A 54,577-nucleotide genomic window follows, 5' to 3' on the forward strand; every position below is an offset into this window, starting at 1 on the left:
TAGCATAACTGCTAATCTACGTCAGCCCCTAAAATTTTCGGCCCCCGTCTCCTCTTCTGGGCAAGCAAACATGTCATCGCATATAAATCGCCAACCTCGGAAAGCCAGCCGGTCTGCCCGTCATCAAACAAGACATACCATTCATTCCATGCGCCGACATCGTAATGCACCTGCAATCGCCCAATCAGCGTAAATTTCCGATCATCAAAAACGCCTCTCGTTCCAATCTGCAACGGACTAAAATCCTCCAGCAACGCAGAATCACGCCCAGAATTGGCAACAAAATATCCGCTCCTCCCCTTACCGCTTCTAGCAACCAGCATACTGTGACAATGGCCACACACCAGCGTCACGGCAGTAGCGGAATATGCCTCCACAGGCGCACCACAGCTTGGGCAATCGGTTTTAAAAAAAGGCGTTTTTTCCATATAACGTCAATATTTCAGTTTAATCAGCACAAGGTTTAAGGCCGTCTGAAAACGGATTGAATATGCTTTCAGACGGCCTAACAGATTTTATTGTTCAATCGATGGTTGTACATCGTCCAGTATACCTTCGCCACGTTGTGCAACCGTCCAAACAGCCCTTGCTGCCGCCAACTCCCTGCACAACACTTCCTTCACTTTTTCCAATTTCATACCACCGCAAATAAATACATCAATAGCAGCGAAGCGGTGTTCAGGCCAAGTGTGGATACTGATATGGGATTCGGCAAGCAGTAAAAAGCCGGTTACGCCGCCTGCGCCACCGAAGGTATGGAAATGTTCGGTCAATATGGTGGCTTCTGCCGCCTGTGCAGCAGCCACCAAAGCGGTTTTCAGACGGCCTTCATCTTTTAAGATGGCTTCATCGCAACCGTATAAGTCCAATAGGCCATGATTACCGGGCGCATGGGTCATTTATGGCCTCCGGAGAAACCGCTGCCGCCGTAATAGCCGCCGGAGTGCATACGCGAGCCGTCGGAGTCGGAAGAACCGTAGCTGATGATCATGGAGATGACGATGATGATGGTGCTGAAAATGATGTAAGTGATTCTTGACATATTAATCCTCGTCCTCGTCTTTTTTACCCATGCTCCACAACAACCAGCATCCTACAAAGATGACGGTAAGTGCGGCAGAGCCATCGCCTGTCAGCAGCGCAGGGAGGTTGACGACAACCAAGATGGCGGTCATTATCATTCTTAATGATTTATCAATGCCGTCCGCCGCCATGTTTGCAGTGTAATGCGGAGCTTGGCTGGTCAGATTAAACGCATCTGCAATTTCCCGATAAGCAATTGGGGCACTTCTAGTCCATGCCATTTCATGACTGTTTAGTTCGGAGCCAAGCTTACGGCTTTGTCCGTCTCGGTAATCGCTGTAATAGTTCAAATCACCGTTTCGGACACGCCAATAAAACGCCCCGCTGGCAACCTTGACCTGTCCGCCATAGTCATAAAGTTTGCCATAGCCTTGCGGTTGGCGGTTGCGGTCGAGGCGCGGCCAATCGTTCAAGGTTTCGGAAATATTCCAACCTTCATCAGATTCAACCAACCATAAGAAACCCTGTGTAGGGTTGTAAAGCAGATACTCCGACCATTGTCCTTCGGGCGTGAGCGTACGGTTGAGGCCGCTGAACAGGTTTTCGAATGTTTCCTGTGCGTCGGTTTCGGCGTATCTGACTGCGCCCATAACGTAAAATTCGCGATTTTTCAGACGGCCTTGTCTGCCGACGGGCAGGGTAAACAGGCTTTGCTGCGCCGTTCGTATGGCGTTGGCGGTAATGAGTTCGGCTTTGTCTTTGCCGATTGCCAATTCGCTGCCGCAGCTTGGGCAGTTGAGATGGGCGGTGAGGCCGTTGACCCAGTGGACGGACGAGCCGCAGTTGGGACAGTTTTCTGAGGAAATACTGCCTTTCAGACGGCCTGCGCTTTCTTTGATTTCGTCTTCGCTGCGGGTGTTTTCCAGCTTCAAATCATCTAGGTTTACCATCCGCCCAAAGAAGGCTTCAGGTGTTTCGCTGCTGTAATCGAGCGTGATGAAAAGGTTTTCGCAACGCCAGTCGGAAACCCGATTTTCTGCATCCTCTTTCAAAACAAACGGCAACTCACCCTGCGCGGCCGCATGTTTCAAGCTGATGTTGCGGACATCGGAGGCAATATAGCGTTTATCTTGAAAAATCAGCTCGCTAAACCCGGCTCGCGTGTCTTCAAATCTCGGCGGATTATCGATTTCGACCGGCATGGTCATCACATACAAATCGCCCGCCTCTGAAAGCCAACCGGCCTTGCCGTCGTCAAACAGCGCATACCATTCGTTCCACGCGCCATCGTCGTATTGCACCTGAAGCCGTCCGACCAAGGTAAAGCGTTGTGCGACAAATGTGCCGCTGGTTCCGATTTGCAGCGGACTAAAATCTTCCAGCAATGCGGAATCGCGGCCGGAGTCGACAACGCCGTTATCTTGCCGTACCAGCATGCTGTTGCAATAGCTGCACACCAGCGTCACGGCAGAAGCAGAATGCGCTTCGACAGGTGCGCCGCAGCTTGGGCAGTCGGTTTTGAAGAAAGGAGTTTGAGACATGGGTTTGCTTTTTTAGAATAAGTTGGGATGTTTCAGACGGCCTTAACGTTTTTGAAGTCGGACAGGCTTAATCAAATCATTCGAAAGGCCGTCTGAAACCTTTTCCACAGAAGCAGCTCAACGCTTCTTTTGAATGATATTTTTCAGACGGCCTTCAATTGATCAACCAATCAGCTGTTTCAACACTTCAGCCTTGGCTTTGTCAAAATCTTCTTGCGAAATCAAACCGCCATCGAGCAAAGACTTGAGTTTTAACAATTTCGCCTGCGGATCTTCGGCAGCCGGCTGAACATTTTGTTGAGCCTGTTGCGCATTCGGCTGCATCATGCCAGACATGGCACCCGCCATCGCCTGACCAATACCGGCACCCACGCCCAAACCCGCACCGATTCCGGCAAGTCCGCCTTCATTTTGTGCTGCAAGCGGGATAGATTCGGCGGTTTGATATTGGGTGTAGCGACCCAAATCGCCGATAACGCCCATCGAAATTTTCTTATCCAACGCAGCCTGGATAGAAGCAGGCAAGGAAATGCTTTCAACCGTAAAGTTTTCCAGCGCCAAACCCAGCTTGGCAAATTCTGCGCCAAGCAATTCGCTGATTTTTTGCGACAACAAAACTTGGTTCGCCGCCATGTCCAAGAATGGGATACCGGAGCTGCCAAACGCGGCCGCCAATTGGGTGACTGCAATATTGCGCAGTTGGTTTTCCAAGTCTACGCCGCTGTATTGCGCCGCCACACCGCTGACTTCTTTGAAGAATTTTGCCGGATCACTGATGCGGTAAGAATACATACCGAACGAACGCAGTTGCACCGCGCCAAACTCGGCATCGCGCACGGTAACAGGTTGGGACGTACCCCATTTTCGTGCAAGCTGTTGTTTGGTATTAAAAAAGTAAACATCCGATTTAAACGGAGATTCAAAGAGCTTGTCCCAGTTTTTCAAGTTGGTCAGCACCGGCAGCGTTTGCGTATTGAGCGTGTAACGCCCCGGACCAAACACGTCGGCGGTTACGCCTTCATCGACAAACATCGCCATCTGCGCCTCACGCACAGTCAGGCTCGCACCGTTTTGGATCTCCTCATCGGCAATCGGGAAACGCCACATCAGCAGGCTGTCGTCAGGATTCGGCCATTGGATGACGTCGATAAACTGTTTCTTGATAAAGTTGAACATCGCAGTTCCTTATTTTAAGAAGAAGGGATAACTTATGGGCAGCCAGGTCAATTTGCCTGGTCGGTTATATCACTTATTTTATATAAATAGAATGTCATACGATATTAACATTCAAAATGTCTTTATGCATGGGAATAGAGTGGGTGGCTGCATATACTTTTATCGCAAACCGAATAATAACTATAGAAATATTAACTTATTGAAAATTCGAAATTAAACCTCTTGCGACTCAGTGTTACACGTTTTCCAGGTTTTTTATCCATACTGTCTCATAAAAAAGACAAATATTTGCGATAAATCATTAAAGAAATTAATAAAAGTAAATATATTACCCCATCGGCATTGTTAATATTCATTAAATATTATAAACTTTGCCATGCAATGGTACTAAATTATCACACTGATTTTTCCAAACTAAAAGGAATTTACATGAAAAATTCTGCTCATTTCTGTCTTGCTGTGTTGGCACTGTCTGCTGCAGTAGGCGCACAGGCTGCCCGCCCTGTTGAATTTACCGTTGGCAGCGAATATTACAACGAAACCTATCGCGAATATGAACAAGATGGTAGCCGAATAATGCAACAAAAAGGCAACCTGTGGTCTATTAATGCAGGGGTTAAATACCGTTTCAACGATCGCCATGCGGCAAAATTGGAAGGCCGTTATTCCCGTGGTAAATCAGATTACACAGGAAGTTTCCAAAATGGATTTGGTGAATCCACAGGTTATGGTTCTGCCACACTCAAAGACGCCCCACGTCGTGCATACGATATCCGTGCCTTATATGAATATACACATCCGATTAACGATCGCTTTAGCCTGACTGCCGGTGCAGGCTTGGGACACCGTGTTCTGAGAGATTTGAGCCGACGTGTCGATCCTGATGATTATGACCGCAAAAACCGAACTACATATGCGCAAATCAATGCCGGTGTGAATGTTGCCCTTCCTGCAAACTTTGAGATTTCTCCTCGTATTGCCTACAATCGTGCCGTTAAGGGCCGCCAGTATTCTTACGAGCCAGATCGAGAAGAAACCAGAATGAAACAAGGTGGCGGACAAGGTATTGAGGTTGAAGTACCTGTATCTAAAAAATTCGCTAACGGTTCTAAAATCACCCTAACCCCGTTCTATCGCGGCTGGAAAGTCAAAGATTCAAACTTCACCGTTACAGAAGACTATGGCTTCGTTCAATTGGGCGCGATCGAACCTAAAAACCGCACCCGAGAAACAGGTGTAAGATTGCAATACTCATTCTAATTTAACGAAGTAGTTAAAACGTTTCAGACGGCCTTGTATATAACAGGCCGTCTGAATTTTTTGATGCCTCCCAAATCTCATCATTCCCTAATACCATCAGACATAAGACATTATCCGTCAAAAAAATCTACCGCTGTTTTTTCCAGACAAGATTTGAGATGAGTACATCTTTTGCGATCAAGCCCAAAATCAAGTCAAACAAGCAGCGTTCAAAATGCCAATCGAAATGGACACTGCGCCAAATAACGCACCGACGGCGACATTGTTGCCGATGAGTTCTGCGGTAGCACCTTTAATCATCATGGTGGCGGCGAAATAGACAAAAATCTGAATCACGGCTGCGGCAAGGGCCCACAAGATAAAATCGATGAAGCTGACGCTGTGGGCAATACTTGAAGCCAGTGTCAGACAGAAACCGACCAACGCGCCGCCAAATGATAAGGCGCAGGCAAGGTTGCCGTTTTTAATCAGGCGCAATTCTTCAACGGGTGTAATCCGCAGATATACGGCGGCAAAAACAACGGTCATGGCGATACCTACCAACATATATTGCAGGTAGAGCAGATATTGGGACAGAGAAATACTCACGATAAGATTCCTTGGTTTGCAATAAAGTGATTATGCCATACTTTTGAAGATAAACCCTTTAGAAAATACGGCATTTTGGAAGCACTTCAGGCCGTCTGAAACAGCCTGATTTTTAATTCATGTTTTATTGTGATAATTGTTGACGATTTTTGTATATTTATGTAACTATTGCGCACCGCTATTTATTAGATCAAAGAGGAGAATATGAGCATTCTCGCCGCCATCCGCCCTAAAGAGCCTTTGCGCAATCTGCGCTGGTTTGACATGCTGATTGTAACCACCATCCTGTTCGGTCAATTTGCCTACCGCTCCACCCAACTTTATATCGCCAGCCTGATGCCGCAAGTAGAAACGGCTGCTGTTGCCGAAGAGGCGCGAGATACTGCGGTAACCGGCGTGGCTTATTCGGAAAACATGAGCCTGCAGTTGACGCTGCTTGCTATTGCTCTGATTTACCTCGTTATCCGCCGTTTCGACTTCAAACAATTGCCGATTCGTTTTAATTTAGGCGTATTGTTTTGGACACCTGTAATTTTTATCCTGATGGGTCTGACCGCCGATGCGGTAACTTCATTAAGCGGCGGCTACAATTATTTCACTACTGAAATTTTCCAATACATCAAACCATTATCCATCTTCGACAAATTCGCCGCCCTTGCGCCGATGGCCATCCTCTACGGCCTTTTAAACGGCTTTTATGAGGAATTCTGCTTCCTCGGCCTCTTGACCTGCGTGGAAGACAAATACAAATGGCAGGCATTGGCCTATTCGACCTTGGTGCGTATCTCCTTCCATACTTATCAAGGCATGCTTTGGGCGACCGTTATCGGCGTCGTTTTCGGCTTGATGTACTACTTTTTCTACAAATACAAAGTCAAAAACCTGCTGCCGTTTTTCCTGATTCACGCCTTGGCAGATATCTTCGGCTCCGGCTTCATCTATTTGATTTGCGCTTAATGGCAACAGTTGACTGAATAAACAAGGCAGTCTGAAAAATGATGTTTCAGACGGCCTTTTATGATTAATCGGCTTACTTAATCAACGTAATCGCCACATCCGCATCTTCCGTTGCAACCGCCTCAATCACGACATCACCGCCAAACCGCAACACCGAGCCTGCTCCGACCGTATGTTTTTCCTTCTGATTCAAGGTTACGTCAAAGCTTCCTTTTCCAACGGCAAAAATCAGCGTTTTAAAACCCGGATGATCGTGCGGCTTAATCTGTTCCCCTTTTTTCATGTCTTTCTTAACGACCATGTAATTTTCGCCGCTGAAAATCTTACCGTTTTCAGAAGAAACCTCTCCCAAAGGCGCGGCAGAAACGGCAACGGAAAACAAAGCAGACAGCAATACGGCAGCAATATTGGCAACTTTCATAACAAGCCTTTCTTGAAAACAGGGCTTTCATTCTACAAAAAACCACCATATTATTCAATAATAATTCTCATTTCTTAATCTACGGGCCGTCTGAAACCCAACGATATTTTTCAGACGGCCTGATTGGCCTGTATAATATTCTCTTATTAATAAAACCGCTTTACATACCATCAAATGGAAACCGTCAGAAAAGATCCGCTCGGCTCGGCCTGGATGGTTATCGCCGCGCTAGGCTTTACCGTCATGAACCTCTCCATCAAAGCCGCCTCAACGCAATTCGGCTTTTCCAGCGGCGAGCTGGTCTTTTGGCGCATGCTGGTCTCCACCCTGTTCTTAGGCATCATGGCCAAAGCGCAAGGCAACACGTTTTCTACGCCATATTGGAAAACCCATCTCAACCGCAGCGTCATCGGCACGCTTGCCATGATGTGCACGTTTTATTCCGTCATGCATCTGCCGCTGGCAACAGGCGTCACACTCAACTACACGTCTTCCATCTGGCTGGCCATCTTTTCATTTTTCATTTTAAAAGAAAGAATTACGTTTTACACCCAAGCCATTTTGGTTATGGGCTTTATCGGCGTTATCCTCTTGCTCAACCCCTCTTTTCAGGGCGGACAGGAATTTGCCGCGCTGGTCAGTTTGGCAGGCGGCGCCATGTCGGGCTGGGCGTATTTGCAGGTGCGCGAACTCTCGCTTTTGGGCGAACCGGGCTGGCGCGTGGTGTTTTACCTCTCGCTTACCGGCCTGATTATGGGCGCAGTCTGGAGCACCATCACAGGCTGGCATCCGCTGACTGTGTCTTCCCTGCCCTATCTGGCCGGCATCGGCATCTCCGCCATGATTGCCCAACTGGCCATGACCCGCGCCTACAAGGTCGGCAAGAAATTTACCGTTGCCTCGCTTTCCTACCTGACCGTCGTTTTCTCCGCCCTGTCCGGCGTACTGCTTTTCGGCGATAAAATCACTTGGCAGGAAGCCGCCGGCATGGTTATCATTGTTGCAGGCGGCGTGTTCAGCAGCTTTACTCCGGCCTCAATCAAAAAATTTCTGATGAAGCAATAATTTAACAAGGAGAACACCATGATTTCCATCCGCGAACAATCTTACGGCTTAAACGTAGCGCTGTACAACGAGTTCACTTTGGACGATTTCCGCCAGTTGGAAGAAGCCTTGTTGGCCGCAAAACAAAAAATCCATCTGCCCGACATCCTGTTGGACTTATCCATGCTGAAAGACTTCACCATCGATATGGCGGTCGAACAAATCAAATTCCTCAACCAACATGAAACCGACTTCGGCCGCGTTGCCGTCATTACCGACGACATTTGGATCAAACTCGGAGCGCGCCTTTCCAGCCTCTTGACCAACCAACATCCCAAATATTTCAGCGACGCTGCCGAAGCACAGGCTTGGTTGTTGGCAAGCAATTTGAAATAAAGATAAGGCCGTCTGAACACATTACCTAAGCAAATTCAAAACTGCTTAGGCTCAAAATCAACGGTATCACAATATTTTTCAAAGCATAAAAAGGCCGTCTGAAACCTTGCAACCTGCAAAGTTTCAGACGGCCTTTCATCGTTTTTATTTCAAAACTTACATGACATCCAACACATCAATACCCAACAACTCCAAGCCTTGTTTCAGCGTGTCGCCGGTCAGCTTCGCCAGTTGCAGGCGGCTGTTGCGGGTTGCACCTTCTGATTTCAGAATCGGGCAGGCTTCGTAGAAGCGGCTGAACAAGGTGGCAATTTGGTAGAGGTAGGCGGCGAGGTAGTGCGGATACGCAGTATCTGCCACGCTTTGCAGTACGTCTTCAAATTTCAGCAGCTCGGCGGCCAGTTGTTTTTCCAAAGGTTCGGTCAAAATGGTTGGCGCAGTTGTGTCCCATTCGCCGGCTTTGCGGAACACGCTTTGTACACGTGTGTAGGCGTATTGCAGGTAAGGGGCGGTATTGCCTTCAAACGAAAGCATAGCGTCCCAGTCGAACACATAATCGCTGGTGCGGTTTTTGCTCAAATCGGCGTATTTGACCGCGCCGATGCCGACGGTTTTGCCGATTTTAGCGGCTTCGTCCGCGCCCAATTCGGGGTTTTTCTCTTTCACCAAAGCGGTAGCGCGCTCGACTGCTTCGGTCAGCAAATCAACCAGTTTTACGGTGTCGCCGCTGCGCGTTTTGAACGGTTTGCCGTCTTTGCCCATCATCGTGCCGAAGCCGATAAACTCGGCTTTTGCATCTTCCGGCAGATAGCCTGCTTTGCGGGAAGTGGTAAAGAGTTGCTCAAAGTGCAGGGCTTGGCGATGGTCGACGACGTACAGCAGGCGGTCGGCATGAAGCGTGCCGACACGGTAGCGCAAACACGCCAAGTCGGTGGAAGCATAAAGGAAGCCGCCGCCTTGTTTTTGCACGATAAATGCAGCAGGTTCACCCTCTTTGTTTTTGAACTCATCCAAGAACACGACTTTCGCGCCGTCGTCTTCGACTGCCAAACCTTTTTCGACCAAATCATCGACTACGGGTTGCAAATCGTCGTTGTATTTCGATTCGCCTGCCACGTCTTCAGGGCGCAGTTTCAAGCCCAGCGTGTCGTAAACGGCTTGGGCGTGCGAGAGCGAAATATCGACAAACTGTTTCCACAACGCCAATACGGTTTCATCGCCGCCTTGCAGCTTCACAACGTATTCGCGCGCAGTGTCGGCGAAGGCAGGATCTTCGTCAAAGCGTACTTTGGCAGCGCGGTAAAACTGCTCCAAATCCGCCAACTCAAACGCGGCATTATCTTTTTGCTGCTCAACCAAATAGGCGACCAACATGCCGAACTGCGTACCCCAGTCGCCGACGTGGTTTTGGCGGATAACGGTGTTACCCATAAATTCCAACACGCGCGAAATGCTGTCGCCGATGATGCTGGAACGCAGATGGCCGACGTGCATTTCCTTTGCCAGATTGGGCGAGGAATAGTCGATAACGACGGTTTGCGGTTTGTCGGTTTGCGCTATGCCAAAACGCGCGTCGTTCAAGGCCGCGTGAATGTTTTGAGCGAGAAATTCAGGACGCAGGCGCAGGTTGATAAAGCCGGGGCCGGCGACTTCCGCGCTTTCAATCACGGCGTTGCCCACCAATGCTTCGGCCACTTTTTGCGCCAATTCGCGCGGATTTTGTTTGGCTTTTTTCGCCGCACCCATCACGCCGTTGATTTGGAAATCGCCGTGTTCGGCGTTTTTGGTTGGCTGCAAAACAACGGGGCTGTCGGCGATGCCTGCGGCGGCAAAGGCGGCGGCGGCTTCGCGTTCGACGGTTTGGTATAAATTCATGTTGTCGGTCTCTATCAATTCAAATCAGGCGGTATTTTAAAAGAATTTCGGGCTTTAAAACAGGGCAAGCTGCAATACTTTTCCAGCGGCTTGTTATATGATTGCATTCTGATTCAACGATTTTGCTGTAAAGGCCGTCTGAAAGGAAAAGCCATGAACCCAAAAAATACGCTTTGTCTGATTGTCGATATTCAAGAACGCCTGCTGCCCGCCCTTTCCGGTGCGGACGAAATGTTGGAACGCTGCCGCCTGCTGATTCAAGGCTTGACGGCTTTGGACATCCCCTTTGCCGTAACCGAACAATATCCGAAAGGTTTGGGCAACACTGTGTCCGCCGTATCTTTGCTGTTGCCCGAAGGCACGCCGGTTGTCGAGAAAACCCGATTTTCGGCGTTTTTACCCGAAATTCAGGAAATCTTACGCAAAAACGACATCAAAAACGTTATTTTAGTGGGTGCGGAAGCGCATATCTGTATGCTTCAGACGGCCTTGGATTTGAAGGCGCAAGGTTACGCCGTATCCCTGCCTTTTGAATGCACCGCCTCACGCACAACGGCCAACCGCAACAATGGTTTGGCGCAACTGAGCCGTCAGGGCATTACCGTTTCCAATGTCGAAAGTATTTTGTTCCAACTGCTCGGCGATGCCAAACATCCGGCCTTTAAGACCATCTCCAAACTGATTCAATAACAGGCCGTCTGAAATGCAATACACCATCCGCCCTGCCCTGCGCCAAGACTTGCCCGCCATCGTCGATATTTACAACAGCACCGTGGCCACGCGCCAATCCACGGCCGATTTGTCGCCGACCACGGTTGCCGAACGTGAAATGTGGTTTGCCGCACACACGGACAAACGCCCGATCTACGCCCTTTACGATACCGACGGCACTGTATTGGCCTGGGGCAGTTTCAGCGACTACCATCCGCGCTACGCCTACCACATCAGCGCAGAAGTCAGCGTTTATGTCCGCCACGATATGCGCGGCGCAGGCGTGGGCAAAATCCTGTTGCGGCACATGCTCGAACGCGCGCCGTCCTTAGGCATCCGCAACGTCATCGCGCTTGTGTTCGGCCACAACTATCCGAGCCTGAACCTGTTTCACCGTTTCGGTTTTGAAGAATGGGGGCGGCTGCCGCAAGTCTGCGATTTAGAAACCATGTTGGCAGACGTCGTGATTTTGGGCAAAAGGATTGTCGATTGATTACGACAAAGGCCGTCTGAAAACTGAATTCAGACGGCCTTTTTACGGTAAAACCTTTATTCCGGTTTCTTCGCCAGCATGGTAACGAATTTAAACTGAATCGGATTGCCGAATTCGTCTTTCGCGTGCATCGAACCCAGCTCTTCCTTGTATTCCACCAATTCCCAATCCCTATAGTATTCACGCAGCTCGCCTTCGCTGAATTTGAACGGGAACGGCATCGGACAAGGGAAATCTTCCGTATCCATCGCAGACACGATCAGGTTGTAGCCGCCGGGGTTGGTGTGTTCCTTCATATTGGCAATCACATCAGGAACGTAACGCGGCATCAGGAACATAAACACCACGGTCGCCACCATATAATCGAAGTTTTCCTGAATATTGGCGGCGTTGAGGTCGTATTCAAACGCGCGGACATTCAACTCTTCAATACGCGCCAGCTCTTCCACGTTTTGAACCGCATGGGGATTATTATCGACAGCGGTAACGTCAAAACCTTTCAAACCCAGATACAGCGCATTGCGGCCCTGGCCGCAGCCCATATCCAAAACCTTGCCGACAGGCACGATGCCTTCGGCGGCGCGGACGGCCGAATGCGTCGCGCTCATGCCGTATTTCTTATTGAAATAGTCCGCCGCCTCGCAGTAAAACGACAGTTGGATTTCCGTGTCTTGCGTTTGCGGCGTGATAAAGTGCCATGCTTGCGGATGGATAATCCAATCGCCGCTCTCAGGCGTCAGCTCGTGCGTGGCCGTAATATTGCCCGCCTCGTCCAATTCATTGAAGTTCAGACGGCCTTGGAGGACATTGAGGCAGCCCCAAGTACCGGCGGCGGTATTGTGTTTGGACAACAAGGCTTCGGGAATCTCGTCCGCCGTCCACACAGGCATCTGTTTGTAACAAAACAATTCTTGCTGTTCGCTCATCATATTTCCTTTCTATTTTGACGGTTTCAACACGGCTTCTGCCAAGGCTTTCTGAATGGCAATCACGCTCTTGTCGCTTTTAAACTGCAAGGTTTCGGTCGGCGCCTCGCTAGAAGAAATCCAAATCTTCAGTTCGGCATCCAAATCGAAATGACCCGAGGTTTCCACCGAAAAGCGCGATACGGAACGATACGGAATCGAACGGTAAGACACTTTCTTGCCGGTCAAACCCTGCTTGTCCACCAACACCAGCCGATATTCGGTAAACACAATCAAATCGCGCACCAGGCTGAATGCCATTCTTACCTGTTCGCCATCAATCAGGATATTCGCCAAATCGCGTTCCACCGCATCGGCGTCTTTTTGCGAAGCATTGCCCAAAAGGCCGCTGAACAATCCCATATCTGCCTGCTTTCTATACGAGTGATAAAGTGCAGGGTATTTTACACGCGCAAACCGTATTTGCCGATATTTCAGACGGCCTTATGTTATGATACCGCCTTATTCGACAAAGACATGCCCATGGATAAACCCGTTTACCTCTACACAGACGGCGCATGCAAAGGCAACCCCGGCGCAGGCGGCTGGGGTGTATTTATGCGCTACGGCACACACGAAAAAGAATTGTTCGGAGGCGAGGCCGAAACCACCAACAACCGCATGGAGCTGACCGCCGTCATCGAAGGTCTGAAATCCCTAAAACGCCGCTGCCAAGTCGTCATCTGCACCGACTCGCAATACGTCAAAAACGGCATGGAAAGCTGGATACACGGTTGGAAAAAAAACGGCTGGAAAACCGCCGCCAAAAAACCGGTTAAAAACGACGATTTATGGAAAGAGCTGGATAGTTTGGTTCAACAGCACGATGTCCGCTGGACGTGGGTAAAAGGCCATGCCGGACACCCAGAAAACGAAAAAGCCGACGAGCTTGCCAACCGAGGCGCAGCAAAATTTTTATAACACTTCACCCATGACTGTACTCAAATATCTCAAACTATTCTTTTGGATTGCTATCATTGCATTGATTTGTGTGACGCCAAAAGCACTTATGTTCGCCTATTCGCCCTTTCATGATGTCAATGATTATTTTAACTTTGGATTGTGCGATCACATTGAGAGTGCAGAAGAATGTGACGACTTAATCACGCCCTCCTATTTATTTTGGTGGTTTATACCTAAACCGTGGCTTTTCGCATTCATATCTCTGACTGCCATTTACCTTGTTCTAAAAATCCTGATTGAAATCATCCGATTCCTATTCAGACTGAGAAAGAAAAACCCATGACCTGCCCCATCTGCACTGCCGACAACGAAGATATTTTGCTGCAAACGCCAAACCTGCGCGTTATCGCCGTCCACAATGAAGCCGGCGCACCGGCATTCTGCCGTGTGATTTGGAATAACCATGTTTCCGAGATGACCGACCTTTCCCCTGCCGAACGCAACGAAATCATGGAAATGGTGTATCAGGTTGAAGCCGCAATGCGCCAGGTCTTCCGCCCGGCCAAAATCAATTTGGCCAGCCTCGGCAATGTTGTGCCCCACCTGCATTGGCACGTTATCGCCCGCTTTGAAAACGACGCCAACTTCCCTGCACCGATTTGGGCCGCGCCCGTCCGCGAACACGGCATGACCCTGCCCGAAAATTGGCCGGAACAAATCAAAAACTTAATCGCTTAAACTTTCAGACGGCCTGCAAGGTCCGACACGCCAAGCTTCAGGCCGTCTGAACATATAACGAAAGGAAAACCTCAATGACTTCCACCACGCGCCGCCATTTCCTGCGCACCTGCTCTGCCGCGGCGGGCGCAGGGTTGTTGCAAGCCTGCGGTACAGGCACAACCACCACGCCGCAAATCAAAACCACTTCCACCACCGCGAAAGCCCAAACCGTGCAACCTAAGCAACCCCATCCGCCACGTTCCGGCGACAACCTCCTGCGCGTTGTTGCGCCGTCAGGCTTTGCCGAAGACCCCAACCGCGTAACCACCGGCCTGACCCGCCTCTACAATGCAGGCTTTACCGTGACCAACCAACAGGCAGGCAGCCGCCGTTACCAACGCTTTGCCGGTAGCGACGCCCAACGCGCCGCCGACTTCCAAGACGTTGCCGGCGGCCGTGTTGAAACACCCAAAGTCCTCATGGGCTTGCGCGGCGGCTACGGCGCGGCACGCATCCTACCGCAAATCGACTTTGCCTCACTCGGCGCCAGAATGCGTGAACGCGGCACATTGTTCTTCGGCTTCAGCGACGTTTGCGCCGTCCAACTCGCCCTGTTGGCCAAAGGCAATATGATGAGCTTTGCCGGCCCGATGGTGTACAGCGAATTCGGCAAAGCAGACCCCAGCGTCTTTACCATGGATTCGTTCATCCGCGGCACAACCAACAACGTCAACATCGTTGATGTTCCAACCATCCAACGCGCCGATGTCAACGTCGAAGGTACATTATGGGGCGGCAACCTCAGCGTTCTCGCCTCCCTCGCCGGTACGCCTTACATGCCCGACATTCAAGGCGGCATCCTCTTTATCGAAGACGTCAGCGAGCAACCCTACCGCATCGAGCGCATGCTCAATACGCTTTATTTGTCAGGTGTTTTGCAAAAACAACGCGCCATCATCTTCGGCGATTTCCGCATGGGCACCATCCGTGACGCGTACGATTCCAGCTACGACTTCTCCGCTGTCGTCAACCACATTTCGCGCACCGCCAAGATTCCTGTGTTGACCGGCTTCCCATTCGGCCACATCACCAACAAAACCACTTTCCCGTTGGGCGCGCACGCCAAAGTCCGCAGTACCGGCAACGGCGGTTATTCCGTAACCTTCAGCGGCTACCCGACGCTGAACCCGTCCGCGCTGACACTTGACAACCTGCTGCCGCCTCCCGTGCCGACTTACGACAGCACCATCTACCGCGACAGCATCACTGAAGAAGTGACCGAATAAGGCTTGTTCAAATCAAAAGGCCGTCTGAACCCAGTTTCAGACGGCCTTTTTATATCTTCATCTTAACCGTAACGTCGTTGGAAATCTTTCATAAATTCGGCCAACGCGTTCACACCTTCAAGCGGCATCGCATTGTAAATGCTGGCGCGCATACCGCCGACGGTTTTATAGCCCTTGAGCAGGCACAAGCCCTGCAACTCGGCTTCCAACACAAAGCGGCGGTCCAAATCCTCGCTTGCGGTTTTGAAGACCACGTTCATTTTGGAACGCGCATCAGGATGAATATCATTGATGTAAAAACCGCCGCTGCCGTCTATCGCCTCATACAAGGTTTGCGCCTTCATTCGATTGACCGCTTCAATTTTTTTCACACCGCCCTGCGTTTGCAGCCAGCGGAACACCAAGCCCGACATATAAATCGCATAGGTGGACGGCGTGTTGTACATACCGTCGCGGTTGATATGCGAACGGTAGTTGAACACATCGGGAATATCGTTCGGACAACGCTCCAGCAAATCCTCGCGGATAATGACCACGGTCGCACCGGCAGGGCCGATATTTTTTTGCGCGCCGGCATAAATCAAGCCGTAATCTGATACATCAAACTCACGCGACAAAATCTCGCTGGACATATCGCACACCAGCGGCGGCAGGCCGTCTGAAAGTTTGGGGACGTTTTGATACTGCAAGCCGTTTACGGTTTCATTAATCGCAAAATGAACAAACGCAGAATTCGGGTTGACATCCCAATCCTCAACCGCAGGCAGATTTTTATAGGCATATTGCTCGCCGCCATGCGCGGCCAAACGGATTTCGGCATTGCTCAAACGGCTCATCTGTTCATAGGCAATACGGCTCCAGTTGCCCGTTACCACCGCGTCGGCAGTCGCAAAACCATGTGCCAAATTCATAGCCGCCATATTGAATTGCGTGGTCGCACCGCCCTGTAAAAACAGGATTTGATAGTTGGACGGAATATTCAAAAGCTGACGCAAGTCTTGTTCGGCATGATGCAGAATACTCAAAAACATATCCGAACGGTGGCTCATCGCCATCACGGGGAAACCTGTACCGTTGTAGTCGAGCATTTCCTGTTGCGCGGTACGCAATACGGCTTCCGGCAATACGGCAGGACCTGCGGAAAAATTATAAATCGGGTGTGCGGACATAGCGGCCATCTTTCTTATTCGGAGGGTATGCAGAAATTGTAGAACCGCCTTGCACATTGTGCAAGCACGAAAAATCAGGAAATCCAAGGCCGTCTGAAAACAAAGAAATACCAATTATTTGTTTTCCAAAATAATTTCAGAAACACCACATCAAAACTTGTCAACAATTCCCTTTTCAGACGGCCTCACCCCTCCCCTTCCATTTAAGCAATCACTTCAAAAAATCCACGCCAAATCAACGCTTTTCTTTTATCTGGAAAACAGTTATAATAGGCCAATTTTTCAAATCACACGAAAAATGGCCGCGCGGCCATTTTTTTGTTTATGTACTTCTGGAGAAGCATGGATATTCAAAGCATTCTTGATAAAACCCTGCCCGGCTTGGGCTACGAGCTGGTCGATTTCGAACTGACCGCGCAAGGCGATTTGCGCATTTTCATTGATAAAGAAGGCGGCATTACCGTCGAAGACTGCGCCACTGTCAGCAACCATCTGAGCCGCGTGTTCATGGTTGAAGACATCGACTACAAACGCTTGGAAATCTCCAGCCCGGGCCTTGACCGGCCATTGAAAAAAGCCGCCGATTTCGTGCGCTTTGTCGGCCAGAACGCCAAAATCAAAACACGCCTGCCGATTGATGGTCAGAAAAACTTCATCGGCCGCATCGAATCTTGCGAAAACGACATCGTTACCGTCTCTTTCGACGGCAAAACCGCCCAAATCGAATTGAGCAACATCGACAAAGCCCGTTTGCGCCCCGAATTTAAATTTTAAAAACCGATTACTTGGAGATTCTAGAAAATGAGTCGCGAAATGTTACAGCTGGCCGAAGCGCTGGCAAGTGAAAAAAACGTTGAAACGGAAGTCGTATTCAAAGCCCTTGAATTCGCCCTCTCTACTGCCGCCAAGAAAAAAGCCGACCGCGAGCACATGGACGTGCGCGTCGAAATCGACCGCGATACCGGCGAATACCAAACCTTCCGCCGCTGGCTGATTGTTGCCGATGAAGACTACACCTACCCCGACGTAGAAAAAACCATCGAGGAAATCCAAGAAGAAATCCCCGGCACCACCATCCAAATCGGCGAATACTACGAAGAGCAGCTGCCAAACGAAGGCTTCGGCCGCCAGGCAGCGCAAACCGCCAAACAAATCATTCTGCAACGCATCCGCGATGCCGAGCGCGAGCAAAACCTGAACGAGTTCCTTGCTTCTAAAGAAGACATTGTTTCCGGCACCGTAAAACGCGTCGAGCGCCACGGCATCATCGTTGAAGTCGTCGCGGGCAAACTTGACGCCCTGATTCCGCGCGAAGAAATGATTCCGCGCGAAAACTTCCGCAGCGGCGACCGCATCCGCGCCCTCTTCCTGCGCGTGGACGAAATCGGCAATACCGGCCGCAAACAAGTTATTTTGAGCCGTACTAGCGGCGACTTCTTGGCCAAACTCTACGCCAACGAAGTGCCTGAAATTGCAGACGGCCTGTTGGAAATCCGCGAAGTAGCACGCGATCCAGGTCAACGCGCCAAAGTTGCCGTCAAAGCCAACGACCAACGTATCGACCCGCAAGGTACTTGTATCGGCGTGCGCGGTTCGCGTGTCAACGCCGTGAGCAACGAATTGTCCGGCGAACGCATCGACATCGTTTTGTGGTCTCCCGAGCCTGCCCAATTCGTGATGAACGCGCTGTCTCCTGCCGAAGTGAGCCGCATCGTGATTGACGAAGACAAACACGCCGTTGACGTGATTGTTGATGAAAACCAACTGGCGCTGGCTATCGGCCGCGGCGGTCAAAACGTCCGCCTGGCTTCCATCCTGACCGGCTGGCAGCTGAACATCATGACCGTTGAAGAAGCCGATGAGCGCAATGCCGCCGAAGACGCCGTTATCCGCAACCTCTTCACTACCTACTTGAACATCGACGACGAAACCGCCGATATTTTAGTTGAAGAAGGTTTTGCCACATTGGAAGAAGTGGCTTACGTTCCGGCGGCAGAATTGCTCGCCATCGAAGGCTTTGACGAAGAAATAGTTGAAACCCTGCGCAACCGCGCACGCGACGCCATCCTGACCATGACCATCGCGGCAGAAGAAAAACTGGGCGAAGTGTCTGAAGACATGCGCAATCTGGACGGCGTAGATTCAGATATGTTGCGCAAGCTTGCCGAAGCAGGCGTGACCCAACGCGATGATCTGGCCGAATTGTCTGTTGACGAATTGGTCGAAATTACCGGTGTTGACGAAGAAGAAGCCAAAAAAGTGATTTTGGCTGCACGCGAACACTGGTTTACTGAAGAAAACAACTAAGGGGGTACTGAATGAGTAATACAACCGTAGCACAATTTGCCGCCGAACTAAACCGCCCCGTCGATGATTTGCTTAAACAATTGAAAGAAGCCGGCGTCAACAAAAACAGCGGTAATGACAGCCTGACCACTGACGACAAACAACTGCTGACCGCTTACCTGCAAAAGAAAAACGGCAGCAACAGCGGCACCATCAGCATCCGCCGCAAAAAAACCGAAGTCAGCACCGTTGACGGCGTAAAAGTGGAAACACGCCGCCGCAGCCGTGCCGTTACCATTCCTTCTTCCGAAGAATTGGCCGCGGAAGCCAAAGCCAAAGTAGCGGCTGAAAACCAAAAAGCCGAAGCAGAAAAAGCAGCCGCCAAAGCTGCCGAAGAAAAAGCCAAAGCTGAAGCAGAAGCAGCCGCAAAAGCCGAAGCCCGCGCCAAAGCAGAGGCCGAAGCAGCCAGACTGAAAGCAGCCAAAGCCGCACCAAAAGCAGAAAGCAAGCCTGCCGAAGCCAAAAAAGAAGAAGCTAAACCGGTTGAAGCCGTAGAAGCTAAAGTAGAAGCCAAAGCAGACACCAAGCCGTCTGAAAAATCCGTTGAAGCTGAAAAACCGGCCGAAGCCAAAAAACCTGCTAAAGCCAAACAAGACAAAGGCGGTAAAGGCAAAGAAGCGAAAAAGGCAGCCAAACCTGCCGCGCCTGCCGTACCGCAACCTGTCGTCAGCGAGGAAGAACAGGCTCAACGCGATGAAGAAGCCCGTCGTGCCGCCGCCCTGCGTGCGCATCAAGAGGCTTTGTTGAAAGAAAAACAAGAGCGTCAAGCGCGCCGTGAAGCCATGAAACAACAGGCCGAGCAAGAAGCAAAATCTGCCAAAGAAGCCAAATCCAAATCAGGAGAACGCAACAAATCTGCCGAGAAAACCAAAGCCTCAGCCGGCGAAGGCAAATCCGAACACAATGCGCGCAATAAAAAAGACGACCGCCGCGATCGTGACGAAGAGAACCAAGGCCGCAACGCCAAAGGCAAAGGCGGCAAAGGCGGTCGCGACCGCAACAATGCACGCAACGGCGACGACGAGCGCGTACGCAGCGGCAAAAAAGGCAAGAAACTCAAACTCGAGCCGAACCAACACGCCTTCCAAGCGCCGACCGAACCTGTCGTACACGAAGTCTTGGTTCCCGAAACCATTACCGTTGCCGATTTGGCGCACAAAATGGCCGTTAAAGGCGTCGAAGTGGTCAAAGCCCTGATGAAAATGGGCATGATGGTCACCATCAACCAATCCATCGACCAAGACACCGCCCTGATTGTGGTGGAAGAACTCGGCCACATCGGCAAACCTGCCGCCGCCGACGATCCTGAAGCATTCTTGGATGAAGGCGTGGAAGCAGTAGAAGCCGAAGCATTGCCGCGTCCGCCGGTGGTTACCGTCATGGGTCACGTCGACCACGGTAAAACTTCCCTGCTGGACTACATCCGCCGTGCCAAAGTGGTACAAGGCGAAGCGGGCGGCATTACCCAACACATCGGTGCATACCACGTTGAAACCCCACGCGGCGTGATTACCTTCTTGGATACTCCGGGTCACGAAGCATTTACCGCCATGCGTGCGCGTGGTGCAAAAGCAACCGACATTGTGATTCTCGTGGTCGCAGCCGACGACGGCGTGATGCCGCAAACCATCGAAGCCATTGCCCACGCCAAAGCAGCGGGCGTACCGATGGTGGTTGCCGTCAACAAAATCGATAAAGAGGCTGCCAACCCCGAGCGTATCCGCCAAGAGTTGACCGCGCACGAAGTCGTGCCGGACGAATGGGGCGGCGATGTACAATTTATCGACGTTTCCGCCAAAAAAGGCATCAATATCGACGCCTTGCTCGAAGCCGTCTTGCTCGAAGCCGAAGTTTTGGAGCTGACCGCCCCTGTTGATGCACCAGCCAAAGGCATCATCGTTGAGGCACGTTTGGACAAAGGCCGCGGTGCGGTTGCTACCCTCTTGGTGCAAAGCGGTACGCTGAAAAAAGGCGATATGCTGCTGGCCGGTACTGCATTCGGTAAAATCCGTGCAATGGTTGACGAAAACGGCAAAGCCATCAATGAAGCCGGACCATCTATCCCTGTCGAAATCCTCGGCTTGTCCGATGTACCGAATGCAGGCGAAGATGCAATGGTATTGGCTGACGAGAAAAAAGCGCGCGAAATCGCCCTCTTCCGTCAAGGCAAATACCGCGATGTTCGCTTGGCCAAACAACAGGCCGCGAAACTGGAAAACATGTTCAACAACATGGGCGAAAACCAAGCCCAATCCTTGTCTGTCATCATCAAAGCAGACGTACAAGGTTCTTACGAAGCTTTGGCGGGCAGCCTGAAAAAACTGTCTACCGACGAAGTGAAAGTGAACGTGTTGCACAGCGGCGTGGGCGGCATTACCGAATCGGATGTCAACTTGGCCATCGCTTCCGGCGCATTCATCATCGGCTTTAACGTGCGTGCAGATGCCTCCGCACGCAAACTGGCCGAAAATGAAAACGTGGAAATCCGTTACTACAACATCATTTACGATGCCATCGACGACGTGAAAGCCGCCATGAGCGGTATGCTCTCTCCGGAAGAAAAAGAGCAAGTCACCGGTACGGTCGAAATCCGTCAGGTTATCTCCGTTTCCAAAGTCGGCAATATTGCAGGCTGTATGGTTACCGACGGCGTGGTCAAACGCGATTCCCATGTCCGCCTCATCCGTAACAACGTGGTCATCCATACCGGCGAACTGTCTTCTTTGAAACGCTACAAAGACGACGTCAAAGAAGTCCGCATGGGCTTCGAATGTGGTCTGATGATCAAAGGCTACAACGAGATTATGGAAGGCGACCAACTCGAATGTTTCGACATCGTCGAAGTTGCCCGTACGCTGTAATCAGACAGGCCGTCTGAAAAATCAGAAGCAGGTTTTGCAATGCGAAACCTGCTTCTTTTTTTCAGACGGCCTTTTTACACTCTTCATAGTTTGAAACTATAGAAATCAATGTGTGGTACAGAAGGCACAAAACAATCAAACAAGGCAAAACCATTTAGTAAAAGAAGGGACGGCAAACACGGCCCGACAAGGCTCTCTAATTATTGTCATATCTTAATGTTTTTGTTGTTTTTATCAAATTTCGGCACTAGTATATATAGCCTAAACACAATACAAATTAAGCAATACCGGACATATGCCGGATACGTTTACTTCCTTGTTACTCTCATCAATATCTAAAGAAAATATCATGACAACCGAAAAAGCAACCCGCATCCGCAATGCGCAATTTGAATTACGACATGCAGAGCAATTACAACCTCCCCCCCTTGCTCAAATAACCACAGGCACGCCCAGGAATGACGTTTATTATGTCACCCGCAGCGACGATACAATCATTGAAGACCCAAACGGCGGCGATGATACGGTTTACAGCAACGTCAGCTATACCCTCCCCAACTACGTTGAAAACCTTGTTTTGACCGGTACGGCCAACATCTTCGGCGCAGGCAACAACAGCAACAACATCCTCATCGGCAATGAAGGCCGCAACCGCCTCAACAGCGGGCGTGGCGACGACATCGTTTACGGCGGCGGCGGCAACGATTTCATCAACGGCGGCGAAGGCAACGACCGTCTTTTCGGCGAAACAGGCAATGACACCCTCAACGGCGAAGCAGGCAACGATGTGCTTGAGGGTGGCGAAGGCGACGACACCTACCTTTTCTCTGCCAAAAGCGAACAAGACACCATCATCGACGACCAAGGCCACAACAGCATCCGCTTCCATACCGACCTGAGCCTTAACGATTTAACCGTCGAAGTCCGAAACAACGAAAACGGCGGTCAAGACTGGCTGATTGCCGTGAAAAACAGCAATGCCGTTTTAACCATCCAAAACCAATACACGCAAAACGGCACAACGCCGGCAGTCTCCCAATTCATCATCGGCACACAAAAACTGGATGTGAACAGCTTTGCCAAATATTTCAATATTTCCCTGACTGAGCATACCGAAAGCGGTAAGACTATCAATGGTAGCGACGGTAATGACCACCTGATCGGCACATCCGGCGATGATATTATCGACGGCAAAGCCGGTGCCGACATCATGGAAGGCGGAGACGGCAATGACACTTACTATGTTGATAACGCAAAAGACGTAGTTATCGAACAAGCTGGCGGCGGCGAAGACACCGTATTCAGCAGCATTTCATATACTGCAGCCACCCACGTTGAAAATGTTACTTTGACCGGCACAGCCAATATTTTTGCCGCCGGAAACAACAGCAATAACATCCTGACCGGCAACGAAGGCCGCAACCGCCTCAACAGCGGACGCGGTGATGATACCGTTTACGGCATGGGCGGCAACGACAACCTCAATGGCGGCGACGGCAACGATTATCTGGATGGCGGTGATGGTAACGATGCCATCAATGGCGATGCTGGCGATGATGTTTTGGTGGGCGGCAACGGCAAAGACATTCTGAAAGGCGGCGCCGGAAACGATACCTATATTTACGGCGATAACGATACCATTATCGACAACCAAGGCATCAATACCCTCAAGTTTTCAGACGGCCTGAACAATGCCAAGCTCAACCTGAAGACCATTCATAACGACGACGGCAGCCAAAGCTGGGAAATTACGTCGGAGCAAGGTTCAGCCCTGATTCAAAACCAAATCGGCGCAGATGGCAGCGTTTCCATCGACCGTTTCCAGTTCAGCGACCAAACCTACACTGCCGCGCAGTTCCAACAAGCCTTCCAAGCCCTGAAAGCTGAAACCATCAAATTTGTCGGTACAAACGGCGACGATACCTTGCATGGCGATGCAGGCAACAATGAAATCGACGGCGGCAACGACGGCCGAGACATCCTCTATGGCCACGACGGCGATGACATCTTGCGCGAACACAGCGAAACCTATTACGGCAACGAACCCGCTTCCGACGATAAACTCTACGGCGGCAACGGTAACGACAAACTCTATGCCCATGTAGGCGCAGACTTACTCGACGGCGGCGCAGGCAATGATTATCTGGAAGGCGGCGAACACAACGACACCTATGTTTTCGGAAAAGGTTACGGACACGACACCATTTTCGACTACAACTTCGGTTTCGACAACGAGGCCGGCCTGCATACGCTCAACGCCAACACCGTGAAATTTAGCGGCGGCATTACCCTTGACGACCTTGAAATTACCGTTGAAAAAGGTTACGACAAAACCGGGATTGCCGACCTGCCCGACAGCAACCAATTTGTATCTCCACCCCTGCTGGATGGCGACACTTGGCATATCCGTATCAAAGGCACAGACGATGTTCTAACCATCAAAAACCAAAGCGGCATTTATGGTGCGATTTCCGAGTTTCAGTTTGACGGCAATGCCTCATACAGCACGGGCGAGCTGATCAACCACTTCAAGTTGTCTATCCCGCACATGATCGGCAACAAAAACATCGTCCAATACACCGGCCAACCCGTTGAAGAACTCAACCGGGATGTGTACAACAACCTCAACCACACCATCCATGCCGATAGCGACAACAGCGATTTAGATTTGTCGCGTTATACTTCTGTTGTCGAATACAGGGGCAACCGCAGCGATGAAACCATTACTTTGGGCCGCGGCATCAACATCGTCGATACGGCCGGCGGCAACGACACCATTACCGATCCGGGTGCCGACAACACCGTTATCATGTTTGGCAGAAACAGCGGCAATGACACATTTAATCCGTATGGTGGCAGCGATACCCAAGTCCACTTCAAAGAAGGGCTCACGCTGAAAGATTTACAGTTAAAAACCGGCGATGATTGGGTCTTAACCATCAAAGATACAGGCGAAACCCTGACCATCCATGATATTGCCAACAATAATATCGACAGCTTTGTATTTGAAAGCGGTAAGAGCTACACCGCCGACGAACTCAGCAAAGCACTGATTACTGAAAATACGCAAAACAACGGTATCCTGTAAAACCCAAAGGCCGTCTGAAACCTGAATTCAGACGGCCTCAGTCTTTTGCTGATTTATTTATCTTTCCGCTATATAATTATTCTCATTCAAGTTCACAAGAAAGAATAAAACATGGATGCCTTAAATCTTCTGACCACACGTCGCTCTTCCAAAAAACTGACGGCTCCGGCACCCAATGCCGAGCAACTGGAACAAATGCTGCAAGCGGCAACCCAAGTGCCCGATCACGGCAATATGCGCCCTTTCCGCTTTACTGTGATTCAAAGCGAGGCCGGCTTGGAACGTTTCCGCGGACTTTTGAGCAAGACCGTTACCGAACTCAACTTCGGCGATGACGCCATGAAAAAAGCCGAACGTGTCGGCAACATGGCGCCCATGATTATCGGCGTTACATTCGTGCCAAACCGTGAAGTGGCAAAACCCAAACCCGAATGGGAGCAAATGCTGACTGCCGGATGCGCCGCCTATGCTTTACAACTGGCTGCTTCTGCTCAAGGTTTCGACAATGTTTGGATTACGGGCATGTGGGTCAACAGCCCATTATTGCGCGAAGCATTTGAGTGTGCCGACAAAGACAAAATCATCGGCCTAATGATGATTGGTTCGCCGACCGAAGAAGGCAGCAGCCCGAAAAATACCAACTTGGAATGTTTTACCACTTATTGGTAAAGCCTGAAAATACTCAGGCCGTCTGAAAACCTGATTTAATGGTTTTCAGACGGCCTTTTTACGTCTCTTGTCAAAATATCAAGCAGGATTCATAAACGCTTCAACTTCTTCCAAAGAAATATCCGCCGTTGCACCATGACGCGAAGCAACCAAGGCACCCAACGCACAAGCAAAAGTAATGGCTTCTTGAGGAGGCGCATTATTGAGCAGCTTGTAAGTCAAACCGCCAAGAAAGCTGTCGCCCGAGCCGACAGTATCCACCACTTTAACGCGGAAACCGCAATGACGGTACATCTCGCCGTCCTTATACAAAACCGCGCCATGGCTGCCCAAAGTCACACACAAGATTTTAACACCCGTCAGCTTAACAAGGTAGCTGATATTTTGTTCGATACTGTGATAAGGAGAGCCGTAAGCCGCAGCCAACTCATACAACTCATCATCGTTAAGTTTGACCATATCGGACTGTTTCATGGTCTCCAACAAGCGGGCAATATCGTAATGCGGCTTGCGCAGATTAACGTCAAAAATTTTGAATTTGGCTTCTTTCAATAAAACATCCAGGCTTTTACGCGAAACCTCGTCACGGGTTACCAAGCTGCCGAAAACAAAAGCATCGGATTCCGCCACTCGTTTGATTGCCGCATTATCATTCGAAATCCTGTCCCACGCGCAAGGATAAACAATCTCATAAGACGCACTGCCAGACTTGTCCAAATGCACTTTTACCAAACTAGTCGCGCATTCGTGGCAAACCTGCAAATAATCAGTATTGACGTTTTTGCTTTGGACCTGGCGCAGCAATTCCTCGCCGTCGGCATCATCACCGCGACGGCTGATGATGGCAGCATCGATACCCAAAGACTGCAAACGGACAGCAACATTCAAGGGGGCGCCACCCAATACCTTTCCGTTTGGAAAATCGTCCCACAGCACTTCGCCGAAACTGGTTACTTTCATTCTTAACCTTCCTTTTTTGAGGTTGATTGGCAGGGTCTGCACACCCGACAGATTTTTTGCAAATCATGTACTTGTAGTAAAACTCCAGCATCGGGGGCAAAAGTATTATGTTTTAAAATATTGGGACTGACAAGCAATTAAGGGCATATCAGACAATAAACTTGATTCATCACAAAATTATATTGTTCCTATTTTTTCTTTTTCTTTCACATTTATCCCCTCTGATTTCATTAAAACAAAACATTCTGAAATTTAAATACAAAAGGCCGTCTGAAAACTGATTCAATCAATTTTCAGACGGCCTTTATCGAATTATTGCAGCGATTAAACTACCACTTCTTCTTTTTTCTTCACTTCTTTGGCAATGTTCTCACGGCTCAAACCAAACATCAGCAAGAGCGGGCTGGCAACCAATACGGAAGAGTAAATACCGAACACGATACCGATGGTCAGCGCCATAGAGAAGCCATGCAAGGCCGCACCGCCGAACACCAGCATCGAAACAACCATTGCCTCGGTCGAACCGTGGGTAATGATGGTACGGCTCATGGTAGCGGTAATTGCGTTGTCGATGACTTCCGGCACAGTGTGGCCGCGCATATGCGGCTTACGGAAGTTTTCACGAATACGGTCAAACACCACCACAGATTCGTTCACGGAATAACCCAAAACTGCCAAAATACCTGCCAAGACAGTCAATGAAAATTCCCATTGGAAGAAGGCGAAACAGCCGAGAATGATCACGATATCGTGCATATTCGCAATAATCGCCGATACTGCAAAACGCCACTCAAAACGCATGGACAAGTAAATAATGATACCTGCCACCACGAAGCCTAATGCCATCAAACCATTGGTGACCAATTCTTCACCGACTTGAGGGCCGATGAATTCGACTTGGCGCAAGGTAACGTCAGGATTGTCTTTTTTCAGCAAATCCATCACTTGGTTGGACAGCTGGGCAGACGTTACGCCTTCTTTGTTCGGCAGGCGGATCATGATGTGCTTGTTCGTACCCAATGCCTGAACCTGTACATCGCCCATTTTCAGCGTATCGAGGCGTTCGCGTGTTTTATTCACATCCACGCCCTGCTGATATTGGACTTCCATCACCGTACCACCGGTAAATTCGACGGAGAAATTCAGGCCTTTAGTTACCAAAAAGAACACGGCGGCGATAAACGTAACCAACGAAATAAAAGTCGTCAGTTTGCCGTAGCTCATAAACGGAATATCGCGTTTGATTTTAAATAATTCCATGTTTTACTCCTTGCCTTCTGCCATTTCAGCTTTCGGCTTCCATACCGAACCGATGGAAATATTTTGCAATTTGCGACGGCGGCCGTACCACAGGTTGACCAAAGCACGGAACACGACCACGGATGAATACATCGAAGTCAGAATACCGATACAGTGTACAACCGCAAAACCGCGTACCGGGCCGGAACCGAATACTAACAAAGCGATACCGGCAATCAGAGAGGTCAAGTTGGAGTCGACAATGGTTGCCCAAGCGTGTTGGAAACCGAGGTTGATGGCCTGCTGCGGTGCGACACCGGCACGCAGTTCCTCACGGATACGTTCATTAATCAACACGTTGGAGTCAATCGCCATACCCAAGGTCAAGGCCAAGGCGGCAATACCCGGCAAGGTCAGCGTTGCCTGCATGGCAGACAAAATACCCACCAGGAACAAGATATTGGTACTCAAGGCAATGGTAGAGAAGAAACCCATCAAGCGGTAGTAAATCACCATGAATGCAGCAACAGCGGCAAAGCCCCACAAGGTAGAGTGGAAACCTTTTTCAATGTTTTCTTTACCCAAAGACGGGCCGATGGTACGTTCTTCGACAATCTGCATCGGCGCGGCCAGCGAACCGGCACGCAGCAATAATGAAGTATCGTTGGCTTCGGCTGTCGTCATGCTACCGGAAATCTCTACGCGGCCGCCGGTAATGGCGGCACGGATGACTGGCGCGGTAACGACTTCGGATTTACCTTGGTCGATCAACACCATAGCCATACGTTTACCCACATTGGCCGAAGTCAATTCGCCAAAAATGCTACCGCCCGCACTATCCAGGCTCAGGCTCACGGCAGGCGCGCCCATTTGGTCAAAGCTAGGTTGCGCGTCGTTGATGTTGTCGCCGGTCAGTTCAACTTGTTTGTTGACCAAGATGGTTTCCGGATGATCGCCACCGCTTGACAGCAATTCGTAACCGGTCGGCACATTGCCGTTCAAGGCTTCTTGCAGTTTGATCGGATCGTCTTCCACCATGCGCACTTCCAAAGTCGCGGTACGGCCGATAATGTCTTTGGCTTTAGCAGTATCTTGCACGCCCGGCAGCTGTACGACAATGCGGTCAAGGCCGGATTGTTGGATAACCGGTTCGGCTACGCCCAATTCGTTCACACGGTTGTGCAACGTATTGATGTTTTGTTTCACCGCATCAGAACGTACTTTATTGATTGCCTCTTCAGATAAAGTCAGCACGATATTGTTGCCGTCCGGCAGCAGCGTGGCTTCAGGGAACAATTTTTGCAACTGAGGCAAGGCTTTTTGTACATCGGCAGCATCTTGCAAAGGCACGGTCAGACCGTTTTCAGTCTGATGCACCGTGCCGGTACGGATTTTTTCGCGGCGCAATTCGCGGCGGATGTCGCCGGAATAACGTTCAAACGTTTTCTGCATCGCGGCTTTCATGTCCACCTGCATGGTGAAATGCACGCCGCCGCGCAAGTCCAGACCCAGGAACATCGGATTGGCTTTGATTTTCGCCATCCACTCAGGACTGTCTGCCAACAGGTTGAGCGCGGTAATATAGCCCTCGCCCAAAGTATTTTCGATGACGTCGCGCGCTTTCAATTGCGTTTCGGTATCTTTGAAACGCACTTTCAACGAGTTGTCGACGATGAACATACCATCAGTCTGAATACCTGCCTGCTTCAGCGCGGCATCCACTTTAGACTGGGTTTGATCGTTGATCACGATGGCTTGTCGGTTGGTCGATACCTGTACGGCAGGCGTTTCACCGAAAAGGTTGGGCAGCGAGTAAACAGCCGCAACCACAATCGTGAACGCAATCAGCAGGTATTTCCATAAAGGATAACGGTTCATGGTAAACCTTTGCTTTATTTATAAAGGCAAACAGCCGCGCTCGGAAAATGAGGCGGCTTTTTGCAAAAAAACGGATTATTCGGCTTTCGCGGCAATTGCGTTGCGCTCAACTTCCACTTCGATTTTCGCACCTTGGCCGATATCGACAGTGTAGAATTGCTCGCCGACTTTGGTCACGCGGCCTTTGAAACCTGCCGCCAAAACGACTTTATCGCCGACTTTCAAAGCGGCCAACATCGCTTGGTGCGCTTTGAATTTCTTTTGTTGAGGACGCATAATCAGGAAGTAAAACACCACCATGATCAGCACTAAAGGGGCAAATTGAGCCACTGCTTGATTCATAATATATCCGTTCTTTCAAGTTTTAGATTAAGTAAAAAACTGCACACTGCAATCAAACACATTGGTTGGACTGCAAAATTGAGCTATTCTAAAGGCCGTCTGAAAAATTTCCAAGTATTTCCGTATTTATTAACCATATTTAGCAGTCTTTACGACTTGTCCGACACATACTGTTCCATGTTCAAAAAAATCCTTTGGCGCATCAGTACCCGCCTGCGCCGTTTGTTTGGCAAAAACGCCCGCACCGTATGGATTTCGCATCCGATATTCCTACAGCACCAGCCGGGGCCCAACCATCCCGACAGGCCCGAACGCATCAGCGCCATTCAAACCGCCTTAAAACAAGAAGGCATTTGGCGTCGCCTGCAAACCGCCGAAGCACCGGAAATCAAAGATGCGCAGCTGGCATTGGTCCACTCGCGCAACTATCTGCACGAGTTGGAAGCCGCCCAGCCGCTCCCTGGTAAAATCCACCGTATCGACGACGATACCGTCATCTGCCACGACTCCCTCCAAGCCGCCCGTTTTGCGGCCGGCGCCGTCGTCAAGGCAGTCGACATGGTGATGAACAAAAAGGCCTGGCATGCTTTTTGCGCCATCCGCCCGCCAGGCCACCATGCCCACAGCAACAGCGCCGGCGGCTTTTGCCTGATCAACAACGTTGCCGCCGGCGTGATGCACGCCATTGCCCAATACCGCCTGCAACGCATCGCCGTCATCGATTTCGACGTCCACTTCGGTGACGGTACGGCGGAGATTCTCCAAGACGATCCGCGCGTGATGTTTTTCAACCTGTTTGAAACCGACATCTTCCCCTTCCCTCAGGCGGAACAATACGCCGGAAATAAAAATATGCTGCATACGCCCCTCAAACCGGGCACAGGCAGCCGTATCTTCCGCACAACCATCCGCGAACAATGGCTGCCCAAGCTCACAGCCTTCCGCCCCGAGTTAGTGTTGCTTTCGGCAGGTTTTGACGGGCACAAACAAGACGAAACAGGCCGTCTGAACCTGCATGAAGCCGATTTTGCCTGGCTGACGCACAAAATCGTCCAAGCAACGGCAAGCTGTCAGGGACGTGTCGTTTCCGTACTGGAGGGCGGCTATACCTTGGAATCCATGTCTAAATCCGCCGCCGCCCACATCCGCGTATTGGCGGGCTTGAGCAAGGCCGACTACGTCATCGCCTACCAAAAACATTTGAAGCGCGGCAAAAGTAACAATCCTACACCATAACGCATTCAAACTATTGCCCCCAGGCCGTCTGAAAACAGATTATCCTTTTCAGACGGCCTTTTTTTCATTTACAAACTTTAATTTGAGCAAAGACAAACCATTTCCATATTATCAGTAGTAAAATAACAAACATAAAACATATCAATAAAAATACTTCACACGCCACACTGCTTCCCTTTCCCCAATTGACCGTCTTTTTCAGACGGCCTCCACTTTAAAAAAGGAGCGTTACAATGAAAGCAGCACGTTTTTACAACAAAGGCGACATCCGCATCGAAGACATTCCCGAGCCAACCGTCGCTCCGGGTACTGTCGGCATTAATGTTGCGTGGTGCGGTATCTGCGGTACCGACCTGCACGAATTCATGGAAGGCCCGATTTTCATTCCGCCTTGCGGCCATCCGCACCCAATCTCCGGCGAGTCTGCGCCAGTCACCATGGGTCACGAGTTCTCCGGCGTGGTTTATGCCGTAGGCGAAGGCGTGGACGACATCAAAGTCGGCCAACACGTTGTTGTCGAACCCTACATCATCCGCGACGACGTACCGACCGGCGAAGGCAGCAACTACCACCTCTCCAAAGACATGAACTTCATCGGCTTGGGCGGCTGCGGTGGCGGCTTGTCTGAAAAAATCGCCGTCAAACGCCGTTGGGTACACCCTATTTCCGACAAAATCCCATTGGACCAAGCTGCTTTGATTGAGCCTCTGTCTGTCGGCCACCATGCTTATGTACGCAGTGGCGCGAAAGAAGGCGACGTCGCATTGGTCGGCGGCGCAGGCCCAATCGGTTTGCTGTTGGCTGCCGTATTGAAAGCCAAAGGCATCAAAGTCATCATCACCGAATTGAGCAAAGCGCGTAAAGACAAAGCACGCGAAGCCGGCGTGGCCGACTACATCCTCGACCCGTCCGAAGTCGACGTCGTTGAAGAAGTGAAAAAACTGACCAACGGCGAAGGTGTGGACGTCGCATTCGAATGCACCAGCGTCAACAAAGTGCTGGACACCATGGTCGAAGCCTGCCGTCCGACTGCGAAAGTCGTCATCGTATCCATTTGGAGCCACCCCGCTACCATCAACGTCCACAGCGTCGTGATGAAAGAGCTGGACGTGCGCGGCACCATCGCTTACTGCAACGACCACGCCGAAACCATCAAATTGGTTGAAGAAGGCAAAATCAACCTTGAGCCTTTCATCACCCAACGCATTAAACTGGACGAATTGATTTCCGAAGGCTTCGAGCGCTTGATCCACAACAACGAATCCGCAGTAAAAATCATCGTCAATCCTAATCTTTAATCCTAAGGCTTAAAGAATAAACAGGCCGTCTGAAACCTTTCAGACGGCCTGTTTACTTGATAAATTCCCGAATGGCCCAATCCTCTGCCAACCATTCACTTATCAAGAGCAAAATCTCATGAATCCAAAATACGCCCCACTCTTTCAAACATACACCCTCAATAACGGCGTAACCATCAAAAACCGCCTTGCCGTCGCCCCCATGACCCATTTCGGCTCACAAGCCGACGGTTTGATCAGCGACCAAGAGCGCACCTTCCTCAGCAACCGCGCAGGCGATATGGGCCTGTTTATCACTGCCGCCACTTTGGTTCAAAAAGACGGCAAAGCCTTTCACGGCCAACCTGAAGCCACAGGCGAACACTGCCTCGGCAGCCTGAAAGAAACCGCACAAATCCTGCAACAGCAAGGCGCAAAAGCGATTTTGCAAATCCATCACGGCGGTTCCAAAGCCATTGATAACCTTTTGGACGGTCTCGACAAAATCAGCGCTTCCACCAACGAAGCCGAACACGCACGCGAAGCAACGGCGGAAGAAGTCAAAGCACTCATCGCCTCTTATGCGCAAGCCGCCGATTTGGCGCTTCGTGCCGGTTTTGACGGCGTGGAAATCCACGGCGCGAACGGCTATTTAATCCAACAGTTTTACTCTGCCCAAAGCAACCGCCGCAACGACCAATGGGGCGGCAGCTTGGAAAACAGAATGCGCTTCCCGCTTGCCGTGATCGATGCCGTGGTTGCCGTCCGTAAAAAACACCAGCGCGACGACTTCATTATCGGCTACCGCTTCTCCCCCGAAGAACCGGGCGACGACGGCTTAACCATGACCGAAACCGGCGCACTGATTGACGCATTGGTACAAAAACCGCTGCAATATCTGCACGTTTCCCTGTGGGAATTTGATAAAAAAATTCGTCGCGGCGGCGATACCGCCCAAACCCGCATGCAGTTTATCCACGAGCGCATCAACGGCAAACTGCCGCTTATCGGCGTGGGCAACCTGTTTACCGCCGATCAAATTTTGGCCGCCTATGAAACCGGCTGGGCAGAATTTATCGCCTTGGGCAAAACCATGATGATTAATCCGCACATCGCCACGCAAATCCGCGAAGGCCGCGAAGCTGAAATCGAAACGCAACTCGACCCGACGCGTGCCGACCATTACGGCCTCCCCGACACCTTGTGGGGATTTGCCTCCAGCGGTACGCAATCATGGCTGCCGCCGGTAAAAGGCGCGGAATGGAAACCGATGGATATTTAATCATCGATTCATAGCATAAGGCCGTCTGAAACTTTTCAGACGGCCTTCGGTTTGGTGCAAACATTGAATTATCAAGCATTTTTTTGTACAATTCCGCATCTTTCAATCTATTGCAGGGCGTGTCGCACACGCCCTTATTTTAGCCTGTTTCCCAACACCCATATCCTTCAGGCCGTCTGAAAAAGCGGCCTGAAACTTTTTGCAAAGAAAACCATGTCCCAAGAAATCCTCGACCAAGTGCGCCGCCGCCGCACGTTTGCCATCATCTCCCACCCTGACGCGGGTAAAACCACGCTGACCGAAAAACTGTTGCTGTTTTCAGGTGCGATTCAGAGCGCGGGTACGGTAAAAGGCAAGAAAACCGGCAAATTCGCCACTTCCGACTGGATGGAAATCGAGAAGCAGCGCGGCATTTCCGTGGCATCAAGCGTGATGCAGTTCGACTACAAAGACCACACCGTCAACCTCTTGGACACGCCGGGACACCAAGACTTCTCCGAAGACACCTACCGCGTTTTGACCGCCGTGGACAGCGCCTTGATGGTGATTGACGCAGCAAAAGGTGTGGAAGCGCAAACCATCAAACTCTTGAACGTCTGCCGCCTGCGCAACACGCCGATTGTAACGTTCATGAACAAATACGACCGCGAAGTACGCGATTCTTTGGAATTGCTGGACGAAGTGGAAAACATCCTGCAAATCCGCTGCGCGCCCGTCACCTGGCCAATCGGCATGGGCAAAAACTTCAAAGGCGTGTACCACATCCTGAACGATGAAATCTATCTCTTCGATGCAGGTGGCGAACGTCTGCCGCACGAGTTCGACATCATCAAAGGCATCGACAATCCTGAATTGGAACAACGCTTTCCGTTGGAAATCCAGCAGTTGCGCGACGAAATCGAATTGGTACAGGCGGCTTCCAACGAGTTCAATCTCGACGAATTCCTCGCCGGCGAACTCACGCCCGTGTTCTTCGGCTCGGCGATTAACAACTTCGGTATTCAGGAAATCCTCAATTCATTGATTGAATGGGCACCCGCTCCGAAACCGCGCGACGCGACCGTGCGTATGGTCGAACCGGACGAGCCGAAATTCTCCGGATTTATCTTCAAAATCCAAGCCAATATGGACCCGAAACACCGCGACCGCATCGCGTTCTTACGCGTCTGCTCCGGTAAATTCGAGCGCGGCATGAAGATGAAACACCTGCGTATCAACCGCGAAATCGCCGCCTCCAGCGTGGTAACCTTCATGTCGCACGACCGTGAGCTGGTGGAAGAAGCCTACGCCGGCGACATCATCGGCATTCCGAACCACGGCAACATCCAAATTAGCGACAGCTTCTCCGAAGGCGAACAACTGGCATTTACCGGCATTCCCTTCTTTGCGCCCGAACTGTTCCGCAGTGTACGCATCAAAAACCCGCTGAAAATCAAGCAACTGCAAAAAGGTTTGCAACAGCTTGGCGAAGAAGGTGCAGTACAGGTTTTCAAACCGATGAGCGGCGCAGATTTGATTTTGGGCGCGGTCGGCGTGTTGCAGTTTGAAGTCGTTACCTCGCGGCTCGCCAACGAATACGGCGTAGAAGCTGTGTTCGACAACGCATCCATCTGGTCGGCGCGCTGGGTATCGTGCGAAGACAAGAAAAAGCTGGCGGAATTTGAAAAAGCCAACGCAGGCAATCTGTCGATAGACGCTGGCGGCAACCTCGCCTACCTTGCGCCTAACCGCGTAAACTTAAATCTGACGCAAGAACGCTGGCCGGACATCGTGTTCCACGAAACACGCGAGCATTCGGTTAAACTGTAAAACGCAAAGGCCGTCTGAAACTTTCAGACGGCCTTTTTTTCGTTCAATATCAACCCAATAAATCCCAAGCAAACTTTCCAATGGTCAGACACAGCAGCAACATAAATCCGTAACGCAGCTCAAATATTGTCTTATTTTAGCTTTTAGCACCTCACCAAACATTTTCGGAATAAATGTTGACTTTAACCTTAGGTCAAAGTTTATGATTTGTGCTCCTTCAGTTATCACATAGGCGAAAAACATGAAAAAACTTATGACTTTTATCACACTTAGCGCTGTTGCAATTTCAAATTATGCCCAAGCTAATGAACAACCGCATCAAGCACACATGAATATGTCAATGTCGACAGATTCTGCAATGCAACAAGAATTAATGCAAGGTATGAATCAAATGAATCAAGACATGATGGCAGCTGCGCAATATAAAGATCCTGATGTTGCTTTTGCAGCAGGTATGTTGCCACACCATATTGGCGCAGTAAAAATGGCGGAAGTTGAATTAAAATACGGAAAGGATCCTGAGATGCGTAAGCTTGCTGAGGATATTATTAACGCACAACAAGCGGAAATTGAACAAATGCAAAAATGGCTTAAAGCACACAACAAAAAAAGCTCCGTAAAATGATCTGACCCCAAAAGTTAGACTGATTTAGTTCAAGGACTGAGTTCTGTAATTCACAGAGCTCAGTCCTTTTAGTTTCCCCTGAATGCGCTCATGGTTGTAATAATGAATGTACTCATGAATCGTTTTTTCCAGTTGTTAGAACGTCTCAAATCATTTACCGTAATAACATTCCATTTTTAATCGTCCAATTGATGACCTTTGCCGAGGCGTTAGCCGCTAAAAAATCATAGCCGTAAAAGCGGACGAACACAAAAGCCAGCAGGCTGCCCCCGTCCCCGGCCCGAACACGCCGTCGTAAAACCCAATTAATGCGCCGAAAAACAAGCCCCATAAAGTTTCGCGGCGCGTCAGCTTTTCAGTGCGCACCGTCTGCCCCAAGTCTTTTTTCAAAAAAGTGTACAGACACATGGCAATCATGATGACCAGCATTGCCGGTTTCATGTATTGCACGGGGAAATACACCACCGTTTTCGCGCCCAAATATGAAGCGGCAAATGCCAACGCCGCGGCAGGCAGCAGCATTTTCCATGGTACGGGGATTCGGCGCAGATATTGCCCCGTCGCGGTCAGCGTGCCGCAGCAGGAAGCAAATTTATTGACACCCATCACCGAGGCCACAGGTGTAGCGTTTGGCAATAGGTTGAATAATCCGGAAATCTGCAACAGCCCTCCGCCGCCAACTGCCGCATCCATCAACCCTGCGGTAAAGCCGACCAACACCAGATAATAAAAAAACGAATCTGCAAGCATAATGTCCATCTCTAAAAAGCAAAGCGATTTTGCGCGTATTTGCCTGTCCTGACAACCTACCAGGCCGTCTGAAAAACAAAAGAGCAATATCCTGTTTTCAGACGGCCTTTCTTTTTAAATTCAGCCACTCAAATTGCAGCTTAAAAACTTTTCCATTAAAATGCCGCCCCTTATCTTTCCTACACACAACACATTTTATGGAACATTCCACCCCGACCAAACGCACAGCCCATGAACGAATGGGCATCTTCGCGCATTTTATTTTCGCCAGCCGCTGGTTGCAACTGCCGATTTATCTGGGCTTGATTGTCGCCCAAGGCATTTACGCCTACAAATTCCTCAAATCCTTATGGCATTTGGTCACCAATCTCGGCATCATGGACGAAAACACCATCATGATGGCCGTGTTAAACCTGATTGACGTTGTGATGATTGCTAATCTGCTGACCATGGTCATTATCGGCGGCTACGAAACCTTCGTTTCCCGCCTCCACGTTAACGAACACCCCGACCAGCCCGAATGGCTCAGCCATGTCAACGCATCGGTTTTGAAGGTTAAGCTGTCGATGTCCATCATCAGCATTTCATCCATCCATCTGCTGCAAACCTTCCTCAACGCCGCCAACCTGACCGAAAAACAAATGATGTGGCAGTGTATTACCCACATCTGCTTCCTGATTTCCGCCCTTGCCATGGCGTTAACGGACAAAATCGTGTACGGCACGACACATAAAGCGCATTGATTTCAAAAACAATCAAAAGGCCGTCTGAAACCTTTTCAGACGGCCTTTTATTATTTGGCAATGTTTACCGGCTTATTGCTTACGCTTGTCCCACCAGGCAAACAAATTGCCCAAAATCGTTCCCGATACGGAGTGCCAAACGCAGGCAACAGCGGCGGCAACGGCAGACTCGGCATTACCGGGGAAGAATTTGGCGCTCAAACCGGTGGCAAGTCCGGCATTTTGTACGCCGACTTCGATGGCAAGGGTGCGTTTTTTAGCAGTATTCATACCGGTTAACGCGCCGCTGTAATAGCCAAGGATATAGCCACCGATGTTGTGGGCAGCAATGGCGAGTATCATGACCAAAGCGGATTCGGCGAAGCGGTGACCGTGGACGGCCGCAACGCCGCCGACAATACACGCGAATGCGGCAACGGCAACAGCCGGCATAATCGCGCGCACGTCTTCAAACCAGTGTTTTTTGTGCAGCAAAATATTGGCCACCGAACCAATGACAACAGGCAAAAGCGTTACAAGCAGCATAAATTTGAACATACCCCAGCCGTCCATTTCGACAGTTTGTCCGACCAAATAAGTCATCCACAGCGGCGTCATCACAGGTGCGAGGACGGTGGAAACCGTGGTCATGCCGACTGAAAAGGCAACATCGCCTTTAGCCAAAAAACTCATGATATTGGACGAAACGCCGCCCGGACAGGTACCGACCAAAACCAAACCCAGCGTCAATCCGGGCGAAAGATTGAAGGCTTTGGCAATACCAATGGCGAGCAGGGGCATAATCGTATATTGGGCGATTGCGCCGATAAAAATATCGAGCGGACGCTGCGCCAGAATTTGATAATCTTCTTTGCCCAAAGTCATGCCCATGCCGAGCATGATGATGCCGAGTACGACGACTTGCGTATCGCCTTTTACCCATGAAAAAGTGACAGGTTCGATAAAGGCGATAATGGAGGCAAGAATGATGATCAGGGCGGTGAAGCGGGTCATTTGCCGACTGATTGCGGTCAGAAAGTTCATGTTTTTACTCCTTTGTATGTTCTTATCATGACAATAATTGCCATAAGTTAACAGATATTAACTTATTCATATAACTCTGACAATGAAAATAGAAAAACTGTCATTTCATCAAATTAAACATAAAATATAACGACAATCGTAGCTTATAAGTATCAAGTAGTCTTTGCCGCCAGAAAAATAGTGATGTCTTATGTTTTAAATGCCTCCAATTTAATTTTGCAAAAGACCAAAGCGATACAGGGAAGTTAAATTACAACAACTTAAAAGGAAATAAAAAATGAATTTAAAAGAGCAGGTTGAGTTGTTATTATCTCAGCAGAAACATCCTGAAATAATAAAGAAAAATTTAGATGACCAAAAACTTACCCATGATGTTTTATTATCTTTGGGCGTAAGACCTGATAGTGAATTTTATGAGCTTTATACCAAATATTTTTTAGGATCACTAATTGGTAGCTATAGTGAACTTGTTGATCCATGTTCACCTGACAGCTTTGATGGAGCAATCATGGCTCATGAGTATTGGGATATCCCAAAAAATTATATTCTCTTTACAACCGGGGAAGGAGAAGGGAGTTATTTTTACAATACTGAAGATAATAGCGTTTGGGATTATGGCTTGGGTGAGCAACACTTGCTAGGTACAGATCAGCTAAGGCATTGGAGTAGCTTTTACAAATTTATGGTTTGGTATTTGACGCCCGATGAATCATAATGGCACTTTGAAAGACTATTAAGTCCTGTCCAGCTTTTTTCAAATTCAAAGATATTTGTTAGATTTTCCACTCAATCTACACCTGTTTTAATACAGATTTGGGATTTGCAACAAATTTCAAAAGCAAAACAGTAGCATTAAGGCCGTCTGAAAACTTTTCAGACGGCCTTATTCTATCTGTTCGTTATCGATTTATTCGATATTTTGAACCTGTTCGCGCATTTGTTCGATTAAGACTTTCAGTTCAACCGAAGCTTGCGTGCATTCGGCGGCGATGGCTTTGCTGCCCAAGGTATTGGCTTCGCGGTTGAGCTCCTGCATCAGGAAATCCAAACGTTTGCCTACGCTGCCCTTGCCTTCGGTAACGATGCGGCGCACTTCGGCGATATGGGTGCGCAAACGGCTGAATTCCTCATCCACATCAGATTTCTGAATGAACAAAGCAAATTCCTGTTGCAAACGGTCATTGTCGATATTGCCGACGGCTTCTGCCAAACGGGCTTTGACTTTGTCCATATGCGCCTGCAGCAGGCTGGGGAACAATTCGTTCAAAGCGTCCACAATCTCTTCCATGCCGTCCAGACGTTGCAGCAGGTGCTCGCCCAGCTTTTTGCCCTCGCGTTTGCGGGCGGCTGCAAACTCTTTCAAAGCGCTGGTCAATAAATCTTTAACGCCTTTGGCCAAAGCCTCGGCGTCTTCGCCCTGACCCGCCAAAACGCCGGGAAAACGCAAAACATCGGCCACGCTCAATTTGGCAAAATCATGTTCCTTGCGCCAAGTTTTGTTCAAATGCGCCAGTTGGACAACCAAATCTTGATTGACCTCCAAAGTCTGTCCGCCCGAGGAGGCATCCTGCAGCTGGATGCGGCATTCCAATTTACCGCGCGCCACGGCCGCGGCAATCTGCTCGCGCAACGCGCCTTCCAAATAGCGCAACTCTTCCGGCATACGGAATTGGACATCCAAATAACGATGATTGACCGCGCGGATTTCCAAATTAATCCGCTTGCCGCCGCATTCGCCTGCGGCATTGGCAAAGCCGGTCATGCTGTGGATTTGAATATTTCGTCTTGTAGCCATGGTTTTACTCCGTTTCCAAATACGAGTGAAAGTACGGATACTATAACACACCCGACCGCCGATTTTCAGACGGCCTTTGCCGCCAAATTCCTCTATAATTCAAGGCAACCTGTTTTTTATTTCCCCAAAGGACCATCATGAGCGACTACACACGCACCGGCCGCGCCGCCGACAGCCTGCGCAACATCAAAATTACCCCAAACTTTCTTCCCCACGCCGACGGCTCCTGCCTCATCGAGTGCGGCAACACCAAAGTGATTTGCACCGCCTCCATCGACGAAAATGTCCCACCGTTCCTGCGCGGTAAAGAACAAGGCTGGGTAACGGCCGAATACGGCATGCTGCCGGCTTCCACCGCCTCCCGTATGCGCCGCGAGGCCGCCGCAGGTAAACAGTCCGGCCGCACACAAGAAATCCAACGCCTGATCGGCCGCTCCCTGCGTGCCGTCGTCGATATGGAAAAACTCGGCGAACGCCAAATCCTGATTGACTGCGACGTCATCCAAGCCGACGGCGGCACGCGTACCGCCTCCATTACCGGCGCCTACGTTGCCCTGCAAATCGCCGTGGACAAGCTCCTTTCAGACGGCCTTATCAGCAAAAACCCCATCCGCGAAGCCGTTGCCGCCGTTTCTGCCGGCGTGGTGGGCGGCGTACCGCTTCTGGACTTAGACTATCCCGAAGACTCAGGCTGCGACAGCGACGTCAACATCATCATGACCGCATCCGGCAAAATCATCGAAATTCAAGGCACGGCCGAAGGTGCACCGTTCAGCATCGAAGAATTGGGCAAACTCATTGCCCTAGCCCATAAAGGCATTGCCGAATTGGTCCAACACCAAAAGGCCGCCCTTTTGGCCCTATAATCAGCAAGGCCGTCTGAAAGATTTCAGACGGCCTTTTTTAACCCCGTCCATTTATGCACATTTACTCAAAAAAGCGCGTCCCATCCTTGAATTTCATGTAAAAAATAGTAATAATAACCCTTTTTCCAGCAAACCAAGCTGCCCGACAAACCCCACAAGAAAGCACGAAACATGGCGTTAATCGTACATAAATACGGCGGCACATCAGTAGGCTCGCCCGAACGCATCAAAAACGTAGCCAAACGTGTCGCCAAAGCCCGCGCCGAAGGACACGACATCGTAGTCGTCGTATCCGCCATGAGCGGCGAAACCAACCGACTGGTCGCCCTGGCGCACGAAATGCAAGAACATCCCGATCCGCGCGAGCTGGACGTCGTCCTTGCCACCGGCGAACAAGTAACCATCGGCCTGCTGGCCATGGCCCTGAAAGACATCGGCGTCGACGCCAAGAGCTACACCGGCTGGCAGGTTGCCCTCAAAACCGACACTTCCCACACCAAAGCCCGCATCGAAAGCATCGATGACGAAAAAATGCGTGCCGACCTCGCCGAGGGCAAAGTCGTTATCGTAGCCGGTTTCCAAGGCATCAGCAGCGAAGGCAATATCTCAACCCTCGGCCGCGGCGGCTCCGATACCTCCGCCGTTGCACTTGCCGCAGCCCTCAAAGCCGACGAATGCCAAATTTATACCGACGTAGACGGCGTTTACACCACCGACCCGCGCGTCGTACCCGAAGCACGCCGCATGGACACGATCACATTCGAAGAAATGATCGAATTGGCCAGCCTCGGCTCAAAAGTTTTACAAATCCGCTCCGTAGAATTCGCCGGAAAATACAAAGTGCGCCTGCGCGTACTCAGCAGCCTGCAAGAAGGCGGCGACGGCACCCTGATTACCTTTGAAGAGGACGACAACATGGAAAGAGCAGCCGTAACCGGTATCGCATTCGACAAAAACCAAGCCCGTATCAACGTACGCGGCGTACCCGACAAACCCGGCGTTGCCTACCAAATCCTCGGCGCAGTTGCCGATGCCAACATCGAAGTCGACATGATCATCCAAAATGTCGGCAGCGAAGGCACAACCGACTTCTCCTTCACCGTACCGCGCAGCGACTACAAACAAACCATCGAAATCCTGCAACAACGCCAAGACAGCATCGGCGCAGCCTACATCGACGGCGATGACACCGTATGCAAAGTCTCCGCAGTCGGCTTGGGCATGCGTTCACACGTCGGCGTAGCCGCCAAAATCTTCCGCACCCTCGCAGAAGAAGGCATCAACATCCAAATGATTTCAACTTCCGAAATCAAAGTATCCGTCCTGATTGACGAAAAATACATGGAACTGGCCACCCGCGTTCTGCATAAAGCATTCGACTTGGGCAACTAATTCCAGCCAATCAAAAAGCCGTCTGAAACTTTATTGTTTCAGACGGCTTTTTGATTAAAACTTTGCTGTTTTAATCCTCAATCCTTTCCTTCTCTCGAAAAATGCTCAATCTCAAATCCGCTCTGACGATAAGCTCGGAAACGGTCTCGGGCTTCGGCCAAATCTTCTAAGCTGTTGCCCACAATTTCGAGGATACGGTTTGGAATGGCCGGGGCTTGGCTCCAAAAATCGGCAGACAGGTTTAAAACCGTGCAATCTTTCGGAATATTCGGCAGTGCATTTCCAAACGCAAGCAATACCGGCGTTTCAGACGGCATGGGGTCGGTAGGCAGCCAGACTTCATGCGGAATAAAGCTTTCGGGAATCTGCTGCCACAAATCAATGTCGAGTTGCTGCACTGCCGCGGCAGAATCCGACCACACCAAAATCTGCCCGCCATCGCGTATGGCGCGCGCAATCAGGCGGCAGGCAAAGGCGGCCGGTTGGGCGACGTGTGTATAAAAAGTGGCTTTAGGCATGGCGTATTCTTTCGTTTAGGCAATGGATCTGCCGTTTTCAGACGGCCTTTTTGGTTTTCAACAATCTCAAGGCATTGCCCAACACCAGCAGCGAGCTGAAACTCATGCCGAGCGCGGCGATCCACGGGGTCACGTAACCAAACACGGCCAGCGGAACGGCAACCAAATTGTATGCGCTCGCCCAAGTCAGGTTTTGGCGGATGATTTGATGGGTGCGGCGTGCCTGTTCCATCATCACGGGCAAAACGTTCAAATCATCATTGAGCAAAACCACATCGGCACCATCGCGCGCTACATCGGCACTCGTGGCCACGGCGGCCGATACGTCAGCTTGGGCAAGGACGGGGGCATCGTTGATCCCGTCGCCGATCATCATGACTTTACGTCCTTGTTTTTGCAGATTTTCTACATAAGCCAGCTTGTCTTCAGGCGTGGCTTCGGCACGATAGGCATCCAAGCCCAGCTCTTGCGCGACTTGGGCGACGGTAGCCTGTCGGTCGCCGCTTAAAAGGTGCAGACGGATGCCGTGTTGTTTCAGGTTTTGCAACATTTCGGCGGCGCTGTCTTTGATTTGGTCTTCCAGCAAAAAGGCCGTCTGAAAACCGCTTTGATTGCCCAAGAAAATAATGCCGCCTGTGTGGTCGATATGGGCAAAGGCTTCGGGCAGATGACCGGCAATTTCCGAAACAAACGCCGCTTTGCCCAAAGCCCAAACTTGGGTTTCACCATCAAATTCGATTTGCGCGCTGACACCGTGTCCGATACGGTTGACCCGTTGTTGCACTTTCACATCAAGCGCGGATACAGAGCTATCTGAAAGCGTATGGTTCAAAATGGCACGGGCGATGGGGTGTTCGGATTGCTGTTCCAATGCTTGGGCGATAGCAAGGGCTTGGATTTCGTTCAGACGGCCTGCGGACAACATACGGCTGACGGAAAGCTGCCCTTTGGTCAGCGTACCGGTTTTATCGAACACGACATTGTCAATTTGGGCAAGCGTTTCCAGGCTTTGTTTGCCGCTGATAAGAATACCGTCTTTGGCAAGTGCGCCAGTCGAAGCGGCCAGTGCGGTCGGCGTGGCAAGCGACAAGGCGCATGGGCAGGTAATGACCAGCAGGGCAACGGTAATCCACAAGGCGGTGTGCGCATCAGCATACCAAGCCCAGCCGATAAAAACGGGAATCGCAAGCAAGAGCTCGCCAAACACGAAACTGGACGCGTATTTTTCGGCCAACTCGGCGGCACGCGGTTTTTGCGCCAGCGCGCGGTCGAGCAGCTTGACGATATGGGACAGGCGCGTGTTGCCGCCGGTATGGTCGGTGCGGATGATTAAAGGACTGCTGGTATTGAGCGTGCCGGCGGTTACTTTTTCAGACGGCCTTTTCACAATGGGCAGGCTTTCACCGGTCAACATGGCTTCGTTAACTTCGCTCTCGCCGGATAAAACCGTACCGTCCACCGGAATGACTTCGCCGGGCTTCACAACAATCGTATCGCCGATATTGAGGCGGACGACTGCGGCTTCCTCGATGGCTTCGCTTTCCGGATAAGACGGCAAACGGTGGCAGAATGCCGGAACCAGTTTGACCAACCGCTCCGCCGCATCGCCTGCTTTGCGTCGGGCAATCTGTTCCATAAAACGCCCGCCCAACAGGAAAAACAGCAACATGGCGATGGATTCAAAATACATGCCCTGCCCTGCGTTAGTAGCCAAGCTGTAAATACCGGCGATAAAGGTCATCACAATGGCAATGGCAATCGGCGTATCCATGCCGACACGGCGGTTTTTCCAGTCGCGCCATGCGCCGCGGTAAAACGGCAACGCGCTGTAAAACACAACGGGCAACACCATCAAAAAGCCGCCCCAATGCAGGATTTCCAAATAAAGCGGCTCGATGTCGCCGCCGTAAAAATAAGTCGGCAGGGCAAACATCATCGTCTGCATCATGCCCAGACCGGCCACGGCCAATCTGACGATAAACTGCTTGCGCTCTTTCTGCGCCTGCACTTCGATTTTTTGCGCATCATAAGGCGCGGCGGTATAACCGGTTTGGCGGATCTTCAGCAAAATATCCGACAATTCGATGTGGGCGCTGTCCCACACCACGCGGCAGCGGTGGGTACTGTAATTCAAATCCACGCGCACCACGCCCTTCATACGCAACAACTGCTGCTCAATCAGCCACACACACGCGGCGCAGGTAATGCCGCCCAGCATCAACACTGCCTCGCGCTCATCCCCTGCGCCGACCTCGACAAAATCCGCCTGCACTTCGGGCAAATCGTACAGCTTTAATTGCGACAACACTTCCGGCGGCGGCAATTCGGATTTTTCTGCGTCTGCGGTACGCTGTTTGTAATAATTGCCCAAACCTGCATCGATGATACTCTGCGCCACAGCTTGGCAACCGGCGCAGCAGGTTTCGTGTTCTTCGTCTTCAAAACGAACCGTCAGATGCAGATGCTCGGGGACTTCAAGTCCGCAATGGAAACAGTTTTTTTTAGGATGTGTGGGAGATGTCATCATGTGTTCGATTTATTTTTCAGACGGCCTGAAACAATCGTTTCAGGGTGTTACATTTTAGCAAAAAGCGTTTTTCCGCCTCATTTCATTTACTTTTGAATTAATAGACTATCGAATTTTATAAAAAATATGGAAAACAAAGTATTGACCGTTTATCAAATGATGAACGGTAACATATAAATACCGTTTATCCTTAAAAACTTCCAATTATTTTAATGTAAAAATGGAACTTTTTTAAAAATCCAAATACATTTTTTATTGACCTCAATCCATTTACGCAGCATACTTTAGCCATTCCGCGAAGACGGAAATAAAAAACACACATTTACTTATAACACTAACTTATTGGGAAACCTCACCATGATTGATCGCCTTATGCCTATCTTTGCCGTTATCGGCATTTTGTCCAGCACCATATACCTGAGCCTCGCCGCTTGGATGCTTTACGAAAGCGTGTTCAAAAAGAAAAGCCCTCTGTCGGCATAATCCTCGGATTTAAAATTTTACGGTAAGGCCGTCTGAACATTCAGACGGCCTTGTTTCATTCCATACTATCAAGCACTTGGCTGTACGGCCAATTCAATCATCGCTTCGCGTAAACCGTCCAAGCCTAAACTTTCGGCAACGGAAACATTCACGCCGACGGCATGCCCGGAGTTGTCGCGCAAAATGCCTGCTTCACGCATACCCGACGGCAGCAAATCGATTTTGTTGTACACCACCAATTGCGGAATTTCATGCGCGCCGATTTCTTCCAAGACTTCGTTGACATCGTCCATCTGCCGTTCAAAATCGGGATTGGATGCATCGACGACGTGAAGTAGCACATCCGCCATCGCCGTCTCTTCCAAAGTAGCGGAAAACGCCGACACCAGCTTGTGCGGCAAATCGCGGACGAAACCGACGGTATCGGTCAAAATCACACTCGCCTCATGCGACAGAAAAAGCCGACGCGCAGTGGTATCCAAAGTGGCGAACAACTGGTCTTTCGCTAATACGTCCGCTTTGGTCAAACGGTTGAACAGGCTGGATTTTCCGGCATTGGTATAGCCGACAATGGCAAAGGTTTTCAGACGGCCGCTCATGCGCGATTTGCGGCGTGTGGCGCGTTGTTTGCGGACATCGGCAAGCTGTTTTTTCAATGCCGTGATTTTTTGTCCGATTAAACGGCGGTCGGTTTCCAACTGGGTTTCGCCCGGCCCTTTCAAGCCGATACCGCCCTTCTGACTTTGCAAATGTCCATAACCGCGCACCAGCCGTCCGCTCAAATGGTTCAGCTGGGCCAGCTCCACCTGCAACTTACCTTCCTGCGACTGGGCGCGTTTGGCAAAAATCGCCAAAATCAAACCCACTCTGTCGAGTACGCGGCATTGAAGCTCTTTTTCCAGATTACGCTCTTGTGTCGGCGTGAGTTCGTGGTTGAACACGATCAGCCCGACATCATGCTGCTTAACCACTGCCGCCAACTCTTCCGCCTTGCCCGTACCGACAAACAAAGCCGGATGCGGTTTGTCGCGTCGTGAGGTTTCGATAGAAACCAAATCGCCGCCGGCTGCGCTCACCAATTCTGCCGCTTCGGTCAAGGCCGTCTGAAAGCCGCGCTCGCGCGTTTCGTTTGCGCCGGAATAGTCCGCCGTCAGCATTACGCCAACCAAGAGGACGCGTTCGGGCTGTTCCAAAGATTTATCGACGGAAAACAGATTGCGCTTACTCAAAAAATTTCCTTTCAGACGGCCTGACGGCTGGGTCAAAGTGCTGATTAACGGTTTTTCAAAATATCGGCAAAATATTCGGTTACTTCTGCCAAACGTCCGCCCTGCGCGGCATAAGGCTGCATTACGGCCACCAGCTGCTCCAATACTTCGCGTGTTTCAGTTTGCGCGTGTTCGCGGTAGAGCCACATATTTTGCATGGTCACCGTGGTCAATGCCTCGCGTACATTCAGCAAGAGCAAGTGTCGGCAAGACTCATAGCCTTGGCGCAAATCGCCGGCCGCATAGGCGGTAACCGACAATTCATAATCGATGTCCAACTGATAAACATTGCTTTGGACAAAAAGAATATCGTCGTTCGGGAATGGGATACGTTTCGCCATCAGGCCGATTGCATGGGAAATGCGGTATTTTCCTTCCTGACGCAGCATGGTTTGCGCAAGGTAGAGACACTCGGCACGGCGCGGGTTGTAATCGTAGCCTGCCAGCCAAGTTGCCAAAGCTTCATCGCGTTTGCCCATTAATTTGTAGCACTCGCCCAGCTGTTGGTAAGAAACCGTTACTTCTTCGACCCAACCGCCCAACTCGATGCGTTTTTTAAACCATTCGCTCGCACGCTCGGGCATATCGGAGTCCCAATAAGAACGTGCCGCATAAAAGGCGTAACGCGGTTTCAGGTCTTCATCTTCGGGGCTGTAAAACGCTTTTTCCAAAGAAACCGCGTCAAGCAGGTATTTGTTCGCCATGTTGCTGCGCGCGCCAAAACGGCCGCTGAGAACCATATAGTCGCCATGAAGCGTGGCTTCGCTGGTATCTTGTTTGTCGGTTTCGATAAACTCGTGCAACACGCCGCGCCAGTAGAATGTACCGTCATTGCGCAACAACAGCGGACGGTAATAAACCACGCTGCCCGTAGCATTTCGCATGCGGAGGCGATAGCGGTCGGCAGTCAGCTCGGGCAATTCCAATTTGCCTTCAAAGCGGTCGTCCGCATCAAAAATCAACACGTAATCGGTTTTGTCTTTTGCATGTTTCAAAGCCTGATTGCGGTTGTATGCAAAATTTTGCCAACCATCATGATGAATCTCGCCCGCGATGCCCTTTGCATCGAAAAAGCGGCGGATCACGCCGACGGTATCATCGGTCGAGCCGGTGTCGCTGATGACGTAGTAGTCAAGTTTGATGTGGTCGGTGATATTGGCCAGTGTTTCTTCGATGATTGCCGCTTCGTTTTTGACAATCATATTCAAGCAGATGGTTTGGGACATTTTCAATAGCCGCATTAGTTTGGAAAGGTATTATTTTACTTTAGCATTTTGTTTTTTGCACACAAAATACTCAGGCCGTCTGAAGATTGCCTTTCAGACGGCCTGAAGTTGATTTTGCCTTATCTTTTTTCCTGACGGCGTATCAGATACACCGCCAACAGTGCAAACAAAACCGTTGGCAATGCGCCGGCCAAAAACGGTGGCACGCCGTACAACTGGCTGGTAAAGCCGAAGAGCCGTCCGGCAAAGTGAAACAGCAAACCGAGGCAGATACCGCCGAAGAGTTTCAAGCCCATATTGCCGTGGCGCGTGGTTTGCGGCGTAAAGGCGAAGGCAACAAGCGCCATGACCCATGCGGCAACGGGATACACCAGCTTGCGCCACCATGCGATGGCATAGACTTGGGTATTTTGGTTGTTTTTTTCCAGATGGTCGATGTAGGTGGTCAATTCGCCGACAGACATTTGGTCTGGCTTGACGAGCAATACGTCCATCAGGTTGCGTTTGACGGAAATCGGCCAGTTTTCTTCAGTCGCAGTAGAGACCTCAACTTTATCTTCGCCCAATACGCTGCGGCGGATGTTTTTCAGCTGCCAGCTGCCGTCAGGATTCAAAACGGCTGATTCGGCTTCCGCCGCTTGGGTCAGTTCGTTTTTATCGTTGCGCTGCCAAATTTTAATGCCCAAAAGCGTATGGTCGGGTAGCATTTCGCGTACGTTGATAATGCTGTTTTTTTCTTTCAGCCAAAGGCCGGTATTGCCGGTACTGATTTTGCCGTTGATGGCGGCAGCTTTGATGTTTTCGGCTTTTTGGCTCATCGTGGGGGCAACCCATTCGCCGAGCGCAACGGTGGCAATGGCGAAAATCAAACCGAACTGCGACAGAATCAACAGCAGCTTTTTGGTGCTCATGCCGCTGGCTTTGATAACGGTCAGCTCGCTGCCGGAAGCCAGTTGACTGAGGGAAATCAGGCCGCCGATCAAAACGGCGAGCGGCATCAGTTCATAGGCGCGCGCAGGCATCTGCATTAAAACATACTGCCCCAATTTTGCGCCGTTATAGCTGCCTTTTCCAAGATCGCCGACTTCGTTGATGATTTCAAAAAAGCTGTACAAAGCGAGGAAGGCTAGGAGGGCGTAAACCGCCATAACCGCCATTTGACGGATGATGTAACGTGAAATCAGGTTCATTTTCCGCCTTTCAATGTCAGACTTTTGGCAACCGCCTGCCAGAAGGGTTGGCTGGGCATACTGCGCACGCGCAGCAGGACGACGGCAATCACAAACATGATGATGTGCATAGGCAGCAGTCCGAGCCAGAAATGAATTTTGCCGTCTTCCACAGCATTGCGCAGGAAGGTCAGCCCGTTTTGGTAAACCAAAAACAAACCGATGGCAATCAGGATATTGTAGGTGTGGCCGCTGCGCGGATTAAAATAGGAAAGCGGCACAGCAAGCAGGCACAGCAACAAAACGCTGACAGTCAAGGAAATACGCCACATCAATTCCGCCTGGTGTTGGGGATTGCTGCTGCCAATCAGTTGGGCGGTCGGAATGGTGCGGCGGTGTGAAACAGGGTCGATGAGTTTGGGCGTGGTGCTGATAATCAGGCTGAGGTGTTGGAAAGAAACTCGGTTGTAATCGGCTTTGCCGGGCGTACCGCTGTAACGGTAGCCGTCGCGCAATTCAAGCGTGCGTTTATTGTCGGTCAGCGAAAAATTGCCCTCTTTGGCAAAAACGATGTTGTCGTTGCCGTTTTTGTCCTGCTCGCGCAGGAACAGGTTTTTCATGATGCCGGATTCGGTATCGAAGGTTTCGACAAAATAAACCCTGCCGTTGCGCTTGCCCAGGTTATTGAACTCGCCGGCTTCCACCAAAGACAATTCCTGCTTCTGCTTCAAGATTTCGGCATATTCGCGGCTGCGCAACTCTGCCCACGGCATCACCCAAAGCTGCATGACGGCAATCAAAATGGCAAACGGCACGGCAAACTGCATGACCGGGCGTATCCACTGTTTCAACGCCAATCCGCAGGAGAGCCAAACCGACATTTCGCTGTCGCGCCAGTAGCGGGTCAATACGGTCAACGTACTGATAAATGCGGTCAACACCAGCAAAAGCGGGGTCATGCCGATGACCCAGAAGCCGACCAAGGCCAACACGGCATCGATGGCGACGCGCCCGTCGGCTGCGCGGCCAAGCAGGTTGATCGCCTGCGTGGACACCAATACCGCCAAGAGGACGACAAAGATGCCGACGGCGGTAAAGGAAAGTTCTTTAATAAAGTTTCTTTGGTAAATCATAAGATTGAGTGTGGTCTACGGTTTATGGGCAACCTATATTTATTAATAAGGCTTCAGACGGCATGACACAAATGGAGTACAATGATTTTCATCTGTTCGGACGGTTGGTCAACAGGCCGTCTGAATAACCGACAACCGTTCCAATCAGGAGAATAAACGTGAAATTTAGCACAAAAGCCGAAACTTTGCAGGCTCAACAGGCAGGTGCGCAATTATTTGTCTGCGCCGAAGCATCGCAACTGAGCAACCCGACTGCCCTCGCCCTCTTCGCTTCCCTTGAAGAAGGTCAAAATTTCGCCGACACCAAAATCCCGACGGACAACGGTTTGCAAGCCATTGCCGTCGCACGCCTCGAAAAAACCGACCGCGCCGCATTGAACAAAGCCGCCGCCGAGGCCGCCAAATGGGCGCAAAACCAAGAAACGGTCAATGTGGACGTTCATGCCTTTGAAGAAGCGCAAGCTGCTGCCGTTGCCGAAGCCTTCGCCATCGCGTTCGGCAACGCCGCCTACCGTTTCGACCGCTACAAAAAAGAAGCCAAACCGGCCAAATTTGCACAAGCCGTGTTCCACAGCGCACACGAAGCCGCCGTCAAAGAAGCCCTGCGCGTTGCCGAAGCGCAGGTTTACGGACAAAGCCTCTGCCGCGACTTGGGCAATGCCGCGCCCAACGAATGCACGCCCGAATTTTTAGCACGCACCGCCAAAGCCGAAGCCGAAAAACTGGGCGCACACGCCAAAATCATTGAAAAAGACTACATCAAAGAAAACATGGGTTCGTTCTGGTCTGTCGCCAAAGGCAGCGTCGAAGACCCATATTTGGTCGAACTGAGCTATTTCGGTGCAGCCGACAAAGAAGCTGCGCCTGTGGTATTGGTCGGCAAAGGCATTACCTTCGACACCGGCGGCATTTCCCTCAAACCCGGTCTGAACATGGACGAAATGAAGTTCGACATGTGTGGCGCGGCAACCGTCATCAGCACCTTCTGCGCCGCCGTCAAACTGCAACTGCCGATTAACCTTGTCGCCGTCGTCGCCACCTGCGAAAACATGCCTTCCGGCGCAGCCAACAAACCGGGCGACGTCGTGAAAAGCATGAAAGGCCTGACGATTGAAGTGTTGAACACCGATGCCGAAGGCCGTCTGATTTTGTGCGACGCGCTCACTTACGCCGAGCAATTCAAACCTAAAGCCGTCATCGACGTTGCCACCCTGACCGGCGCGTGCATCATCGCCCTGGGTCATGACGTCAGCGGCGTGATGGGCAACAATCAGGATTTGATCGACAGCCTGCTTGCCGCCTCCCGCAACGTGGACGACAAAGCATGGCAACTGCCGCTCTTTGAAACCTACAAAGACCAGCTCAAATCCAACTTCGCCGACATTCCCAACATCGGCACGCCCGGTGCAGGCACGATTACCGCCGCCACCTTCCTGTCCTACTTCACCGAAGACTACCCGTGGGCGCACCTCGACATCGCAGGTACGGCATGGAAATCAGGCAGCGAAAAAGGCGCGACCGGCCGCCCTGTTCCTTTATTGTTGAACTATCTGCGCAATGTGAAATAAATCTTGGGGGGAAGCCTGCGGGGTTACACATTTCAACCCCGCAGGCCGTCTGAAAACGGAATCCGCATTATCTGACTCAACCTGACAAACGGAGAACCACCATGAAACCACTATTTGCCGCATTATCTGCCGCCCTTCTGCTCGGCACATCCATAAGCGCTCAAGCTGCCGAACAAACCACCCCCACCGACCGCAGCATCCAAGTGTACAAACAAGCCGACTTAGCAGAATGGAACCGCGAAAACGCAGCCGGAGGTCAAGGCCCGCTACTCGGCAGCTTTGCCTTCACGCGCCATCAAACCGCCGACCAAGACGCATTCAAAGAAATCGGCTGGCTCACATTACCACCGGGCGCTTCCATCGGCCAACACAAACATACTGGCAATGAAGACGTTTACATCATCGTATCCGGCAAAGGCCTGTTTACCGACAGCGAAGGCAAACAAACCGAAGTCGGCGCCGGAGACATTACCATCGCCCGCCCAGGCCAGTCCCACGCACTCAAAAATATCGGCAAAAAGCCGTTGGTCTTCCTTGATCTGATTGCCGAAACTGCTGCTACCCAAGCTAAGACCTTTACAAAATAACCCATTTATCCAACAGCCGAAACCTAGACACAAGATTTCGGCTGCTTCAGGTACTGTAATCGGGTTAGAGTAACCATTATTTCTATATTAAATCATGTTATGATTGAACTTGTTTTATTCTTGAGTTCAATCAATTATGGCTAACCGTCTTTTTCACTTATATCGCTATCAAATTATTCCGAATGAACGCATTCAAGAACGTCTGCCTTTTGGGGATATGACAGTTGAAGAAGTAATCCAAAATAAAAATGCATTTTTTATCGAAGCCTTTAATAATCTTATCCTGCAGAGTGATTTGAATTTATATGAAGAAACGGCTAGAAAGATAAGAATTAAGCAAATTTTCCCAAGTACCCATGCAGATGAAAGTGAGCAACTTTTTGTATTTAAAGTTGCTACACGTAAGCGATTGAAGAGAGAAACAGAAAATTTTGAATCGGTTTCCGAAGAAAATTGGCCAAGTGCGTTTGTACTTATTTGGAATGACCCAGAGCAACAAATTATTGCTATTGAATATCGACCAATAGCATTTCATAGTACTAATTCATTAGCAGCAACCTTGGAAAAACGTTTAAATGAAATACTTGCTATTCATAATTTAAATGTGCAAATCAATCCGATATTTGATAAGAAATCCTTTTGGGAATTTATTGAAGGTCGCAACTTAGAAAAGGTTATCTTCAAAATAGTTACACCTAACATGGCTTCTATTTCTCAGTCATTAAGTGAAGAATTAAAAGCCATAGCTAAAATGTCCAATTCTGCCACAACAGAATTGGCTTTGACTGCTCCCGAAAATGGTACTTTGAATATTTCACCCAGTATGCCGCAACTTCCTGAACTGGTAGATTACAGCAGTAAAGGAGGTGGAAATATTAGAGTAAAGTATAAAGGTGTCAAAGCAATTACCAACGTCAAAACTGAACACTCTAGTTTAACGGTTGATGAGATTACTATTGAATATCACCCCTATAACCTTGTTGACAAAATTCAAGATTCTTGTAGAGAAAATGATTAAAACTATTGCTGACACCTTTGCCAAATCTTTTGTCATTGCTGTGGTTATTTGTGCCATTCAAGCATTATTTGGGATTTCTTTTGTCAGAGAATTCATGCAGGACAATTTGCTCAATATTCTGGTTACTTTGATGGCTATTAACACTGCAACAATAGCTGTCATTTTGTCAAAAATGTATGAAATCAGTCGAGAACATCAAAAAAAAGTTAATGAAATCTTTGGTGCTACCAAATCACAAATGTTGTTGTCTATTCGTGAACAAATTGCTTTGATAGGTAGTGGTCTAGTTCTTTCTATTTTATCGAAAAAAATAGATTGGGCTTGGAATCCGACTATTATTAAGGGGCTGACGTAGATTAGCCCTAAATTCC

The 54,577-nt window shown here is 50.2% G+C and carries 50 protein-coding genes and 3 pseudogenes; 28 read left to right on the forward strand and 25 right to left on the reverse strand.

Features of this window, described 5'->3' with window-relative positions:
* Nucleotides 1-62: 62 nt before the first annotated feature.
* From HMPREF2661_RS07830 to HMPREF2661_RS07845, 5 genes and pseudogenes are all read right to left on the reverse strand, one after another.
* A pseudogene (locus HMPREF2661_RS07830) lies at nucleotides 63-428 on the reverse strand (DUF4178 domain-containing protein); the annotation flags it as partial.
* An 87-nt stretch (nucleotides 429-515) separates the two neighbouring features.
* The gene (gene speD, locus HMPREF2661_RS07835) at nucleotides 516-899 is read right to left on the reverse strand and encodes an adenosylmethionine decarboxylase (RefSeq protein WP_049323966.1); all 384 of its coding nucleotides are present in this window, start codon (nucleotides 897-899) and stop codon (nucleotides 516-518) included.
* Nucleotides 896-1,042, reverse strand: coding sequence for a hypothetical protein (locus HMPREF2661_RS11615; RefSeq protein WP_004519337.1), 147 nt, complete (start codon nucleotides 1,040-1,042; stop codon nucleotides 896-898). Before HMPREF2661_RS11615 ends, speD begins: the two co-directional genes overlap by 4 nt.
* Nucleotide 1,043: 1 nt before the next feature.
* Entirely contained in the window at nucleotides 1,044-2,564 is a 1,521-nt protein-coding gene (locus HMPREF2661_RS07840; protein WP_193388262.1) for a DUF4178 domain-containing protein, read from the reverse strand.
* 162 nt (nucleotides 2,565-2,726) lie between these two features.
* Nucleotides 2,727-3,740, reverse strand: a complete 1,014-nt coding sequence (locus HMPREF2661_RS07845; RefSeq protein ID WP_070823167.1) for an SPFH domain-containing protein — start codon at nucleotides 3,738-3,740, stop codon at nucleotides 2,727-2,729.
* A 429-nt stretch (nucleotides 3,741-4,169) separates the two neighbouring features.
* Here HMPREF2661_RS07845 and HMPREF2661_RS07850 point away from each other — a divergent pair, with 429 nt between their 5' ends.
* Nucleotides 4,170-5,000 (forward strand): outer membrane beta-barrel protein, encoded by an 831-nt coding sequence (locus tag HMPREF2661_RS07850; RefSeq protein ID WP_070823170.1) that lies wholly within the window; start codon nucleotides 4,170-4,172, stop codon nucleotides 4,998-5,000.
* 189 nt (nucleotides 5,001-5,189) lie between these two features.
* Here the strand turns inward: HMPREF2661_RS07850 and HMPREF2661_RS07855 are convergent, their stop codons facing one another.
* A complete protein-coding gene (locus tag HMPREF2661_RS07855; protein ID WP_083324968.1) occupies nucleotides 5,190-5,588 on the reverse strand; it encodes a DUF350 domain-containing protein in 399 nt (132 codons plus the stop codon).
* 204 nt (nucleotides 5,589-5,792) lie between these two features.
* On the opposite strand from HMPREF2661_RS07855, the gene HMPREF2661_RS07860 reads away from it, so the two are divergent.
* Nucleotides 5,793-6,545: a CPBP family glutamic-type intramembrane protease gene (locus tag HMPREF2661_RS07860; protein WP_070823173.1), complete on the forward strand. Its 753-nt coding sequence runs from the start codon at nucleotides 5,793-5,795 to the stop codon at nucleotides 6,543-6,545.
* Nucleotides 6,546-6,618: 73 nt separating this feature from the next.
* Here HMPREF2661_RS07860 and HMPREF2661_RS07865 read toward each other — a convergent pair whose 3' ends face one another.
* Nucleotides 6,619-6,966 carry a cupin domain-containing protein gene (locus HMPREF2661_RS07865; RefSeq protein ID WP_036491610.1) on the reverse strand — a complete coding sequence of 116 codons (348 nt, stop codon included), beginning with the start codon at nucleotides 6,964-6,966 and terminating at the stop codon, nucleotides 6,619-6,621.
* Nucleotides 6,967-7,140: 174 nt separating this feature from the next.
* Here HMPREF2661_RS07865 and HMPREF2661_RS07870 point away from each other — a divergent pair, with 174 nt between their 5' ends.
* Both HMPREF2661_RS07870 and HMPREF2661_RS07875 read left to right on the forward strand, forming a co-directional pair.
* Complete coding sequence (locus HMPREF2661_RS07870; RefSeq protein ID WP_070823177.1) at nucleotides 7,141-8,031, forward strand: DMT family transporter; 891 nt, start codon at nucleotides 7,141-7,143, stop codon at nucleotides 8,029-8,031.
* An 18-nt stretch (nucleotides 8,032-8,049) separates the two neighbouring features.
* Nucleotides 8,050-8,406 carry a SpoIIAA family protein gene (locus tag HMPREF2661_RS07875; RefSeq protein WP_063067994.1) on the forward strand — a complete coding sequence of 119 codons (357 nt, stop codon included), beginning with the start codon at nucleotides 8,050-8,052 and terminating at the stop codon, nucleotides 8,404-8,406.
* Nucleotides 8,407-8,562: 156 nt separating this feature from the next.
* Here HMPREF2661_RS07875 and argS read toward each other — a convergent pair whose 3' ends face one another.
* Nucleotides 8,563-10,281 (reverse strand): arginine--tRNA ligase, encoded by a 1,719-nt coding sequence (gene argS, locus HMPREF2661_RS07880; RefSeq protein ID WP_070823180.1) that lies wholly within the window; start codon nucleotides 10,279-10,281, stop codon nucleotides 8,563-8,565.
* Between the two features lie 153 nt (nucleotides 10,282-10,434).
* Here argS and HMPREF2661_RS07885 point away from each other — a divergent pair, with 153 nt between their 5' ends.
* Together HMPREF2661_RS07885 and HMPREF2661_RS07890 are read left to right on the forward strand one after the other, a co-directional pair.
* On the forward strand, nucleotides 10,435-10,971 hold the full coding sequence (locus HMPREF2661_RS07885) for an isochorismatase family protein (RefSeq protein ID WP_070823182.1): 537 nt from the start codon (nucleotides 10,435-10,437) through the stop codon (nucleotides 10,969-10,971).
* Nucleotides 10,972-10,984: 13 nt separating this feature from the next.
* Nucleotides 10,985-11,485: a GNAT family N-acetyltransferase gene (locus HMPREF2661_RS07890; protein WP_070461353.1), complete on the forward strand. Its 501-nt coding sequence runs from the start codon at nucleotides 10,985-10,987 to the stop codon at nucleotides 11,483-11,485.
* A gap of 56 nt (nucleotides 11,486-11,541) precedes the next feature.
* Here the strand turns inward: HMPREF2661_RS07890 and tehB are convergent, their stop codons facing one another.
* Together tehB and HMPREF2661_RS07900 are read right to left on the reverse strand one after the other, a co-directional pair.
* A complete protein-coding gene (gene tehB, locus HMPREF2661_RS07895; RefSeq protein ID WP_070823185.1) occupies nucleotides 11,542-12,411 on the reverse strand; it encodes an SAM-dependent methyltransferase TehB in 870 nt (289 codons plus the stop codon).
* A gap of 12 nt (nucleotides 12,412-12,423) precedes the next feature.
* Nucleotides 12,424-12,813, reverse strand: coding sequence for a PH domain-containing protein (locus tag HMPREF2661_RS07900; protein ID WP_036491598.1), 390 nt, complete (start codon nucleotides 12,811-12,813; stop codon nucleotides 12,424-12,426).
* A gap of 120 nt (nucleotides 12,814-12,933) precedes the next feature.
* Between HMPREF2661_RS07900 and rnhA the strand changes: the two genes are divergently transcribed.
* The 3 genes from rnhA to HMPREF2661_RS07920 all read left to right on the forward strand — a co-directional run bounded on the left by rnhA (nucleotide 12,934) and on the right by HMPREF2661_RS07920 (nucleotide 15,359).
* Nucleotides 12,934-13,371 (forward strand): ribonuclease HI, encoded by a 438-nt coding sequence (gene rnhA / locus HMPREF2661_RS07905; protein WP_049323866.1) that lies wholly within the window; start codon nucleotides 12,934-12,936, stop codon nucleotides 13,369-13,371.
* A gap of 321 nt (nucleotides 13,372-13,692) precedes the next feature.
* Nucleotides 13,693-14,091: an HIT family protein gene (locus HMPREF2661_RS07915; protein ID WP_004519320.1), complete on the forward strand. Its 399-nt coding sequence runs from the start codon at nucleotides 13,693-13,695 to the stop codon at nucleotides 14,089-14,091.
* 74 nt (nucleotides 14,092-14,165) lie between these two features.
* Complete coding sequence (locus HMPREF2661_RS07920; protein WP_070823190.1) at nucleotides 14,166-15,359, forward strand: LD-carboxypeptidase; 1,194 nt, start codon at nucleotides 14,166-14,168, stop codon at nucleotides 15,357-15,359.
* A 62-nt stretch (nucleotides 15,360-15,421) separates the two neighbouring features.
* Here the strand turns inward: HMPREF2661_RS07920 and serC are convergent, their stop codons facing one another.
* A complete protein-coding gene (gene serC, locus HMPREF2661_RS07925; protein WP_070823193.1) occupies nucleotides 15,422-16,528 on the reverse strand; it encodes a phosphoserine transaminase in 1,107 nt (368 codons plus the stop codon).
* Nucleotides 16,529-16,870: 342 nt separating this feature from the next.
* On the opposite strand from serC, the gene rimP reads away from it, so the two are divergent.
* The 5 genes from rimP (at nucleotide 16,871) to HMPREF2661_RS07950 (ending at nucleotide 25,492) form a co-directional block, all read left to right on the forward strand.
* Nucleotides 16,871-17,302, forward strand: a complete 432-nt coding sequence (rimP, locus tag HMPREF2661_RS07930; protein WP_070823196.1) for a ribosome maturation factor RimP — start codon at nucleotides 16,871-16,873, stop codon at nucleotides 17,300-17,302.
* 27 nt (nucleotides 17,303-17,329) lie between these two features.
* Nucleotides 17,330-18,835, forward strand: coding sequence for a transcription termination factor NusA (nusA, locus tag HMPREF2661_RS07935; RefSeq protein ID WP_049323862.1), 1,506 nt, complete (start codon nucleotides 17,330-17,332; stop codon nucleotides 18,833-18,835).
* Between the two features lie 11 nt (nucleotides 18,836-18,846).
* Nucleotides 18,847-21,735: a translation initiation factor IF-2 gene (gene infB, locus HMPREF2661_RS07940; RefSeq protein ID WP_070823198.1), complete on the forward strand. Its 2,889-nt coding sequence runs from the start codon at nucleotides 18,847-18,849 to the stop codon at nucleotides 21,733-21,735.
* Nucleotides 21,736-22,084: 349 nt separating this feature from the next.
* Nucleotides 22,085-24,823, forward strand: coding sequence for a calcium-binding protein (locus HMPREF2661_RS07945; protein WP_070823201.1), 2,739 nt, complete (start codon nucleotides 22,085-22,087; stop codon nucleotides 24,821-24,823).
* A gap of 111 nt (nucleotides 24,824-24,934) precedes the next feature.
* Complete coding sequence (locus HMPREF2661_RS07950; protein WP_070823204.1) at nucleotides 24,935-25,492, forward strand: nitroreductase family protein; 558 nt, start codon at nucleotides 24,935-24,937, stop codon at nucleotides 25,490-25,492.
* Nucleotides 25,493-25,570: 78 nt separating this feature from the next.
* Here HMPREF2661_RS07950 and HMPREF2661_RS07955 read toward each other — a convergent pair whose 3' ends face one another.
* The 4 genes from HMPREF2661_RS07955 to yajC all read right to left on the reverse strand — a co-directional run bounded on the left by HMPREF2661_RS07955 (nucleotide 25,571) and on the right by yajC (nucleotide 29,911).
* The gene (locus HMPREF2661_RS07955) at nucleotides 25,571-26,452 is read right to left on the reverse strand and encodes a carbohydrate kinase family protein (RefSeq protein WP_070823207.1); all 882 of its coding nucleotides are present in this window, start codon (nucleotides 26,450-26,452) and stop codon (nucleotides 25,571-25,573) included.
* A 324-nt stretch (nucleotides 26,453-26,776) separates the two neighbouring features.
* The gene (secF, locus tag HMPREF2661_RS07960; RefSeq protein ID WP_003686183.1) at nucleotides 26,777-27,712 is read right to left on the reverse strand and encodes a protein translocase subunit SecF; all 936 of its coding nucleotides are present in this window, start codon (nucleotides 27,710-27,712) and stop codon (nucleotides 26,777-26,779) included.
* 3 nt (nucleotides 27,713-27,715) lie between these two features.
* Nucleotides 27,716-29,569: a protein translocase subunit SecD gene (gene secD, locus HMPREF2661_RS07965; RefSeq protein ID WP_003745673.1), complete on the reverse strand. Its 1,854-nt coding sequence runs from the start codon at nucleotides 29,567-29,569 to the stop codon at nucleotides 27,716-27,718.
* A gap of 75 nt (nucleotides 29,570-29,644) precedes the next feature.
* On the reverse strand, nucleotides 29,645-29,911 hold the full coding sequence (gene yajC / locus HMPREF2661_RS07970; protein WP_003675720.1) for a preprotein translocase subunit YajC: 267 nt from the start codon (nucleotides 29,909-29,911) through the stop codon (nucleotides 29,645-29,647).
* Between the two features lie 177 nt (nucleotides 29,912-30,088).
* Between yajC and HMPREF2661_RS07975 the strand changes: the two genes are divergently transcribed.
* The 5 genes from HMPREF2661_RS07975 (at nucleotide 30,089) to HMPREF2661_RS07995 (ending at nucleotide 36,140) form a co-directional block, all read left to right on the forward strand.
* Nucleotides 30,089-31,147: a histone deacetylase family protein gene (locus tag HMPREF2661_RS07975; protein ID WP_070823211.1), complete on the forward strand. Its 1,059-nt coding sequence runs from the start codon at nucleotides 30,089-30,091 to the stop codon at nucleotides 31,145-31,147.
* A 233-nt stretch (nucleotides 31,148-31,380) separates the two neighbouring features.
* A complete protein-coding gene (locus HMPREF2661_RS07980; protein ID WP_003745670.1) occupies nucleotides 31,381-32,445 on the forward strand; it encodes a 2,3-butanediol dehydrogenase in 1,065 nt (354 codons plus the stop codon).
* 118 nt (nucleotides 32,446-32,563) lie between these two features.
* Nucleotides 32,564-33,706, forward strand: coding sequence for an NADH-dependent flavin oxidoreductase (locus tag HMPREF2661_RS07985; protein WP_070823214.1), 1,143 nt, complete (start codon nucleotides 32,564-32,566; stop codon nucleotides 33,704-33,706).
* A gap of 213 nt (nucleotides 33,707-33,919) precedes the next feature.
* Nucleotides 33,920-35,515, forward strand: coding sequence for a peptide chain release factor 3 (locus tag HMPREF2661_RS07990; RefSeq protein WP_070823216.1), 1,596 nt, complete (start codon nucleotides 33,920-33,922; stop codon nucleotides 35,513-35,515).
* Nucleotides 35,516-35,756: 241 nt separating this feature from the next.
* Nucleotides 35,757-36,140, forward strand: coding sequence for a CopM family metallochaperone (locus HMPREF2661_RS07995; RefSeq protein WP_049323855.1), 384 nt, complete (start codon nucleotides 35,757-35,759; stop codon nucleotides 36,138-36,140).
* Between the two features lie 24 nt (nucleotides 36,141-36,164).
* Here HMPREF2661_RS07995 and HMPREF2661_RS11245 read toward each other — a convergent pair.
* Both HMPREF2661_RS11245 and HMPREF2661_RS08000 read right to left on the reverse strand, forming a co-directional pair.
* Nucleotides 36,165-36,326, reverse strand: a pseudogene (locus HMPREF2661_RS11245) (IS3 family transposase); the annotation flags it as partial.
* Nucleotide 36,327: 1 nt separating this feature from the next.
* A pseudogene (locus HMPREF2661_RS08000) lies at nucleotides 36,328-36,890 on the reverse strand (TSUP family transporter); the annotation flags it as partial.
* A 197-nt stretch (nucleotides 36,891-37,087) separates the two neighbouring features.
* On the opposite strand from HMPREF2661_RS08000, the gene HMPREF2661_RS08005 reads away from it, so the two are divergent.
* Complete coding sequence (locus HMPREF2661_RS08005) at nucleotides 37,088-37,633, forward strand: TIGR00645 family protein (protein WP_070823219.1); 546 nt, start codon at nucleotides 37,088-37,090, stop codon at nucleotides 37,631-37,633.
* A 72-nt stretch (nucleotides 37,634-37,705) separates the two neighbouring features.
* Here HMPREF2661_RS08005 and HMPREF2661_RS08010 read toward each other — a convergent pair whose 3' ends face one another.
* Entirely contained in the window at nucleotides 37,706-38,656 is a 951-nt protein-coding gene (locus tag HMPREF2661_RS08010) for a bile acid:sodium symporter family protein (protein ID WP_070823222.1), read from the reverse strand.
* A gap of 277 nt (nucleotides 38,657-38,933) precedes the next feature.
* On the opposite strand from HMPREF2661_RS08010, the gene HMPREF2661_RS08015 reads away from it, so the two are divergent.
* The gene (locus HMPREF2661_RS08015; RefSeq protein ID WP_049323852.1) at nucleotides 38,934-39,371 is read left to right on the forward strand and encodes a hypothetical protein; all 438 of its coding nucleotides are present in this window, start codon (nucleotides 38,934-38,936) and stop codon (nucleotides 39,369-39,371) included.
* 192 nt (nucleotides 39,372-39,563) lie between these two features.
* On the opposite strand, the gene HMPREF2661_RS08020 is transcribed toward HMPREF2661_RS08015, so the two are convergent.
* Nucleotides 39,564-40,451, reverse strand: a complete 888-nt coding sequence (locus HMPREF2661_RS08020; RefSeq protein ID WP_234398658.1) for a YicC/YloC family endoribonuclease — start codon at nucleotides 40,449-40,451, stop codon at nucleotides 39,564-39,566.
* Between the two features lie 137 nt (nucleotides 40,452-40,588).
* Here HMPREF2661_RS08020 and rph point away from each other — a divergent pair, with 137 nt between their 5' ends.
* Together rph and HMPREF2661_RS08030 are read left to right on the forward strand one after the other, a co-directional pair.
* Entirely contained in the window at nucleotides 40,589-41,317 is a 729-nt protein-coding gene (gene rph, locus HMPREF2661_RS08025) for a ribonuclease PH (protein WP_070823225.1), read from the forward strand.
* A 171-nt stretch (nucleotides 41,318-41,488) separates the two neighbouring features.
* On the forward strand, nucleotides 41,489-42,709 hold the full coding sequence (locus tag HMPREF2661_RS08030; RefSeq protein ID WP_003745649.1) for an aspartate kinase: 1,221 nt from the start codon (nucleotides 41,489-41,491) through the stop codon (nucleotides 42,707-42,709).
* 77 nt (nucleotides 42,710-42,786) lie between these two features.
* Here HMPREF2661_RS08030 and HMPREF2661_RS08035 read toward each other — a convergent pair whose 3' ends face one another.
* Entirely contained in the window at nucleotides 42,787-43,227 is a 441-nt protein-coding gene (locus HMPREF2661_RS08035; RefSeq protein ID WP_070823228.1) for a DNA polymerase III subunit chi, read from the reverse strand.
* A 37-nt stretch (nucleotides 43,228-43,264) separates the two neighbouring features.
* Nucleotides 43,265-45,751: a heavy metal translocating P-type ATPase gene (locus HMPREF2661_RS08040; protein WP_070823260.1), complete on the reverse strand. Its 2,487-nt coding sequence runs from the start codon at nucleotides 45,749-45,751 to the stop codon at nucleotides 43,265-43,267.
* A 360-nt stretch (nucleotides 45,752-46,111) separates the two neighbouring features.
* On the opposite strand from HMPREF2661_RS08040, the gene HMPREF2661_RS11795 reads away from it, so the two are divergent.
* Nucleotides 46,112-46,237: a hypothetical protein gene (locus tag HMPREF2661_RS11795; RefSeq protein WP_269208294.1), complete on the forward strand. Its 126-nt coding sequence runs from the start codon at nucleotides 46,112-46,114 to the stop codon at nucleotides 46,235-46,237.
* 68 nt (nucleotides 46,238-46,305) lie between these two features.
* Here HMPREF2661_RS11795 and hflX read toward each other — a convergent pair whose 3' ends face one another.
* The 4 genes from hflX to lptF form a co-directional block, all read right to left on the reverse strand.
* Complete coding sequence (gene hflX, locus HMPREF2661_RS08045; RefSeq protein ID WP_070823231.1) at nucleotides 46,306-47,466, reverse strand: GTPase HflX; 1,161 nt, start codon at nucleotides 47,464-47,466, stop codon at nucleotides 46,306-46,308.
* A 44-nt stretch (nucleotides 47,467-47,510) separates the two neighbouring features.
* Complete coding sequence (locus HMPREF2661_RS08050; RefSeq protein WP_234398659.1) at nucleotides 47,511-48,731, reverse strand: glycosyltransferase; 1,221 nt, start codon at nucleotides 48,729-48,731, stop codon at nucleotides 47,511-47,513.
* A gap of 119 nt (nucleotides 48,732-48,850) precedes the next feature.
* Nucleotides 48,851-49,921 (reverse strand): LPS export ABC transporter permease LptG, encoded by a 1,071-nt coding sequence (gene lptG / locus HMPREF2661_RS08055; RefSeq protein WP_070823234.1) that lies wholly within the window; start codon nucleotides 49,919-49,921, stop codon nucleotides 48,851-48,853.
* A complete protein-coding gene (gene lptF, locus HMPREF2661_RS08060; RefSeq protein WP_003686055.1) occupies nucleotides 49,918-51,033 on the reverse strand; it encodes an LPS export ABC transporter permease LptF in 1,116 nt (371 codons plus the stop codon). Before lptF ends, lptG begins: the two co-directional genes overlap by 4 nt.
* 158 nt (nucleotides 51,034-51,191) lie before the next feature.
* On the opposite strand from lptF, the gene HMPREF2661_RS08065 reads away from it, so the two are divergent.
* From HMPREF2661_RS08065 to HMPREF2661_RS08080, 4 genes are all read left to right on the forward strand, one after another.
* Nucleotides 51,192-52,601: a leucyl aminopeptidase gene (locus HMPREF2661_RS08065; protein WP_070823236.1), complete on the forward strand. Its 1,410-nt coding sequence runs from the start codon at nucleotides 51,192-51,194 to the stop codon at nucleotides 52,599-52,601.
* A gap of 101 nt (nucleotides 52,602-52,702) precedes the next feature.
* Complete coding sequence (locus HMPREF2661_RS08070) at nucleotides 52,703-53,188, forward strand: cupin domain-containing protein (RefSeq protein ID WP_070823239.1); 486 nt, start codon at nucleotides 52,703-52,705, stop codon at nucleotides 53,186-53,188.
* Between the two features lie 136 nt (nucleotides 53,189-53,324).
* Entirely contained in the window at nucleotides 53,325-54,206 is an 882-nt protein-coding gene (locus HMPREF2661_RS08075; protein ID WP_141759993.1) for a hypothetical protein, read from the forward strand.
* Nucleotides 54,199-54,561 (forward strand): hypothetical protein, encoded by a 363-nt coding sequence (locus tag HMPREF2661_RS08080; RefSeq protein WP_070823246.1) that lies wholly within the window; start codon nucleotides 54,199-54,201, stop codon nucleotides 54,559-54,561. The genes HMPREF2661_RS08075 and HMPREF2661_RS08080 overlap by 8 nt, the downstream gene beginning before the upstream one ends.
* Nucleotides 54,562-54,577 lie beyond the last annotated feature (16 nt).

The organism is Neisseria sp. HMSC061B04, from assembly GCF_001836705.1.
Classification (GTDB): Bacteria; Pseudomonadota; Gammaproteobacteria; order Burkholderiales; family Neisseriaceae; genus Neisseria.

Bases quoted from the DNA above. Each gene is read 5' to 3' on its own strand.
- HMPREF2661_RS08040 (WP_070823260.1), bottom strand. From the start codon at position 45,751: ATGACATCTCCCACACATCCTAAAAAAAACTGTTTCCATTGCGGACTT.
- HMPREF2661_RS07875 (WP_063067994.1), top strand. From the start codon at position 8,050: ATGATTTCCATCCGCGAACAATCTTACGGCTTAAACGTAGCGCTGTAC.
- HMPREF2661_RS08075 (WP_141759993.1), top strand. From the start codon at position 53,325: ATGGCTAACCGTCTTTTTCACTTATATCGCTATCAAATTATTCCGAAT.
- HMPREF2661_RS07950 (WP_070823204.1), top strand. From the start codon at position 24,935: ATGGATGCCTTAAATCTTCTGACCACACGTCGCTCTTCCAAAAAACTG.
- HMPREF2661_RS07885 (WP_070823182.1), top strand. From the start codon at position 10,435: ATGAACCCAAAAAATACGCTTTGTCTGATTGTCGATATTCAAGAACGC.
- HMPREF2661_RS08015 (WP_049323852.1), top strand. From the start codon at position 38,934: ATGAATTTAAAAGAGCAGGTTGAGTTGTTATTATCTCAGCAGAAACAT.
- HMPREF2661_RS07955 (WP_070823207.1), bottom strand. From the start codon at position 26,452: ATGAAAGTAACCAGTTTCGGCGAAGTGCTGTGGGACGATTTTCCAAAC.
- HMPREF2661_RS07945 (WP_070823201.1), top strand. From the start codon at position 22,085: ATGACAACCGAAAAAGCAACCCGCATCCGCAATGCGCAATTTGAATTA.
- HMPREF2661_RS07900 (WP_036491598.1), bottom strand. From the start codon at position 12,813: ATGGGATTGTTCAGCGGCCTTTTGGGCAATGCTTCGCAAAAAGACGCC.
- tehB (WP_070823185.1), bottom strand. From the start codon at position 12,411: ATGAGCGAACAGCAAGAATTGTTTTGTTACAAACAGATGCCTGTGTGG.
- HMPREF2661_RS07915 (WP_004519320.1), top strand. From the start codon at position 13,693: ATGACCTGCCCCATCTGCACTGCCGACAACGAAGATATTTTGCTGCAA.
- HMPREF2661_RS07850 (WP_070823170.1), top strand. From the start codon at position 4,170: ATGAAAAATTCTGCTCATTTCTGTCTTGCTGTGTTGGCACTGTCTGCT.
- HMPREF2661_RS07995 (WP_049323855.1), top strand. From the start codon at position 35,757: ATGAAAAAACTTATGACTTTTATCACACTTAGCGCTGTTGCAATTTCA.
- HMPREF2661_RS08020 (WP_234398658.1), bottom strand. From the start codon at position 40,451: ATGGCTACAAGACGAAATATTCAAATCCACAGCATGACCGGCTTTGCC.
- HMPREF2661_RS07975 (WP_070823211.1), top strand. From the start codon at position 30,089: ATGTTCAAAAAAATCCTTTGGCGCATCAGTACCCGCCTGCGCCGTTTG.
- HMPREF2661_RS08005 (WP_070823219.1), top strand. From the start codon at position 37,088: ATGGAACATTCCACCCCGACCAAACGCACAGCCCATGAACGAATGGGC.
- HMPREF2661_RS08070 (WP_070823239.1), top strand. From the start codon at position 52,703: ATGAAACCACTATTTGCCGCATTATCTGCCGCCCTTCTGCTCGGCACA.
- nusA (WP_049323862.1), top strand. From the start codon at position 17,330: ATGAGTCGCGAAATGTTACAGCTGGCCGAAGCGCTGGCAAGTGAAAAA.
- rimP (WP_070823196.1), top strand. From the start codon at position 16,871: ATGGATATTCAAAGCATTCTTGATAAAACCCTGCCCGGCTTGGGCTAC.
- HMPREF2661_RS07870 (WP_070823177.1), top strand. From the start codon at position 7,141: ATGGAAACCGTCAGAAAAGATCCGCTCGGCTCGGCCTGGATGGTTATC.
- HMPREF2661_RS07920 (WP_070823190.1), top strand. From the start codon at position 14,166: ATGACTTCCACCACGCGCCGCCATTTCCTGCGCACCTGCTCTGCCGCG.
- yajC (WP_003675720.1), bottom strand. From the start codon at position 29,911: ATGAATCAAGCAGTGGCTCAATTTGCCCCTTTAGTGCTGATCATGGTG.
- HMPREF2661_RS07890 (WP_070461353.1), top strand. From the start codon at position 10,985: ATGCAATACACCATCCGCCCTGCCCTGCGCCAAGACTTGCCCGCCATC.
- HMPREF2661_RS07990 (WP_070823216.1), top strand. From the start codon at position 33,920: ATGTCCCAAGAAATCCTCGACCAAGTGCGCCGCCGCCGCACGTTTGCC.
- argS (WP_070823180.1), bottom strand. From the start codon at position 10,281: ATGAATTTATACCAAACCGTCGAACGCGAAGCCGCCGCCGCCTTTGCC.
- HMPREF2661_RS08050 (WP_234398659.1), bottom strand. From the start codon at position 48,731: ATGTCCCAAACCATCTGCTTGAATATGATTGTCAAAAACGAAGCGGCA.
- infB (WP_070823198.1), top strand. From the start codon at position 18,847: ATGAGTAATACAACCGTAGCACAATTTGCCGCCGAACTAAACCGCCCC.
- speD (WP_049323966.1), bottom strand. From the start codon at position 899: ATGACCCATGCGCCCGGTAATCATGGCCTATTGGACTTATACGGTTGC.
- HMPREF2661_RS08080 (WP_070823246.1), top strand. From the start codon at position 54,199: ATGATTAAAACTATTGCTGACACCTTTGCCAAATCTTTTGTCATTGCT.
- HMPREF2661_RS11795 (WP_269208294.1), top strand. From the start codon at position 46,112: ATGATTGATCGCCTTATGCCTATCTTTGCCGTTATCGGCATTTTGTCC.
- HMPREF2661_RS08030 (WP_003745649.1), top strand. From the start codon at position 41,489: ATGGCGTTAATCGTACATAAATACGGCGGCACATCAGTAGGCTCGCCC.
- serC (WP_070823193.1), bottom strand. From the start codon at position 16,528: ATGTCCGCACACCCGATTTATAATTTTTCCGCAGGTCCTGCCGTATTG.
- rph (WP_070823225.1), top strand. From the start codon at position 40,589: ATGAGCGACTACACACGCACCGGCCGCGCCGCCGACAGCCTGCGCAAC.
- HMPREF2661_RS07860 (WP_070823173.1), top strand. From the start codon at position 5,793: ATGAGCATTCTCGCCGCCATCCGCCCTAAAGAGCCTTTGCGCAATCTG.
- rnhA (WP_049323866.1), top strand. From the start codon at position 12,934: ATGGATAAACCCGTTTACCTCTACACAGACGGCGCATGCAAAGGCAAC.
- HMPREF2661_RS07865 (WP_036491610.1), bottom strand. From the start codon at position 6,966: ATGAAAGTTGCCAATATTGCTGCCGTATTGCTGTCTGCTTTGTTTTCC.
- HMPREF2661_RS11615 (WP_004519337.1), bottom strand. From the start codon at position 1,042: ATGTCAAGAATCACTTACATCATTTTCAGCACCATCATCATCGTCATC.
- HMPREF2661_RS07985 (WP_070823214.1), top strand. From the start codon at position 32,564: ATGAATCCAAAATACGCCCCACTCTTTCAAACATACACCCTCAATAAC.
- HMPREF2661_RS07840 (WP_193388262.1), bottom strand. From the start codon at position 2,564: ATGTCTCAAACTCCTTTCTTCAAAACCGACTGCCCAAGCTGCGGCGCA.
- lptG (WP_070823234.1), bottom strand. From the start codon at position 49,921: ATGAACCTGATTTCACGTTACATCATCCGTCAAATGGCGGTTATGGCG.
- lptF (WP_003686055.1), bottom strand. From the start codon at position 51,033: ATGATTTACCAAAGAAACTTTATTAAAGAACTTTCCTTTACCGCCGTC.
- HMPREF2661_RS08035 (WP_070823228.1), bottom strand. From the start codon at position 43,227: ATGCCTAAAGCCACTTTTTATACACACGTCGCCCAACCGGCCGCCTTT.
- secD (WP_003745673.1), bottom strand. From the start codon at position 29,569: ATGAACCGTTATCCTTTATGGAAATACCTGCTGATTGCGTTCACGATT.
- HMPREF2661_RS07845 (WP_070823167.1), bottom strand. From the start codon at position 3,740: ATGTTCAACTTTATCAAGAAACAGTTTATCGACGTCATCCAATGGCCG.
- secF (WP_003686183.1), bottom strand. From the start codon at position 27,712: ATGGAATTATTTAAAATCAAACGCGATATTCCGTTTATGAGCTACGGC.
- HMPREF2661_RS08010 (WP_070823222.1), bottom strand. From the start codon at position 38,656: ATGAACTTTCTGACCGCAATCAGTCGGCAAATGACCCGCTTCACCGCC.
- HMPREF2661_RS07980 (WP_003745670.1), top strand. From the start codon at position 31,381: ATGAAAGCAGCACGTTTTTACAACAAAGGCGACATCCGCATCGAAGAC.